50 protein-coding genes and 1 tRNA gene (1 of these 51 cut by a window edge) are annotated in these 56,629 nt (G+C 71.3%); 33 read left to right on the forward strand and 18 right to left on the reverse strand.

The annotated features are described in order from the left end of the window. The first annotated feature begins 330 nt into the window (after positions 1-330). From ACVUH9_RS09155 to ACVUH9_RS09190, 8 genes are all read left to right on the forward strand, one after another. Positions 331-1,026: a hypothetical protein gene (locus ACVUH9_RS09155; RefSeq protein WP_475756123.1), complete on the forward strand. Its 696-nt coding sequence runs from the start codon at positions 331-333 to the stop codon at positions 1,024-1,026. A 195-nt stretch (positions 1,027-1,221) separates the two neighbouring features. After that, positions 1,222-1,920, forward strand: a complete 699-nt coding sequence (locus ACVUH9_RS09160; RefSeq protein ID WP_475756124.1) for a hypothetical protein — start codon at positions 1,222-1,224, stop codon at positions 1,918-1,920. A gap of 193 nt (positions 1,921-2,113) precedes the next feature. After that, positions 2,114-2,812 (forward strand): hypothetical protein, encoded by a 699-nt coding sequence (locus ACVUH9_RS09165; RefSeq protein WP_475756126.1) that lies wholly within the window; start codon positions 2,114-2,116, stop codon positions 2,810-2,812. A 366-nt stretch (positions 2,813-3,178) separates the two neighbouring features. Continuing rightward, a complete protein-coding gene (locus ACVUH9_RS09170) occupies positions 3,179-3,772 on the forward strand; it encodes a hypothetical protein (protein WP_475756128.1) in 594 nt (197 codons plus the stop codon). A gap of 1,161 nt (positions 3,773-4,933) precedes the next feature. Next, the gene (locus tag ACVUH9_RS09175; protein WP_475756129.1) at positions 4,934-5,632 is read left to right on the forward strand and encodes a hypothetical protein; all 699 of its coding nucleotides are present in this window, start codon (positions 4,934-4,936) and stop codon (positions 5,630-5,632) included. 90 nt (positions 5,633-5,722) lie between these two features. Beyond that, a complete protein-coding gene (locus ACVUH9_RS09180) occupies positions 5,723-8,086 on the forward strand; it encodes a hypothetical protein (protein ID WP_475756131.1) in 2,364 nt (787 codons plus the stop codon). A 53-nt stretch (positions 8,087-8,139) separates the two neighbouring features. Next, positions 8,140-11,109 carry a hypothetical protein gene (locus ACVUH9_RS09185; protein WP_475756133.1) on the forward strand — a complete coding sequence of 990 codons (2,970 nt, stop codon included), beginning with the start codon at positions 8,140-8,142 and terminating at the stop codon, positions 11,107-11,109. Between the two features lie 535 nt (positions 11,110-11,644). Then, complete coding sequence (locus ACVUH9_RS09190; protein WP_475756135.1) at positions 11,645-12,322, forward strand: TetR/AcrR family transcriptional regulator; 678 nt, start codon at positions 11,645-11,647, stop codon at positions 12,320-12,322. On the opposite strand, the gene pyk is transcribed toward ACVUH9_RS09190, so the two are convergent. The 3 genes from pyk to ACVUH9_RS09205 all read right to left on the reverse strand — a co-directional run bounded on the left by pyk (position 12,319) and on the right by ACVUH9_RS09205 (position 15,350). Continuing rightward, the gene (pyk, locus tag ACVUH9_RS09195) at positions 12,319-13,740 is read right to left on the reverse strand and encodes a pyruvate kinase (protein WP_475756137.1); all 1,422 of its coding nucleotides are present in this window, start codon (positions 13,738-13,740) and stop codon (positions 12,319-12,321) included. The two genes, ACVUH9_RS09190 and pyk, sit on opposite strands and share 4 nt — an antisense overlap. 180 nt (positions 13,741-13,920) lie before the next feature. Beyond that, complete coding sequence (locus ACVUH9_RS09200) at positions 13,921-15,075, reverse strand: NAD(P)H-dependent glycerol-3-phosphate dehydrogenase (protein WP_475756139.1); 1,155 nt, start codon at positions 15,073-15,075, stop codon at positions 13,921-13,923. A gap of 56 nt (positions 15,076-15,131) precedes the next feature. Then, a complete protein-coding gene (locus ACVUH9_RS09205; protein ID WP_475756141.1) occupies positions 15,132-15,350 on the reverse strand; it encodes a hypothetical protein in 219 nt (72 codons plus the stop codon). A 102-nt stretch (positions 15,351-15,452) separates the two neighbouring features. Between ACVUH9_RS09205 and ACVUH9_RS09210 the strand changes: the two genes are divergently transcribed. Then, the gene (locus tag ACVUH9_RS09210) at positions 15,453-16,163 is read left to right on the forward strand and encodes a metal-dependent transcriptional regulator (RefSeq protein ID WP_475756143.1); all 711 of its coding nucleotides are present in this window, start codon (positions 15,453-15,455) and stop codon (positions 16,161-16,163) included. A gap of 361 nt (positions 16,164-16,524) precedes the next feature. On the opposite strand, the gene ACVUH9_RS09215 is transcribed toward ACVUH9_RS09210, so the two are convergent. Beyond that, entirely contained in the window at positions 16,525-16,944 is a 420-nt protein-coding gene (locus tag ACVUH9_RS09215) for a DoxX family protein (RefSeq protein WP_475756145.1), read from the reverse strand. Positions 16,945-17,399: 455 nt separating this feature from the next. Continuing rightward, complete coding sequence (locus ACVUH9_RS09220; RefSeq protein ID WP_475756147.1) at positions 17,400-18,497, reverse strand: aminotransferase-like domain-containing protein; 1,098 nt, start codon at positions 18,495-18,497, stop codon at positions 17,400-17,402. Positions 18,498-18,558: 61 nt separating this feature from the next. Between ACVUH9_RS09220 and ACVUH9_RS09225 the strand changes: the two genes are divergently transcribed. Beyond that, entirely contained in the window at positions 18,559-19,482 is a 924-nt protein-coding gene (locus tag ACVUH9_RS09225) for a helix-turn-helix domain-containing protein (protein ID WP_475756149.1), read from the forward strand. Positions 19,483-19,686: 204 nt separating this feature from the next. Continuing rightward, positions 19,687-20,091: a VOC family protein gene (locus ACVUH9_RS09230; protein WP_475756151.1), complete on the forward strand. Its 405-nt coding sequence runs from the start codon at positions 19,687-19,689 to the stop codon at positions 20,089-20,091. A gap of 113 nt (positions 20,092-20,204) precedes the next feature. Here ACVUH9_RS09230 and ACVUH9_RS09235 read toward each other — a convergent pair whose 3' ends face one another. The 4 genes from ACVUH9_RS09235 to ACVUH9_RS09250 form a co-directional block, all read right to left on the reverse strand. Continuing rightward, entirely contained in the window at positions 20,205-20,399 is a 195-nt protein-coding gene (locus tag ACVUH9_RS09235) for a hypothetical protein (protein ID WP_475756152.1), read from the reverse strand. Between the two features lie 447 nt (positions 20,400-20,846). Next, the gene (gene sucD / locus ACVUH9_RS09240) at positions 20,847-21,725 is read right to left on the reverse strand and encodes a succinate--CoA ligase subunit alpha (RefSeq protein ID WP_475756154.1); all 879 of its coding nucleotides are present in this window, start codon (positions 21,723-21,725) and stop codon (positions 20,847-20,849) included. Then, positions 21,725-22,873 carry an ADP-forming succinate--CoA ligase subunit beta gene (sucC, locus tag ACVUH9_RS09245; protein ID WP_475756156.1) on the reverse strand — a complete coding sequence of 383 codons (1,149 nt, stop codon included), beginning with the start codon at positions 22,871-22,873 and terminating at the stop codon, positions 21,725-21,727. The genes sucD and sucC overlap by 1 nt, the downstream gene beginning before the upstream one ends. A 332-nt stretch (positions 22,874-23,205) precedes the next feature. Continuing rightward, entirely contained in the window at positions 23,206-25,218 is a 2,013-nt protein-coding gene (locus ACVUH9_RS09250) for a hypothetical protein (RefSeq protein WP_475756158.1), read from the reverse strand. A 236-nt stretch (positions 25,219-25,454) separates the two neighbouring features. On the opposite strand from ACVUH9_RS09250, the gene ACVUH9_RS09255 reads away from it, so the two are divergent. The 4 genes from ACVUH9_RS09255 (at position 25,455) to ACVUH9_RS09270 (ending at position 29,069) form a co-directional block, all read left to right on the forward strand. Then, on the forward strand, positions 25,455-26,462 hold the full coding sequence (locus ACVUH9_RS09255; protein ID WP_475756160.1) for an ATP-binding cassette domain-containing protein: 1,008 nt from the start codon (positions 25,455-25,457) through the stop codon (positions 26,460-26,462). Next, positions 26,459-27,232, forward strand: coding sequence for an ABC transporter permease (locus ACVUH9_RS09260; RefSeq protein WP_475756162.1), 774 nt, complete (start codon positions 26,459-26,461; stop codon positions 27,230-27,232). Before ACVUH9_RS09255 ends, ACVUH9_RS09260 begins: the two co-directional genes overlap by 4 nt. A 225-nt stretch (positions 27,233-27,457) precedes the next feature. Next, entirely contained in the window at positions 27,458-28,147 is a 690-nt protein-coding gene (locus ACVUH9_RS09265; RefSeq protein ID WP_475756164.1) for an HAD hydrolase-like protein, read from the forward strand. A 40-nt stretch (positions 28,148-28,187) separates the two neighbouring features. Beyond that, positions 28,188-29,069, forward strand: a complete 882-nt coding sequence (locus ACVUH9_RS09270) for an MBL fold metallo-hydrolase (RefSeq protein WP_475756166.1) — start codon at positions 28,188-28,190, stop codon at positions 29,067-29,069. 39 nt (positions 29,070-29,108) lie between these two features. Here ACVUH9_RS09270 and ACVUH9_RS09275 read toward each other — a convergent pair whose 3' ends face one another. Beyond that, positions 29,109-29,954 carry an ABC transporter permease gene (locus ACVUH9_RS09275; RefSeq protein ID WP_475756168.1) on the reverse strand — a complete coding sequence of 282 codons (846 nt, stop codon included), beginning with the start codon at positions 29,952-29,954 and terminating at the stop codon, positions 29,109-29,111. Further along, entirely contained in the window at positions 29,951-30,970 is a 1,020-nt protein-coding gene (locus ACVUH9_RS09280) for an ABC transporter ATP-binding protein (RefSeq protein ID WP_475756170.1), read from the reverse strand. Before ACVUH9_RS09280 ends, ACVUH9_RS09275 begins: the two co-directional genes overlap by 4 nt. Before the next feature lie 229 nt (positions 30,971-31,199). Here ACVUH9_RS09280 and ACVUH9_RS09285 point away from each other — a divergent pair, with 229 nt between their 5' ends. Then, positions 31,200-34,202, forward strand: coding sequence for a DEAD/DEAH box helicase (locus tag ACVUH9_RS09285; RefSeq protein WP_475756172.1), 3,003 nt, complete (start codon positions 31,200-31,202; stop codon positions 34,200-34,202). Positions 34,203-34,364: 162 nt separating this feature from the next. On the opposite strand, the gene ACVUH9_RS09290 is transcribed toward ACVUH9_RS09285, so the two are convergent. Continuing rightward, complete coding sequence (locus tag ACVUH9_RS09290; protein ID WP_475756174.1) at positions 34,365-34,715, reverse strand: hypothetical protein; 351 nt, start codon at positions 34,713-34,715, stop codon at positions 34,365-34,367. Here ACVUH9_RS09290 and ACVUH9_RS09295 point away from each other — a divergent pair. The 4 genes from ACVUH9_RS09295 to ACVUH9_RS09310 all read left to right on the forward strand — a co-directional run bounded on the left by ACVUH9_RS09295 (position 34,714) and on the right by ACVUH9_RS09310 (position 37,122). Next, a complete protein-coding gene (locus ACVUH9_RS09295) occupies positions 34,714-35,511 on the forward strand; it encodes a M23 family metallopeptidase (RefSeq protein ID WP_475756176.1) in 798 nt (265 codons plus the stop codon). The genes ACVUH9_RS09290 and ACVUH9_RS09295 overlap by 2 nt on opposite strands. Before the next feature lie 119 nt (positions 35,512-35,630). Beyond that, positions 35,631-35,703, forward strand: a tRNA-Phe gene (locus ACVUH9_RS09300). Positions 35,704-35,879: 176 nt separating this feature from the next. Further along, on the forward strand, positions 35,880-36,074 hold the full coding sequence (locus ACVUH9_RS09305) for an AMP-binding enzyme (protein ID WP_475756178.1): 195 nt from the start codon (positions 35,880-35,882) through the stop codon (positions 36,072-36,074). 199 nt (positions 36,075-36,273) lie between these two features. Then, on the forward strand, positions 36,274-37,122 hold the full coding sequence (locus tag ACVUH9_RS09310) for an aspartate dehydrogenase domain-containing protein (protein WP_475756180.1): 849 nt from the start codon (positions 36,274-36,276) through the stop codon (positions 37,120-37,122). Here ACVUH9_RS09310 and ACVUH9_RS09315 read toward each other — a convergent pair. Both ACVUH9_RS09315 and kynU read right to left on the reverse strand, forming a co-directional pair. Then, positions 37,119-37,610 carry a MarR family winged helix-turn-helix transcriptional regulator gene (locus ACVUH9_RS09315; RefSeq protein ID WP_475756182.1) on the reverse strand — a complete coding sequence of 164 codons (492 nt, stop codon included), beginning with the start codon at positions 37,608-37,610 and terminating at the stop codon, positions 37,119-37,121. The two genes, ACVUH9_RS09310 and ACVUH9_RS09315, sit on opposite strands and share 4 nt — an antisense overlap. Positions 37,611-37,632: 22 nt before the next feature. Beyond that, complete coding sequence (gene kynU / locus ACVUH9_RS09320) at positions 37,633-38,871, reverse strand: kynureninase (RefSeq protein WP_475756184.1); 1,239 nt, start codon at positions 38,869-38,871, stop codon at positions 37,633-37,635. A gap of 191 nt (positions 38,872-39,062) precedes the next feature. Here kynU and ACVUH9_RS09325 point away from each other — a divergent pair, with 191 nt between their 5' ends. The 11 genes from ACVUH9_RS09325 (at position 39,063) to ACVUH9_RS09375 (ending at position 49,298) form a co-directional block, all read left to right on the forward strand. Beyond that, positions 39,063-39,809, forward strand: coding sequence for a cyclase family protein (locus tag ACVUH9_RS09325; protein ID WP_475756186.1), 747 nt, complete (start codon positions 39,063-39,065; stop codon positions 39,807-39,809). Then, positions 39,806-40,582 carry an SDR family NAD(P)-dependent oxidoreductase gene (locus ACVUH9_RS09330; RefSeq protein ID WP_475756188.1) on the forward strand — a complete coding sequence of 259 codons (777 nt, stop codon included), beginning with the start codon at positions 39,806-39,808 and terminating at the stop codon, positions 40,580-40,582. Before ACVUH9_RS09325 ends, ACVUH9_RS09330 begins: the two co-directional genes overlap by 4 nt. Continuing rightward, positions 40,579-41,328, forward strand: coding sequence for an SDR family NAD(P)-dependent oxidoreductase (locus tag ACVUH9_RS09335; RefSeq protein ID WP_475756190.1), 750 nt, complete (start codon positions 40,579-40,581; stop codon positions 41,326-41,328). Before ACVUH9_RS09330 ends, ACVUH9_RS09335 begins: the two co-directional genes overlap by 4 nt. After that, positions 41,325-42,605: an ABC transporter substrate-binding protein gene (locus ACVUH9_RS09340; RefSeq protein WP_475756192.1), complete on the forward strand. Its 1,281-nt coding sequence runs from the start codon at positions 41,325-41,327 to the stop codon at positions 42,603-42,605. The genes ACVUH9_RS09335 and ACVUH9_RS09340 overlap by 4 nt, the downstream gene beginning before the upstream one ends. A gap of 5 nt (positions 42,606-42,610) precedes the next feature. Next, positions 42,611-43,357, forward strand: coding sequence for an ABC transporter ATP-binding protein (locus ACVUH9_RS09345; RefSeq protein WP_475756194.1), 747 nt, complete (start codon positions 42,611-42,613; stop codon positions 43,355-43,357). Continuing rightward, on the forward strand, positions 43,354-44,118 hold the full coding sequence (locus tag ACVUH9_RS09350) for an ABC transporter ATP-binding protein (protein ID WP_475756196.1): 765 nt from the start codon (positions 43,354-43,356) through the stop codon (positions 44,116-44,118). Before ACVUH9_RS09345 ends, ACVUH9_RS09350 begins: the two co-directional genes overlap by 4 nt. After that, positions 44,115-45,002 carry a branched-chain amino acid ABC transporter permease gene (locus ACVUH9_RS09355; protein WP_475756198.1) on the forward strand — a complete coding sequence of 296 codons (888 nt, stop codon included), beginning with the start codon at positions 44,115-44,117 and terminating at the stop codon, positions 45,000-45,002. The genes ACVUH9_RS09350 and ACVUH9_RS09355 overlap by 4 nt, the downstream gene beginning before the upstream one ends. Then, positions 44,999-46,099 (forward strand): branched-chain amino acid ABC transporter permease, encoded by a 1,101-nt coding sequence (locus ACVUH9_RS09360; protein ID WP_475756200.1) that lies wholly within the window; start codon positions 44,999-45,001, stop codon positions 46,097-46,099. The genes ACVUH9_RS09355 and ACVUH9_RS09360 overlap by 4 nt, the downstream gene beginning before the upstream one ends. Further along, a complete protein-coding gene (locus tag ACVUH9_RS09365) occupies positions 46,092-47,147 on the forward strand; it encodes a phosphotriesterase family protein (RefSeq protein WP_475756202.1) in 1,056 nt (351 codons plus the stop codon). Before ACVUH9_RS09360 ends, ACVUH9_RS09365 begins: the two co-directional genes overlap by 8 nt. A gap of 364 nt (positions 47,148-47,511) precedes the next feature. Continuing rightward, on the forward strand, positions 47,512-48,177 hold the full coding sequence (locus tag ACVUH9_RS09370) for an RNA polymerase sigma factor (RefSeq protein WP_475756204.1): 666 nt from the start codon (positions 47,512-47,514) through the stop codon (positions 48,175-48,177). 32 nt (positions 48,178-48,209) lie between these two features. Continuing rightward, entirely contained in the window at positions 48,210-49,298 is a 1,089-nt protein-coding gene (locus tag ACVUH9_RS09375) for a hypothetical protein (protein ID WP_475756206.1), read from the forward strand. Positions 49,299-49,566: 268 nt separating this feature from the next. Here the strand turns inward: ACVUH9_RS09375 and ACVUH9_RS09380 are convergent, their stop codons facing one another. Genes ACVUH9_RS09380 through ACVUH9_RS09395 form a run of 4 tightly spaced genes read right to left on the reverse strand, consistent with a single transcriptional unit; the run spans position 49,567 to position 53,832 of the window. Beyond that, positions 49,567-50,553 carry a MaoC family dehydratase gene (locus tag ACVUH9_RS09380; RefSeq protein WP_475756208.1) on the reverse strand — a complete coding sequence of 329 codons (987 nt, stop codon included), beginning with the start codon at positions 50,551-50,553 and terminating at the stop codon, positions 49,567-49,569. 2 nt (positions 50,554-50,555) lie between these two features. After that, entirely contained in the window at positions 50,556-51,875 is a 1,320-nt protein-coding gene (locus ACVUH9_RS09385) for a M20/M25/M40 family metallo-hydrolase (RefSeq protein WP_475756210.1), read from the reverse strand. Then, complete coding sequence (locus ACVUH9_RS09390; protein ID WP_475756212.1) at positions 51,872-52,723, reverse strand: GNAT family N-acetyltransferase; 852 nt, start codon at positions 52,721-52,723, stop codon at positions 51,872-51,874. The genes ACVUH9_RS09385 and ACVUH9_RS09390 overlap by 4 nt, the downstream gene beginning before the upstream one ends. Next, on the reverse strand, positions 52,723-53,832 hold the full coding sequence (locus ACVUH9_RS09395) for a M20 family metallopeptidase (RefSeq protein WP_475756556.1): 1,110 nt from the start codon (positions 53,830-53,832) through the stop codon (positions 52,723-52,725). Before ACVUH9_RS09395 ends, ACVUH9_RS09390 begins: the two co-directional genes overlap by 1 nt. Positions 53,833-54,013: 181 nt before the next feature. On the opposite strand from ACVUH9_RS09395, the gene ACVUH9_RS09400 reads away from it, so the two are divergent. Together ACVUH9_RS09400 and ACVUH9_RS09405 are read left to right on the forward strand one after the other, a co-directional pair. Next, positions 54,014-55,534 (forward strand): leucyl aminopeptidase family protein, encoded by a 1,521-nt coding sequence (locus ACVUH9_RS09400; protein ID WP_475756214.1) that lies wholly within the window; start codon positions 54,014-54,016, stop codon positions 55,532-55,534. A gap of 88 nt (positions 55,535-55,622) precedes the next feature. Further along, positions 55,623-56,629, forward strand: partial view of an ABC transporter substrate-binding protein gene (locus ACVUH9_RS09405; protein ID WP_475756217.1) — the 5' portion only. It continues 586 nt past the right edge of the window; 1,007 of the gene's 1,593 nt are visible here — the first part of the coding sequence; its start codon is at positions 55,623-55,625; its stop codon lies off the right edge, out of view.

Consider the following 56,629-nt stretch of genomic DNA (forward strand, 5'->3'; position numbering starts at 1 on the left):
CTCTTGCCTGCGTTGATTCCCGAGCTGGTCGCGACGGTGCTGACGCCGTACCTCGGGGTCGAGGGCGCGCGGCAGGCGATCGAGGATGGGGAGCTTCCGGGAAAGCAGGATTGCGGCCCGACGTCCACCGTTTCGGACGGCCAGCAGCCATCCGAAGAGCAGATCTCGTCCTGCTGATGCTGCGTTTACGGCGCGCTGTGTGCACGTCGTGGCCGGCCAGTGGCCGGGCTATTCAATTCAGACCGGGACCGGGGCGCCCATCTTTGCGGAGGGAACGCCCCGGTTCCAGCACGCTCAGCTTAGCTGGGCAGAAAGGAGGGCGAGCGTTCCATGTTCTCCCTCGGTAACAACATCAAGTCCAAGCTCGCGTTGGCGGCGGTCGTCGCCGCGGGTGCCTTGGCCGTTCCGTCGGCCGCCTCGGCGGTGACCGCGGGCGGTTGCCCGAGTGCCACCGACTGTACGTTCGTCGGCGGGACCGGTCATAGCGCGGTGACGGACACCGGTGGTTCGACGCAGTTCCGCGTCAATTCGAGTCCCTTTGTGACGGTTACTTGCACCAATTCGAGGGCTACTGTCGTCACGGAGTCCCCGGCCAGCGACATCGCTACTGCGACGCTGCAGTTCAGTGGCTGCATGGCTGCCGGGTTCAACACGGTGGTGACGTGCACCCCGTCGACCGTTACTTTCACCTCGGGTGGGTCCGGGAGCGGGACGGGGCCGCTAAAGCTGAGTCAGAACAACTGCACGATGCAGGTCGCAAGCATCTGCTTGATCCGGACCTCGAACACCGTTGCAGGTCAGAACGTCCTCTTGAACGCGACGGGTGCGACGGGTGCCAAGTCGGCGCAGTTCACGGCCGGGATCGCCGGGAACACCGATGCGCTGACGTTCAACGCCTCGGGTCTGGGCTGCGCCCTGGCTGGCGTGCCCTCCTCGGGGACGGCGACGTTCAGCAACGACCCGAACTCCGGTGCGATTACGTATGACGAGGTTCCGTCTACTAGCAACGGCCTCGTCATCAGCTAACGCCGTGCAGCGGTCTTTGGGCGACCACTGACCGCTGGGCGGTTTGCGGTCACGGCGGGCGGTGTGCGCGTCGTGGCCGGCTGTGAGTCGGTCCTTTTAATCCAGATCGGGACCGGGGCGCCCATCTTTGCGGAGGGAACGCCCCGGTGCCAGCAACGCCCGGTTCCGCTGGGCAGAAAGGAGGGCGAGCGTTCTATGTTCTCCCTCGGTAGCAACATCAAGTTCAAGCTCGCGTTGGCGGCGGTCGTCGCTGCGGGTGCCATGGCCGTTCCGTCGGCGGCCTCGGCGGTGACCGCGTCCGGTTGCAGCTTCGCCGCCGACTGCGGGTTCGTCGGCGGGACCGGTCACAACGCCGCGACGGACACCGGTGGTTCGACGCAGTTCCGCGTCAATTCGAGTCCGAACCTGACGGTGATCTGCACCAATTCGAGGGCTACTGCCGTCACGCAGAACCCGTCCAGCATCTACTTTGCTGTGACGCTGCAGTTCGCTAATTGCACGACAAGCGGCCTCTCGGCGTCGGTGACGTGCACGTCGTCGACCGTTACTCTCTTCTCGGGCGGGTCCGGGAGCGGGAGCGGATATCTGGACCTGAGTCAGAACAACTGCACGATCAGCATCTCATCGGGTTTCTGTGTGATTCGGATCTCGAACACCGCTGGCGGTCAGAGCGTCGGCACGAGCGTGACCGGCGCGAACGGCAGCAAGTCGGCGCAGATCACCGCGGCGGTCACCGGGAACACCGATGCGCTGACGTTCAACGCCCCGGGGGCGGGCTGCACGCTGGCTGGCGTGCCCGCCACCGGGGTGCTGACGTTCAGCAACTCGCCGAATTCCGGTCCGATTACGTACGACGAGGTTCCGTCTACTAGTCCTGGCCTCATCATCAGCTAACACCGAACATCGGTCTTTGGGCGAGCACTGGCCGCTTGGTGGTTTGCGGTCACGGCGGGCCGTGTGCGCGTCGTCGCCGGCTGTTTGTCGGCTTTTCAATTCAGATCGGGACCGGGGTGCCTATCTTGCGGAGGGAACGCCCCGGTTCCAACAACGCTCAGTTCAGCTGGGCAGAAAGGAGGGTGAGTGTTCTATGTTCTCCCTCGGTAATAGCATCAAGTCCAAGCTCGCGTTGGCGGCGGTCGTCGCTGCGGGTGTCATGGCCGTTCCGTCGGCCGCTTCGGCGGTGACCGGATCCGGTTGTCCCGCCGGCGTCGGCACCGACTGTGAGTTCGTCGGCGGGACCGGTCACAACGCCGCGACGGACACCGGCGGCAAGACGCAGTTCCGCATCAATACGAGCCCCTTTGCGACGGTGATCTGCACCGATTCGAGGGCTACGGTGGTTACGAATGGCACCATGGACGTTGCTGTGACGCTGAAGTTCACCGGCTGCGCGGCCGCGGGGCTCGCGTTCGTGGTGACGTGCACCCCGTCGAACGTTACTCTCACCTCGGGTAGTTCCGGGAGCGGGAGCGGGCTTCTGAACGTGAGTCAGAACAACTGCACGATGAACCTCGCATCGGGTCTCTGCGTGATGCGGGGATCGAACACCGCTGGCGGTCAGAACATCCTCTTGAACGCGACGGGTGCGACGGGTGCCAAGTCGGCGCAGATCACGGCCGTGGTCGCCGGGAACACCGATGCGCTGACGTTCAACGCCTCGGGTGCGGGCTGCGGCCTGTTCGGTTGGCCCGCGTCGGGGACGGGGACGCTCAGCAACGCGCCGAACTCCGGTGCGATTACGTACGACGAGGTTCCGTCTACTAGCGCCGGCCTCATCATCAGCTAACAACAAGTACAGGATCGGCCCGGATTCGGCGATCGGCGACCGGGCCGTGGCGACGGTCGCCGCGGCCCGGTCTACTCAGGAGGGACGACTATGCGAGGTCCCCTTCGGGGAGCCAATGGTCGGGCTCGTCGTGCTTCGTCCAGTGATTCGTCGTGGGTTGCTGTTGCGATTACGGCGGGCCGTGTGCACGTCGTGGCCGGCCGTTTGTCGGCTTTTCAATTCAGACCGGGGCGCCCATCTTGCGGAGGGAACGCCCCGGTTCCAGCAACGCCTGGTTTTGCTGGGCGGAAAGGAGGGTGAGCGTTCTATGTTCTCCCTCGGTAGCAGTTCAAGCTCGCGTTGGCGGCGGTCGTCGCTGCGGGTGCCATGGCCGTTCCGTCGGCGGCCTCGGCGGTCACCGCGTCCGGTTGTCCCGTCGGCGGCGACTGTGAGTTCGTCGGCGGCACCGGTCACACGGCCTCTACCGGCGGCGCGACGCAGTTCCGCGTCATACGGGTCTGCGCCGATTCGAGGGCTATTGCTGTTGCGAACGGCACCGGCCTGATTGCGACGACGCTGAGGTTCAACGGCTGCTCGATCTCCGGATTCCCGGTGGCGGTGACGTGCACCCCGTCGGACATGACTCTCGCCTCGGGTGGGTCCGGGAGCGGGACGGGACCGCTGAACCTGAGCCAGAGCAACTGCACGTTCAACATCGCAGCGGGTCTCTGCACGATCCGGATGCCGAACACCGTTGGCGGGCAGGACATCGTCGTGGGCGTGGGCGGTACGACCGTCGGCGGCACGGCGCAACTCACGGCCGCGATCAGTGGGAACACCGATGCACTGACGTTCAACTCCTCGAGCGCAGGCTGCGGCCTTGTCGGGTGGCCCTCCGCCGGGTCGATGACGTTCAGCAACTCGCCGGACTCCGGTCCGATGACGTACGACGAGGTGGGCAGCGGCCTCGACGTCAGCTGACACCGAGAACCGGTCGGGCTTCCAGCGGAAGCCCGACCGTTGGGTCGTGGCGCAACTCGCCACGGCCCAGCTGCGTTCTTTTCTTCCTGAGCGTCTGAGCTCCGCACATGGGGCTCCGTCGGCGAGTGGCGGGTGCTCGCCCCCCCCTGCCCGCAGCCGCTCTCCTCGGTGCGCATTCTGCGGCGGCCAGCCTGGACCCCTGCATGACGAGGTGGCGGGGAAGGTCGCGCAGCTCGAACTCGCGGGGGTCTTCGCGAAGACCCCCGCCGGTGAGGTCGTTCGCGGCCTGTTCGTGTGAACTCGAACCCGCACGGAAGTGGTGGTGAGATCGGTGGGCGCAGTGCGTGGCCAATAGGAAACGACACGCGCAGGGGTGTATGAGTAGTTCTTATAGAAACAGCCGACGGACCAGGGTGGCCTGTCGCCGCCGCGCATCGCGGTCGAGGCGGAGAGGGTGTCGCCGAGTTGCCTATCCCGTCTTCAGGCGTGCCGGCACTGGCGGACGCTGGTGTCCAGTAGGAACTGGGCCTCGATCGGAGTGAGCTATGCCTATCGGCCTAGTCGCCGTTCTCGTGCCCCGGCCGGCTGCGGCTTGATGTGGACGGTATACAGTAGGCAGCAGGTGATCGTGGGCCCGCTTCGTGTTCGTCGATGAACACAAACCGGTCGCGCCCTTGACACCCAGCGAAAAGCTCGTGTAGCTTGCTGCCGTGCTTCGAAGGCACGTTCCCGACTCCGCGAACGATCTCTAGCGGAACGGAGCAAGAGCAACGGATGTTGTGCGGTGCCTATTCCATTGCGGCCGTGGCCTCATCGGGCCAGCCGCCAACCAGGAGGGGGCGAGTATGCGAAGTCACCCGCAGGGAGGCATTGGTCGGACCCGGCGCGGGCGATGTTGCGGAGATCGACGGCCCTTGGCCGGTTCTTGTCGTCGGTTCTCGTCGCCTGAACGTCGGGCGACGGCAGCGCCGGATGAGCATGCTTCGCGGAGCGCTCCGGTCTGGTCTCTGTGGCGATTACGGCGGGCAGTGTGCACGTCGTGGCCGGCTGTGAGTCGGTCCTTTTAATCCAGACCGGGACCGGGGCGCCCATCTTTGCGGAGGGAACACCCCGGTGCCAGCAACGCCCAGATTCGCTGGGCAGAAAGGAGGGCGAACAATAATGTTCTCCCTCGGTAACAACATCAAGGCCAAGCTCGCGCTGGCGGCGGTCGTCGTCGCGGGTGCCGCGATCGTTCCGTCGACCGCCTCGGCGGTGACCGCGTCCGGTTGCCTCACCGCCGCCGACTGTAAGTTCGTCGGCGGGACCGGGCACAACGCCACGACGGACGTCGGCGGCAAGACGCAGTTCCGCATCAATACGAGCCCCAACGCGACGGTTACTTGCACCGATTCGAGGGCTACTGCGGTTACGAATAACCCGGCCAACGCGAACGTTGCTGTGACGCTGCAGTTCACCGGCTGCACGGCTGCCGGTGGGCTCGCGGCGGTGGTGACGTGCACCCCGTCGAACGTGGCCCTGACCTCGGGTGGGTCCGGGAGCGCTGCCGGGGTTCTGACGCTGAGTCAGAACAACTGCACGATCAACGTCGCAGGCGGTCTCTGCACGATCCGGACGTCGAACACGGTTGGCGGTCAGGGCATCCCGATCAACGCGACGGGTGCGACGGGTGCCAAGACGGCGCAGATCACCGCGGCGGTTTCCGGGACGAGCGCGCTGACGTTCAACGCCTCGGGTGGAGGCTGCGCCCTGGCTGGCGTGCCCGCCACGGGCACGGCGACGTTCAGCAACGACCCGAACTCCGGTGCGATCACGTACGACGAGGTTCCGTCTACTAGCAACGGTCTGATCATCAGCTAACACCAAGAACAGGATCGCCCGGATCGGCGATCCGCGAACTGGGCCGTGGCGACCGTCGCCACGGCCCAGCCTCCTTTCGACGCTTCCTCCGTGTCCGTCCCCCACTCCCGAAAGGCTCGTCTCGTGCCGGAACTACCTCGTCCTCGTCAATCCGCTCGGTTCGGCCCCGTCCGCACCACCGCGCTTGTGCTGGGGGGGTTCGCCCTTGCTGGCGTAGGTGCCGCAGGCGCCCAAGCTTCCGATCGGGGGTTCGAGCTCGTCGGCCCGCCGGACGGCCTGGGCTACACCGTCCAGGGCTTCGCCGCCCAGCCCGGCGGCGAGGCGCTCTATTGGAATGCCCCTAGCGGCGAGCAGACCGCCGATCCCGCCCCGGCCGATGGCGGTCTCGGGGACGTCTTCCTTGCGCGGCGGTCGGCGGACGGATGGGTCTCGACCTGGCTCACCCCCGACCCGGCCGGCAAGCCGGCACGCGAGGCAAGTTTGGGCCTTCCTGGGATGCTGGCCGACGGCTTCACCTACGTCAGTGGCGGCGCCTTCACGGACCCGGGCGGGCTTGGCATCCCCGCGCTGTACCTCGGAGACGGCCACGCACCATCGCCGTTGCTTTCCGCCGCACCGGAGACCTCCGAGCAGGCGGGACTCGACAGTTTCCAGTGGACGACGTCGGAGGATCTCTCCTCCACGGCGTTCGCGACCACCGCGCCGCTCGCTCCCGACGACGCCGACAGCAGCACGGACCTCTACGTTCGCCGCGGCGACACGCTGAGCCTGGTCACCCGTCAGGCCGACGGCGCGGCCGACAACACCGCCGCCGAGCCGTTTCTGCCCCAGGCAGCCAGTGGGACCAAGGACGGAACATCCGGTGACGGCCCGTTGAACTACGGCGTCCTGTCGCGAACCGGGTTTCCGGTCTCGCAGGGTGGCTCGCCTGTTAGTGCGGACGGTAGATCGATCGTGTTCTCGACGACCGCGCCGCTCGATCCCGCCGACACCGACACCGCCGCGGACCTCTACCTGTGGCGCGAAGGTGAGGGCGTGTCGCTGATCAGCGACGACGAGCGCGGTGCGGCGGGTTGCCCGACCGTTCCCGGCTCGACGACGGACTGCACGGAGCCAACGGCGGACGTCTCGTTCGTGGGCATGTCGGAGGACGCGTCGATCATCTACCTCCGTACACGCGAAGGACTCGTCGACGGCGATACCGACGGCGGCAACGACATCTACCGGTACCGCGTCAACGCGCCCGCGGGGTCACGACTGACCCGCGCCACCGGCACGGGCGCCAGTGACTCGGTCTGGCCGGTGAGCGTGACCGCTGACGGCCAGCTGTTCTTCGCCGCGACCGACCGGCTCGGCACCGATCCGCCGCCGGGTACCGGCGCGGTCCTCTACCGCTGGGACGGCGGCACGATCGTCACCGTCTCGGCCCTCACCGATGACGACATTTTCGACACCACCAACCTCGTGGCCTTCGGGATCGCCTCCACGTCACCGGCCCAGCGGGCGGTACGGGCGACCGCCGACGGGTCGGCATTGCTGTTTCGCACCACGGGCGCCCTGGACTCCGCCGACACCGACAGTGCCGCGGACCTCTACCTCTGGCGCGCGGGGCAGGGCGTGACCCTGGTCTCCGGCACGGGATCGGCCTCGGTGGCGATCGGCACCAGCCAAAGCGACGACCAGCCGAAGGCAGCCAACTACCCGGCCTTCGGTCAGGGGCGGGTCATCTCCGCCGATGCCTCGCGGGTCTTCTTCGTCAGCACCGACGCGCTGACCGACGACGCTGGCGAGAACGGCCGCGCCAAGCTCTACCAGTGGCACGACGGCACCGGCATCGATCTCGTTTCTCCCGCCGGTGACAACGCGGGTGCGGTGCTCTACGTCGATAACGGTACGGACGGGGCCAACGTGTTCTTCCTGACCGGCGATGCGCTGGTCTCGGCCGACGCCGACGGCGGCGCGATCGATACCTACGACGCGCGGATCGGAGGCGGGTTCCCTGAGCCGCCGCCTCCTCCTGCGCCGTGCATCGACGACGCCTGCCAGGGCCCGCCGGCGCCGAAGATACCCGCGCCGGTCGCCGTGAGTCTGTCCTTCGCCGGCCCGACCGACCTCGGCCCGCTCCCGGCACGGCCCGCAGCCAAGCCGAAGGTCTCCAAGCCCAAGACGATCCGCGGCACGCAGGCGACGTTGCGCGTCAAGCTGCCCGGCGCGGGGCGCCTACGGACGTCCGGCTCCGGACTGACGCGCGTCGCCAAGACCGCGAGCAAGGCCGGCACCTACAGCCTGCGGGTCAAGCTGACCGAGCGTGCCCGTAAGACGCTGCGACGCAAGCGACGCCTGACGGCGACCGTACGGGTCGCGTTCACCCCGCGCGGCGGGGAGGCCTCCTCGGTCACGGCGCGCCTGACGTTCACGCAGCCCACGGGCCACACCTCGAGGAAGGGCCGCTGACCATGCGCTTCGTAGCACGACCCCACGGCGACGACCGGCACCGGACCGAAACTATGCTTCCTTCTCGGGAGGTCTCCGATCGGCGCCCGGCAGGTACCCGACGGTGGGCGGCTGCGGCGATCAGCGCCGCCACGCTCCTCCTGGTCGGACTGAGCGGCACCCCGGCGGTGGCGGCGGAGGAGTTCGGTCTCACGCAGTTCGACGCCGCCGCCGTGAGCACCCAAGCCGGTGCGCACTCCGACGTGACCACCACGATCGGCTTCAAGAGCGACCGCTACGTCGAGCTCTTCCCGGGGTTCGGGGACACGCTCCCCAACGACGGGGGCGTGCGCACCCTCGCGCTCGACCTCCCGCCCGGGTTGCTCGCCAACGCCGCGAAGGCCCCGACCTGCCGGCGGGAGCAGTTCGCCAACGGTCAGTGCCCGATCGAGGCCCAGGTCGGGAACGGCGTCGTCACCACGGCCACGATCGTGAAGTTCCCGGACGGCCTCATTCCGCTCAACCCGATTTACAACATCGAACCGACGAACGGGCAGCCGGCGTCGCTCGGGCTCATGGTCGGCGGCTCGCGACTGCCGGCCTACATCGACATCGGCGTGCACAGCGCCAGCGACTACCACGTCACCGCGACCTCGACCAACATCGAGACCATCTATCCGATCAAGAAGCTGGATTTGACGCTGTGGGGCGTCCCGGCCGACCCGGTCCACGATCCAGAACGCCTGTCGAGTACCGGCTCCGGGGGCGTTCCGAGCACCGCACCCCGCACGCCGTTCATGGTCAACCCGACCGACTGCGCCACGACGCCCGTCACGACGCTGCGCGCCACCAGTTACGGCGGCAACGAGGTCGCCGCGCAGGCCGAGTCGCCGAAGCCGACCGGCTGCGACCAGCTGGCGTTCCAGCCCACGATCAAGCTGACGCCGGACACCTCGGCGCCGGATGCCCCGGCGGGCCTCGGCGTCGATCTGGGGTTCCCGCAGAACGACGATCCCGACGGGCTGGCCACCCCGGCGCTGCGGACCGCCGTGGTCGACCTGCCCGAGGGCATGACGATCAACCCGGGTGCCGCTGACGGCTTGACGGCCTGCACCGACGCGCAGTCGGCGATCGGCACCGAGGACGCGGCATCGTGCCCCGAATCGGCCAAGATGGGCACGGTCTCGGTCGACGCTCCCGCGCTGCGCGAGCCCCTGGAAGGTGCGCTGTACATCGGCAGCCAGCAGTCCGACGATCCGACGTCGGGCAAGATGTTCCGCTTCTTCCTCGTCGCCAACGGGCAGGGCGTCCACCTCAAGCTCGAGGGGGCCGTTCGGGCCGACCCGGCGACCGGACAGCTCCGGGCGACGTTCGCGACCAACCCGCAGGTCCCCGTGTCCGCCATCCGCTTGGCGTTCAAGGGCGGCCCGCGAGCCGTGCTCGTCAACCCGCCGACCTGCGGCCCGAAGACGGCCACGGCGCATCTCGCGTCCTGGGGCGGTCCCGCCGTCGACACGCAGTCGACGTTCGGTATCGACTGCACCCCCGGCCTCGGCGGCTTCGCGCCGTCGTTCGCGGCCGGCGTGACCGTTCCGACCGCCGGGGCGTCGGCGCCGTTCACGTTGGCGATCCACAAGCCCGACGGCAACGCCGACCTGAACAGCCTGTCGCTGAACCTGCCGGAGGGGCTGTTGGCCACGATCAAGGGCAACCTCGGAACCCGCGTCGGGACGGCCACCGTTGCCGCCGGCCCCGGGTCGAACCCGTACTCGCTCTCGGGACCGGTCGTGCTCGAGGGCCGCTACGGCGACGCGCCCTATTCGTTGCGGGTGACGGTGCCGGCGAAGGCCGGACCGTTCGACCTCGGTGACGTGGTCGTGCGGCAGAAGATCTATGTCGATCCGCACGACGCGCACGTGACGATCGTCAGCGATCCGCTGCCGACGATCGTCAAGGGCGTGCCCGTCCGCTTGCAGAAGCTGAACGTCGCGGTCGACAAGCCCGGGTTCATGCGCAACCCGACCTCGTGTGCGGTCAAGACGATCGGCGGGACGTTGGGTTCGGTGGCCGGGCAGACCGCGGCAGTCAGTTCGCGGTTCCAGGTCGGTGGCTGCAAGGACCTGCCGCTGAAGCCGCAGCTGGAGCTGGCGATGACGGACAAGAAGGCCACGACGCAGGGCAAGACGACGCCGTTCTCGGCGACGGTTCGCCAGACGAGTGATCAGACGGCCCTGAAGAAGGTCGTCGTGACGCTGCCGCCGACGCTCTCGCTGCTGGCGGAGAACGCGTTGGCGCTGTGCAAGCCGGCGGAGGCGGCGGCGAAGAACTGCCCGAAGGGCTCGATCGTCGGCAAGGCGTCGGCATCGACGCCACTACTGAACGAGCCGCTGACCGGCGACGTCTACTTCGTCGAGGGCCTGCGGACGACGGCGTCGGGGAAGACCGCGAAGACGTTCCCGAAGTTGTGGGTGGCGTTGCGCGGCCCGATCGCCCTCGACCTGTGGGCTGACACCGATGTGCAGAATGACCGGTTGATCAACACGTTCGGGTTCGTGCCCGATGCGCCGATCTCGTCGTTCAAGCTGGATATCTTCGGCGGCAAGAACGGGATCCTGGCGGTCAGCTCCAAGGACGAGAAGGCCAACGTCTGCACCGGTCCGCAGGTCGCTGACGCGGTCTTCGACGGGCAGAACGGCAAGCAGCTGAAGACCCAGCCGCAGGTGCTGACGCCGTGTGGGTTTGGGGTCGTGTCGCAGCGGTTCTACTCGACGAAGGTCAAGGTCCGAGTTGGTGGCCTGCGGACCGGGAAGCTGACGGTCTCCGGCAACGGGATCACGAAGACGACCCGCACGATCACGTCCGCCACGGTCGCAACGGTCACCGCGAAGCTGACGGCGTCGGGCAAGCGGTCCTACAAGGGCCGTAAGCCGCTGAAGCTCCGGGCCTCGTTCGTGCCTTCCGCGAAGGGTGCGAAGCCCGCGAGCCGGTCGGTGACGCTCAAGCGCACCGCAGCGAAGAAGGCCAAGAAAGCCGCGAAGAAGTAGCCCCGAGGGCGCTTCGGCGTCCGAAGGTGCTGCGCGGCGGCAACCCAATCCGGGCGGCGGGGAGGTTCTCCCGCCGCCCGGTCGTCGTTCGTGAGCGCGTGGTTTGTGGGACGGGACCGTTGCCCTGATGCCGGATCACGCTACTCTTGCGAATCTGGATATTGAGGCGTGTATTTATGCCGTATAGACAGACGGACCCGGTGGGTGCTAGCCGAATGGGCGAGTGATTTCGCCTGCACCGACCTTGCTCGACGTGTCTGTGGCGCGGCGCGGCGGTGTTTCGGGAGTTCGTGGCTAGGCGACTGGCTCCTGTGGATTCTGCCTATGGCGATCGGTCCAGCTGTAGTGTGTCGAAGGTCACCTAGGGCCGGCCGATCGGTCGACCTCTTCGGCCCTGGAGTACAGTGAACGTTGCGTGTGGACTAGTTGGCATGAACACAGCGGGACACTGCACTTGACACTTGTCGAAACGCTCGTGTAGCTTGCTGTTCGCGTCCCGAGGGCACGTACACCAGGCTTGCGGGGCGTGAGGATGATGGCGATCTACCCAGCCCCAGTCGATGCCGCGGTCATCGACCCCGACTCGTCCCGAACCGGCCGGCGGCAGGACCGGCGGGCGCACATCATGCAGGTCACCGTCGAGGTGGCCGCGACGATCGGCTTCCGGACCATGATCGTGGAGGACATCGCCGCGACCGCCGAGATCGGCTGCCGGACGTTCTACCGCTACTTCCCGAACAAGCAGGCGGCGTTCGAGGCGGGGCACCTCCAGATCTCCGAGCAGCTGCGGGCCGTCGCCCGGGAGGCGGTCGACAGCGCCTCGGAGCCGCTCGAGCGGGCCTATGCCGGGGTCGAGGCGCTGGTGGCGTTCCTCGCCGCCGATCCCGCACGAGCCGAGGCGGTCCTGATCGAGGGGCCGTCAGCGAGCACCCGTGCGATCGAGGTCTGCAACGAGACGATGGGCTACCTCGTCGAGCTGTTCAGTGAGCTGCTCGACGACCTCCCGACGCGCCGGCGGGTGCCCGAGATCGTGACGGAGATGACCGTCGGCGGCGTGCGCGAGGTGGCCTACGCCCGCGCGATCCGCGGGGAGCTCCACGAGCTCCCCGGGATGGTCCCGGCGCTGGTCCAGACGGCGATGACGCCGTACCTGGGCCACAGCGAGGCCGCGCGCGTGCGCGAGCTCGCCGCGACGCGGGCCATCGCCTCCTAGACCGTCTGCACCTGCAGCAGGCTGGTCGTCCCGGGCGTGCCGCTCGGGAGGCCGGCGGTGATCACCACGCGGTCGCCGGGCTTGCACCAACCGAGCTCGACGACCTTCGCCGCGGAGTCGGCGATCAGCGACTCGGTGACGGCGTGGTGTTGCATCATGGCCCCGTTCACGCCCCACATCAGGTTGCAGCGGGCGACGGTCTCGCGGCTCGGGGAGAGCGCGATCACCGGACGGTTCGGACGGTGGGCCGACACGAGCCGGGCGGAACGACCCGAGAGCGTGGGGACGACGATCGCCGCGGCGTCCAGCTCGTGCGCGGTGTGGACTGCGCTGCGGGCCACCGCCCAGGCCGGGTCGGCGCTGTCGCGGCGGACCCGACGGGCGTTCCAGTCGAAGGTCGGGGCGATCGTCTCCGTCTCCCGCGCGACGTCGGCGAGGGTCCGGACCGCCTCGACCGGGTACTGCCCGATCGCGCTCTCCTGCGAGAGCATCACGGCGTCGGTGCCGTCGAGGATCGCGTTGGCGACGTCGGTCACCTCGGCGCGGGTCGGCCGCGCGCTGCTGACCATCGACTCGAGCATCTGGGTCGCGGTGATCGCCGGACGGGCGAGTGCGCCCGCCATCGCGATCAGCTCCTTCTGCACCCGCGGGACGTGCGCGATCGGCAGCTCGATCCCGAGGTCGCCGCGGGCGACCATGATGCAGTCCGAGGCGCGCATGATCGCCTCCGCGTTCTCGATCGCCTGCGGCTTCTCGAACTTGGCGATCAGTGGGCAGCGGGTCCGCGAGCGCAGCTGCTCGATGTCCTCGGCCCGACGGACGAACGAGACGGCGACCAGGTCGACGCCCATCTGCTTGCCCGCGGCCAGGTGCAGCAGATCCTCTTCCGGCACCGCCGGCAGCAGGTCGGCTGGGCCCGAGAGGTTGACGCCCTTGCGACTGGAGACCGGGCCACCGAGCTCGACCACGCAGTCCGCCTCGCCGTCGCCCGTACGGACGGCCAGCACCCGCAGGCGGACGGTGCCGTCGGCCAGGTGGACCTCTTCGTTGGGCTCGACGGCCTCGGCGAAGCGGTCCCACGCGACGATCAGGCGGTCGACGGTGCCGACGTCCTCGACCGAGCCCGAGCAGAGGGTGACCTTGTTGCCCTCGTGCAGCACGACCGGCTCGCCCGCGACCTGGCCGAGCCGGATCTTCGGCCCCGGCAGGTCCTGCAGGATCGCGACCGGGCGCCCGGCCCGGTCGGCCGCGGCGCGGATGCGATCGACGGTGTCGGCGTGGTCCTCGTGCGAGCCGTGGCTGAAGTTCAGACGGGCGACGTCCATGCCCGCATCGATCATCCGTACCAGCACCTCGGGGTCACGGCTGGCGGGGCCGATGGTGGCCACGATCTTCGTTCGACGAGGAAGCACAGGCACACGTCTACTGTAGGCGGCTGGCGTGCGCAGACGTGTCCGGGGCGTGACCGGACCGCCCGGATGGCGGGATCGAGCCTCCGTACACGTCGCCGATGCGGGCGGGTCGGTGACGGATCGGCCACGTGGCGGTCTCGTCGATGTGCGGGCCGGAGCGGACGACGTGCGGGCCGGCGGGCGGGGTCAGTCGTCGCCGTGGGCGAGCGCGGGGTGCTCGTCGCGGCCGCGCATCCGGTCGACCGTGCGCCGCCACCAGCCGCGGATCCGTCCCGGCTCGCCGCTGACCCGGCGCCAGTTGGCCGGCGGCGGGACCGTCGTGCGGACGAGCGCGACCCATTCGTCGAGCGGGACCGTGCCCCGGATCAGGCTGACCAGGCCGGTCGTGACCGGCGCCGCGATCCCGTTGCGCTGGAGCGCCGCCGCGAGCAGCGGCACCGACTCGAAGGCCTCGACGGCCTGGCCGACGCGATCGGGGATCTCGGCGCTCGGCACGCCCGCCGCCAGCAGCTCACCGGCGCGGCGGTTGCGGCTCTGCGGCGCCAGCGCGGTCGCGACCAGGTCGCCGGTCCCCGCCAGCCCGATGAAGGTCGCGGGCTGGGCGCCGAGCCGTTCGGCCAGCCGCCAGACCTCGGCGAAGATGTGGCCGGCCGCCGCTCCGGCGGCGTTCAGGCCCTGGCCCTCGGTCGCGCCGGCGGCCAGCGCCGCGGCGTTCTTGGCCGCACCCGCCAGCTCGACGCCGACCGGATCGTCGGTGTGCTCGCAGACCACGCCGGCCCGCAGGAAGACCGCGGCGATCGTCGCCGCCAGCTCCTGGTCGGCCGACGAGGCGACGAGGCCTGCCCCCTGGGTGACCATCTCGCGGGCGTGGGCGGGGCCGCCGACGCAGGCGACCCGGTGGGTCCCGAACCGCGCGGCGAGCAGGACCGTCGGAGGGACGCCCAGCGGCGGCACCAGGCCCTTGCTCAGGGAGATGATCTTCGAGCGGCGGTCGAGGCCCTGCTCCTCCAGCCGGGCGACGGCCTCGCCGAGCTGGGCCGACGGGACGCCGAGGAAGACGAACTCGGCCCGCCCCGGACCGGCCTCGATCGAGTCGATCTTGAGGTTCGCGGGTAGCTCGACCCCGGGCAGGTAGTGGGTGTTCTCCCCCGCCTCGCGCAGCCGCTCGGCCTGCTCGACCGTACGGGTCTGGAGGGTCGTGCGGAAGCCGCCCCGCGCGAGCAGGACGGCGACGGCGGTGCCGAACGAGCCCGCGCCGATCACCACGGCACGGCGACCGAGGGGATTGGGCAGATTGACACCGCGCAGGGGCGCGGCGAGCGGACGGGGACGCTCGGACATCTCGATAGGAGTACCCGGCGGACCGCTCAGCGGTACGCCGGAACGGCCCTTGGGGCTCAGCTCTGGTCTTTGCCGCCGGACAACAGGCTCCACGCAACCCACAGCGCGGCGACGACGGCGACGCCGATCAGCAGCATCCAGACCAGCGACATGACGGCCCCGACGACGGCGAAGACGATCCGGATGCCGATGATCACCGCGATCAGGATGCCGACGATCTTCGCCACGTCGAGCATGCTCAGGCCGTCGTTGGTCGAGGGTCTACGCGTGCTCATAGAACCAGGGTACCGATGCTGCGCGCCGATCAGGAGGGGCCTCGTCGGAAGCCCCGTCGGCGACGCTCCCGCGGGGGCGGTGAGCCCGGGTACGATGCGGGTATGGCTCATCCGACCGCTGGCGAGGAGGAGTACCTCGAGACGCTCTACTGGCTGCACGAGGTGCAACTCCCGTTGACCGCAGCCAACGTCGCGCGAGCGATGCTGCTCTCCGCGCCGACCGTCCACGAGATGGTCAAGCGCCTCGAGGGCGACGGGCTGATCACGCGCGACGAGCGCAAGCGGATCTCGTTCACCGAGCGGGGCCTGTCGGTCGCCGAGGGCGTCGTCAGTCGCCACCGGCTCGTCGAGCGGTTCCTGACCGACGTGCTGGGCATCTCGTGGCACGAGGTCCACGAGGAGGCCGAGCGGATGGAGCACGCGATGAGCCCCGCGATCGAAGAGGGCATGCGGCAGGCGATCGGTGACGCGAAGACCTGCCCGCACGGGCACCCGATCGCCGTCGGGCAGCGGATCCCCGGGGCGCCGCTGGCGGACGTCGAGGCCGGCGCGAAGATCCGGATCCTGCGGTTCGAGAACGAGGCCGAGCAGGTCCTCCACTACCTCTACGGCGCGGGCATCTCCCCCGGCCTCGAGGGCAAGGTCCTCGAGCGCAACGACGAGCGGGTCGTGATCGAGGACACCGCCGGTGAGAAGCACACGCTCACCCACAGCGCGGCCGAGACGGTCTCGGTCTCGGCCGACCCGTCGCCCCCGGAGCGCGTCGGCCTGCCGGCCGCGGTGGTGCTCGAGCAAGCGGCCTTCGGCCGGTGAATGGTGTGAGGCGTCCGTAGGCGCGTCGCATCTCGGGCCGGCTGAAGCTCGGCAGGACTGGCGTCCAGCTCTCGCGTCATCCGCCCCGACCTGCTTGGCCTACGAACGCCTCACACGCATTCACGCGCGGTCAGCCGACCGTCTGAAACGAGAAGGGCCGGTGAGCAGATCGCCGGCCCTTCGTCGTTGGAGGTGGTCAGCCCCGAGGTTGGTTCGTGAGCTGACCACGTGCGGTTGCGTCTGCGGTGGTCGTAGGCCGAGCAGGTCGGTTCGCGTTGGTCCGAGAGCTGGCCGCCAGGCCTGCCGCGGCCCACGCGGGCCGAGATGCGACGGCATACGGCCGTCCGCAGACCAACCGCAGCTACCAGCGGGGGAAGAGCGGCGAGCTGGTGATCGCGGCGGCGACGTCCTGCGTCTGGTTGACGACGTAGAAGAGGATCAGGGCGCCGCCGATCAGGCCGACGTTCTTCATGAAGTTGATCTGCTCGCCCTGGCGGGCCTGCGGGTCCGTCTCCTTCCAGAACGGGTGCATGAAGACCGACACCGGCAGCAGGAAGGCGATCAGCAGCAGTGCGCCGAGGTCGGGCCAGATCCCGAGCACGATCGAGAGCGCGCCGACGAGGCCGATCAGGCCGCTGACGATGACGCCCGCGGCCGGAGCGGGAACGCCCTTGCTTGCCGCGTACTGCGCCATCGGCTGGGTCTGGGTGAAGTGGCCGACGGCCGAGAGCAGGAAGATCGCCGCAAGTAGAACGCGGCCGATCAGGAAGACGATGTCCATCAGGAACTCCTAAGTCGTTGCTGTTGCAACAAGCGTAGCACTCTAAGAGGACCGTGGTCCGCTTTGTTTCGGGATCTGGGCGACGACGGGGGGAATCCGGGCGCAGGCGATCTGGAAGCGGACTTCTTCCTAGGCCGCATGGGGTGGGCCCCATCAACGATGAGGCAGGCCCCATGCGACCCAGGAAGAAGTCCGCCTCGGTGTGGCGCGCCTCAATCTGGTGCGGCTCGTCTAGAGGCCCTCGATCTGGGGTGGCCCTTGATCTGGGGTGGCCCTTGATCTGGGGTGGCCCTTGATCTGGGGTGGCCCTCGATCTGGCTGGCGCTCGATCAGCTCGGCGCTTGATCTGGTCGGCGCTCGCTCGGGTTCGTGGGGCCGGAACGACGTGCGCCCCGCACGGAGGCGGGGCGCAGCGGCGAATCGTGTCGAAGCCGTCGTCTGGCGACGGCCGGGGCTCAGGCCTGGGCGGCCTCGACGGCCTCGGCGAGGCGGCGGACGCCCTCGTCGATCCGGTCGGCGGTGACCGCCGAGTAGGCCAGGCGGAAGGCGTTCTCGCCGCCCTCGACCAGGAAGTCGGTGCCCTTGACGATCTGGACGCCGCGGTCCGCGGCCTCCTTCGCGATCTTGGCGCAGTCGTGGCCCTCGCCGGCGGGCAGCTCGACCCAGAGGAAGTAGCCGCCCTCGGGGGCGACGAACGACGCCTGCGGCAGGTGCTTGCGCAGCGCCTCGCCGAGCGTGCTGGCCCGCTCCGCCAGCGCGCTCTTGACCGTCGCCAGCGCCTGCGGGAAGCGATCCCCGGACAGGAACTCGTAGACGATCCCCTGGGCGACCTGGTTCGGCGCGATGTAGGTGTTGGTCGCGCGGCGCTGGATCTTCGCGATCAGCGCCGGCGGCCCGACGAGGTACCCGACCCGGATCCCGGGGCAGACCGTCTTCGAGAACGAGCAGGCGTAGACGACGCGCTCCGCGCTCTCGTCCAGCTCGAGCATCCGCGGCAGCGGCTCGCCGGTGAAGCGGACGTCGACGTACGGGTCGTCCTCGAAGATCAGGAAGTCGTACTTCGCCGCCAGCTCCAGCAGCGCGTGGCGCTTCTCCAGCGACAGCGTCGAGCCGCCCGGGTTCTGGAAGTTGGGGATGATGTGCGCCAGCTTCGGGCGGAGCCCACCCTCGAGCGCGGTCCGCAGCTCGTCGATGTCGATCCCGTCGGCCTGGAGGCCGATCAGGCGGACGTCGGCGCCGCGCTCCTGGAGCCCCAGCAGCGTGCGGTCGTAGGTCGGGCGCTCGACGATCACCGCGTCGCCGCTGGCGACGACCTCGTCGAAGAGGAACGCGTCGGCCTGCATCGAGCCGTTGGTGACGAGCACGTGATCCTCGGGGACCCCGTGCTTCTCCGCGATCAGGCGCCGCAGCGGCAGGTAGCCGACCGAGGTGCCGTAGCCGGTGACGCCGGCCGGATCGTTCTCGAACGCGCGGACGGCAGCCTCCTTCAGGCCGTCGACGTCGACGATGTCAGCGGACGGTGCCCCGCGGGCGAAGGAGATGGAGTCGGCCATGGTTCGTCCTACTGTAAAGATCGGGATTGCCGGACGACCGGCGCGGTCGTAGCCTGGGTGGATGGCCGTGGCCGCCGCGCCGTTCGCAGTGCAGACCCTGCGCACCGGCGATGCCGGTCGCGGATGGGAGCTGCACACCCGCGATCCGGACCCCCGGCTGCGGGATGTCGTCGCCGGCGCCTACGAGGGCTACCGGGAGTGGGGCGGCGCGATCGAGCGGCGGGCGTTGCCGACGCTGGTGGTCCCGGTGATCCTCAGCTTCGGGCCGCGTTGGTGGATCGGCGGGGCCGACCAGCGGCCGGACGCGCGGAGCTCGTTCGTCGCCGGGGTCCACGACGCCTACGCCACCAACGCCTCGATCGACGGTGCCGACGGGATGCAGTGCAACCTGACGCCGTACGGGGCCGCTGCCGTCTTCGGCCTCCCGCTGCACGAGCTGGCCGGCCGGGTGGTCGACCTCGAGGCGCTGCTCGGGAGCGACGCCGAGCGGATGCTCGACGCGCTGGCGTCGGAGCCGACCTGGGCGCGGCGGTTCGCCCGGCTCGATCGGATCCTGCTGGGTCGGCTGGGGCGGTCGCCGGGCGGGCTGCCGGTGAACCGGGCGCTGTCGCGTAGCGGACTGGGCGGGAACGGGCTGCTGCGTACGCCGGAGGTCGCCCGGGCGTGGAACCGTCTCGTCGGCTCCGACGGTCGGATCACGGTGGCGGAGCTCGCACGGGACGTCGGCTGCAGTCGCAAGCACCTCGGCGTCCGCTTCCGCGAGCAGATCGGGCTCTCGCCGGGTCGCGTCGGCCGGGTGCTGCGGTTCGAGCGCGCGGTCGCCCTGCTCGTCGATCCCACGCTGCGGATCGGGGACGTCGCGCTCGCCTGTGGCTACTACGACCAGGCCCACCTGAACCGCGACATGCGGGCGATGAGCGGGATGACGCCGACGGCGTTCCGTGAGCAGCGGATGCCGTACGGCGGGATCGAGCTGGGGGAGTAGCGGCTCTCGGTCCGGTCCCGGTGCCTGCGGGTCCGCGTGGGGAACGGAGGCGACGTGGCGGGGGCGGGCGCGGTGGTCGTGGTCGCCACGGTGGGGCCGTGGCTCGGGGTGGACGATCGCGCGGGTGCCATCCGTCCAAGACACCCGCCCGGACCCGGCGTAGCGTCGGGTTCGACCGTTCCTTCCACGATCCCGGAGCCCATCATGAGCAACGATTCCCGTCCCACCGCCTACCCGATCCTGTGCTACCGCGACGCTCGGGCCGCGATCGAGTGGCTCGAGCGTGCGTTCGACTTCCGGCCGCGCGTGGTCCATGCCGGCCCGGACGGCACGGTCGGCCACGCCGAGCTCTCGGTCGGCAGCGGGATCGTGATGCTCGGCGCGACGACGCGGGACCTGCCCCGCGACGCGGAGGGCGACGCGCACTCGATCTACGTGGCGATCGACGACCCCGACGCGCACCACGATCGGGCCGTCGCGGCCGGGGCCGAGATCGTGCGCCAGCTCGTCGACCTCGACTACGGCTCACGCGACTACAGCGCGCGAGACCTCGAGGGGCGGCTGTGGAACTTCGGGACCTACCGGCCCGCTCCCGACGATCCGGCCTGAGCGCAACGGAGACGGCCCTGCGGTCCGCGTTAGTTGCGGGTTTGGGCCGAAGTGGCGGCCCCGTGCGACCCGTGCGTCAGGGGCCGAGACGGGCCCGCGGCGTCACCCCTGGGTCAGGAGCCGAAGCGGCGCCCGCGGGGGACGACCGGCTGCGGGGGCAGGGCCGGCGCGTCGGGTTCGAAGACCGTCAAGCGGGCACGGGCGATCTCGGCCGCCTCGGCCAGATCGGCGAGCGGGTGACGCGACGAGGGACGCGTGCGGCCTTCGAGGGCCGTCAACATCCCGGTGAAGTCCAGCGAACCGGGCACACGGAAAACTGTAGGCACGGCATCGGCGGAACCCCCATAGCACGCTTGAGGGATCCCGACTGTGTCGGATTTCCCTGGTAATCGGGCAGGAACGGCGATACGGGCGGCGACGGGCCGTGGGCGCGGCCTGGCTACGAGGGCGCTGCTCGCGCCGCTCGGCCGGCCGAAACGGCGATCGCAAGCGGCCCGGAGTCGTTCTCGTTGAGGTTGACCACCGTAGAGGTGGCAAACCTCAAAGAGAACGACTCCGTCGGTCCGGCGACGCCTCGCGGACTACGCCCGGCCTCGCGGACCACGCCCGGCCTCGCGGACCATGCCCGGCCTCGCGGACCATGCCCGGCCTCGCGGACCACGCCCGGCCTGCGGACCACGCCCGCACGCCCGGCCTGCGGACCCGCGCCGCGCCCGGCCCGCGTGCTGCGGACCGGGCGGCACCTCAGGGGCGGATCAGCCCTTGAGGATGTCGATCGCGATCTCCGCGACCTCGGTCGGGGTGCGCCCGACGCGCACGCCCTTGGCCTCCAGGGCCTCCGCCTTGGCGACGGCGGTGCCGGAGGACCCGGACACGATCGCGCCGGCGTGGCCCATCTGCTTGCCCTCGGGGGCGGTGAAGCCCGCGATGTAGCCGACGACCGGCTTCGTCACGTTGGCCGCGATGTACTCGGCGGCCTCCTCCTCGGCCGACCCGCCGATCTCGCCGGACAGCACGATCAGCTCGGTCTGGTCGTCCTTCTCGAACAGCTCGATGATGTCGACGAACGAGGAGCCCGGAACCGGGTCCCCGCCGATGCCGACGATCGAGGAGTTGCCGAAGCCGGCCTGGGCCAGCTCGTTGCCGATCTGGTAGGTCAGCGTGCCGGAGCGCGAGACCACGCCGACGTTGCCCTCCTTGAAGAACGACGCCGGGATGATGCCGACGTTCGCCTTGCCCGGCGAGAGGATGCCCGGGCAGTTCGGGCCGACGACCCGCGTGTTCGGGTAGTCGCGCTTGATCGTGTTGTAGAGCTTGAGCTCGTCGTGGGCGGGGATGCCCTCGGTGATGATCACGATCAGCTCGACGCCGGCCTCGGCGGCCTCGAGCGCCGACGCGGCCGCGAACGGCGGCGGCACGAAGATCATCGCCGTGTTGGCGCCGGCCTCGGCGACCGTGTCCTTCCACGAGCCGAAGACGGGGATCCCGTCGACGTTCTCGCCGGCCTTCTTCGGGTTGACGCCGCCGACGACGTTGGTGCCGTACTTGCGGTTGTTGAGCGTGTGGAACGAGCCCTCGCGACCGGTGATGCCGGCCGTGGCCATCCGCGTGTCGTTACCGACCAGAACCGACATCAGCTGTTCCCCTTCGCGGCGGCGACGACCATCTCGGCCGCCTCGTTCATCGTCTTCGCCGTCTGCACGTTGGGCAGCGCGGCCTTCTCGAGGATCTCGCGACCCAGGACGTCGTTCGTGCCGTCCAGGCGGACGACGAACGGCACCGTCGGCTTCAGGTCGGCGAACGCGGCGACCAGGCCGTTGGCGACCTCGTCACAGCGGGTGATGCCGCCGAAGATGTTGAAGAGGACGGCCTTGACGTTCTCGTTGGAGAGGATGATCTCCACGGCCTGCTTGACCTTGGCCGCGTCGGATCCGCCGCCGGCGTCGAGGAAGTTGGCCGGCTCGCCGCCGTGCTGGGCGACGACGTCGAGGGTGCTCATGACGAGCCCCGCGCCGTTGCCGAGGATCCCGATGTTGCCGTCGAGCTTGATGTAGACGACGCCCTCGTCGGCGGCCTTGACCTCGATCGGATCGAGGTTGGCCTTGTCGCCCAGCTCCGCGTGGTCCGGGTGACGGAACGCGGCGTTGCCGTCGAGCGAGACCTTCGCGTCGAGCGCCTTGACCTTGCGGTCGGGCGTGATGATCAGCGGGTTGATCTCGGCGAGGGAGGCGTCCTCCTCGATCCAGACCTTGTAGAGCGCGACCAGCGCGTCGGCGACGCCGTCGATGACGTCCGCGTCCGCCTTGCCCTTGGTCGCGATGTCGAGCGCCTGCTCCTTCGTCAGCCCGACGAGCGGGTCGACGTTCTGCTTGATGAGCTTCTCGGGGGTCTCCTCGGCGACGGTCTCGATCTCGACGCCGCCCTCCGTGGAGAACATCACGAGCGGCTTCTTGGCCGAGCGGTCGAGCAGGACCGAGGCGTAGTACTCCGTCTCGATGTCCGAGGCGTGCTCGATCCAGAGGGTCCGCGTGATGTGGCCCTTGATGTCGAGCCCGAGGATGTTGGTCGCGTGCTCGCGGGCCTCGTCCTCGTTCGAGGCGAGCTTGACGCCGCCGGCCTTGCCGCGCCCGCCCATCAAGACCTGGGCCTTGACGACGACGGGGTAGCCGATCTCGTTGGCGGCGGCGACGGCGTCGTCGACGGTCGTGACGGCCTTGCCGTCCGAAACGTCGAGGCCATGCCGCGCGAACAGCTGCTTGCCTTGGTACTCGAGCAGGTCCATGTGCGTTCCTGAGTCGTGGGGAGCGCGCGACGGTGTAGGCCGTACCGCAGTTCGGTACCGGTCGTTGGGTGTCGCGCTCTGCGTGACGCCGGCGCACCCTGTAACGGACGGTCGGCGACCTCGCGGGAGACTATTCCTCCGCCGTGGAGGACGCGTGTTCGTGCGATTTGCGGCGAAGTCCGGGGGTGTGCGGTGCCGCTCGTGCCCGGGGGACGAGCGGCACCGGCGATCTCGCCGTCGCCGCGGCGGGTCGGTGAGCCCTCGCGGCGGTGCCGATCGGTGGGGAGACGACGCCCTGATGGGCCCCGCCTCCCCACGGCGATGCGGTCGAGCTAGCGGACGCGGAGCCGGACCGACTTGGCGCGAACGCCGCCGATCTTGCTGTTGCCGCCCCAGCGCGCGCCGGCCGTCAGACGCTTGCTGCTGCCGAACCGCGCACCGTTCCGGAACGAGACGCGGACGGCGTAGCGGCAACGCTTGTCGAGCCGGACCCGCCGGGTCGAGATCGTGTTGCGGCCGGCGTGGATCTGCACCGAGACGACGCCGCCCTTGCCGCAGAGTGCGGCCGAGGCGCCCTTGGGCAGGGACAGCTGCCCGCTGAAGCGGAAGCGCCGGGCCCCGGTCAGGTCACCGTTCGGCGTCGCCTTCAGGGTCAGGCGCTTGGGCGCCACGCGCCGGGTCGGGGCCGGGACCTTCGGGACGACCGCGGCCGGCGGGGCGGCCTTCGGCGGCGCGACCGGCGCGGCCGGGGTCAGCTTGCGCTCGGCCTCGGCGGCGAGCGCCTCGACCTCGGCTGTGTCACGGCCCTGCGAGTAGACCTGCGTGATCGGCGTCGACTCGCCCGCCGGGACGTCACGCACGAACCGCGCGACGAACTGCGTGGAGGTCTGGAACAGCGCCCCGAACAGCGGGTCGACCACGAAGACGCCGCCGTCGGGGCGGCTGCCGAAGGTGATCGCGCCGTAGACCGAGCGGAGATCCTCCGGGCTCGGCGGCCCCTCGCCGCCCTGGCTCAGCATGCTGAACAGCGCGGGGAAGCGGCTGTAGACGGTGGAGGCGCCGGTCGGCGGGGCCGAGAGCGGGTCGGACTGCGCCTTCCGCTCCCAGTTCGCGCCCGACTCCCACGGCACGCGGAACTTCGGCGCGAGCGCCTCGTACAGCTCCTGCGGGTCGATCTCCGGGTCCTGCTCCCGCGTCAGCAGGCCGCGGACGCCGCCCGGCGTGGCGGCAGCGCGCTGGGCCGCCCGGACCAGCGGCGGGCACGAGAGCGGCGAGCACCCGTTGCTGCGGCCGTCGTACGCCAGGCCGAGGCCCTCCGAGTACAGGAGGTCGACCCGGTGGCCCTTGCCGTCGGTCGAGCGGTAGACGTCGGTCACCGTCGCCTGCTGGCCGTCGTGGTCCTGGACGATCGTGCGCTGGAGCTCGAGCCCGCTCGGCACGTAGCCGTTCTCGAGCACCTCGTCGTCGGGGTAGTCGCTCGGATCGGCCGCACGGTAGATCGGCTGGGTCTGGACGATGGTCTGCCCACCGGTCGTCGCGTCGACCGTTCGGGTGGTGACCGGGGCCGGCAGGCTGTCCTCGCCGCTGGTCGGCATGTAGATCTGGTCGCGGAGGTAGCCCCGGACGCCGTCGACGGTGACCGTCCCGCGGCTGTCGTTGTAGTGGGGCCAGAGCGAGCTGGTGCCGAGGAAGATCGGGTCGATCTCGACGCCGCGGTCGCCGGTCGGGCCACCGGTCACGGCACCGAGGTCGAGCGAGCCGATCCCGGGGATGCCAATCCCGCCGAACCCGATCGATCCGGCCGGGCCGAGCAGGAACGAGCCGCGCCGCTGGCCGCGGAAGGACTGGAACCGCAGCCCGTCGATCTCGTCGTCGTAGACCCCGGGGTTGTAGAAGCCGCCGAGCACGAGCGTCGGAGCGAACGGCCCCTCCTCGCCGAGCGGGGGGCCCTCCTCGCCCTCGTTCGGGCCCGCCAGGAGCAGCGTGTTGGTCGGCAGCGGCTGGGTGATCTCGGCGGTGAAGCGGCCGTCGGCACCAACCTCGACGGCCTCGGAGATCTGGAAGTAGCCGAGGGAGCCGAGCGCGGCGAGCGGCGAGTAGGCGTAGATGGCGACCTGGTCGTCCTCCGGCGTCTGGCCGTCGACGGTGGCGGTGCCACTGACGGTCAGTGTGGAGGGCTGGAGGAGGTTGGCGTTGTCGATGACGGTGTTGGCCGCCGGCGACGTGATCTGGGTCGCGGTGACCGCGGCGGAGGCTGGCGCCGGGAGCAGCGCGATCGCGCTGACGGTGGCGACCGACCAGGCGGCGACGGTGCTTCGGCGGCGACGTGGAACTGATGAATCCATGAGGAACCCTTCGCGGAAGACGGTGGGCGCGGCAGATTACCTGGTGTACACAGTTAGGCAAGGCGTTGGGGGGGCTTACGGCGTCGGCGGAGTCGTTGGAGGGGGTGCCCTGGCCGGGGAGGCGGGGCGGTCGGTGGGGATGGCGGAGGGCGGCGTTCCCGGCCGGCCAAGTGAGGGGCGCAACGGTCAGATTCGGCTGTGCGCAGCGACGGTTCGCCCTTGTATGGTCCGCCTCGATGTCCAATGCTTCGGTCCCCAACGACGTGGCCATCGAGGTCGAGGGTCTCGTCAAATCGTTCGGTGACGTGCACGCGCTCGCCGGCATCGACCTCTCGGCGCCGACCGGGTCCGTCCTGGGCGTGCTCGGTCCGAACGGTGCCGGGAAGACGACGGCGGTGCGGATCCTCACCACGCTGCTCAAGCCCGACGCCGGCACCGCCCGCGTGGCCGGGCTCGACGTGACCGACGATCCCGACGCGCTGCGGGCGAAGATCGGCCTGGCCGGGCAGTACGCCGCGGTCGACGAGTACCTGACCGGGGCCGAGAACCTGCGGATGGTCGGCCGGCTCTACCACCTCAGTGCGAAGGCGGCCCGGGTACGTGCCGACGAGCTGCTGGAGGAGTTCTCCCTGACCGACGCCGGCGACCGCGTCGCCAGCACCTACTCGGGCGGGATGCGCCGCCGGCTCGACCTCGCGGCGGCGCTCGTCGTGCGGCCGCCGGTGCTGTTCCTCGACGAGCCGACCACCGGCCTCGACCCCCGCAGCCGGCTCAGCCTCTGGGAGACGATCGAGGGCCGCGTCGCGGACGGGACCACCGTCCTGCTGACGACGCAATACCTCGACGAGGCCGACCGCCTGGCGGACCGGATCGCGGTGATCGACCACGGGCGGGTGATCGCGGAGGGGACCTCCGACGACCTCAAGGACCGCGTCGGCGGCGAGCGGCTGGAGGTGACCCTCGAAGATCCGGCCCAGGCCGGTGCCGCGCGCGAGGCGCTCGGCGTGCTCGTCGAGGGCGGGCCGGAGGCGATCAACGTCGACGGCGTCGCGGCCTCGGCGCCGTTGCGTGCGGACGCCGGGGGGATCGTGGTCGCGGTCCGACGGCTCGACGCGGCGGGCGTCGCGGTGGCCGACATCAGCATCCGCCGTCCGACCCTCGACGACGCCTTCCTGACCTTGACCGGGCACGCTGCCGAGGCTCCCGAGTCCGACGACGATGCGACCTCGAAGGACGCCGCATGAGCAGCCTCCGCTGGACCCTCTCCGACACGCTGATCCTCGCGGGACGGCAGCTGCGCCGGATTCCACGCCAACCCGATCTGCTGATCGGCTACACGGTCCAGCCGATCATGTTCGTGCTGCTGTTCCGCTACGTCTTCGGCGGCGCGATCGCGACCCCGGGCTACACGAGCTACGCGGACTTCCTGATCCCGGGCATCATCGTCCAGTCGATCGCCTTCGGCGGCTTCGTGACGGCGTTGGCGATCTCCGACGACATGAACAAGGGGCTGATCGACCGCTTCCGGTCGCTGCCGATGTCGCGGATCGCGGTGCTCTCCGGCCGGGCGGTGGCGGACATCGCCCTCAACGGCCTCCAGCTCGTGGTCCTGCTGACGGTCGGCCTGCTGGTCGGCTTCTCGTTCGGGACCAACGTCGGCATGGTCCTGCTCGGGATCATCCTGCTGCTCGGCCTCGGCTTCGCCTTCAGCTGGGTGTTCGCGCTGATCGGCCTCTCGGCGGGATCGGCGGAGACGTCGAACGCGATCGGCTTCACGGTGATCTTCCCGCTGACGTTCGCGTCGGGCGTCTTCGTGCCGCCGTCGACGATGCCCGACGGGCTGCGGCAGTTCGCCGAGGCGAACCCGTTCACGACCTTCGCCGACGCGACCCGGCACCTGTTCCTCGGGACGCCGGCCAACAGCGACGTCTGGGTCTCGTTCATCTGGATCATCGGGATCACCGTCGTGGCCGCGTTCTTCGCCGTCCGCCGGTACCGCTCGCTGACGAGCTAGGACCTGCTCCAGGATCAGTGGCTGTCCAGGGTGGTCGGTGACCGCGCAGGGTGCTGCCGGGGCCCGAGAGTCAGACTGGTGGTCTGACCGAGGGTTCGGGTGGTGATCCTGCGATGCGCCGACGGGCGCCCTGGGCGGCCGATCCTCCAGAAAGAGGTCCTTGACGGGGGCCGGTGAGGCGGGGCGCGCAGCAGCAGACGCCGTCTACCAGGCATAATCCGGGGGATGGCGCTTCCCAAGAAGATCGATTTCGTCACGATGGACGTGTACGGCACGCTGATCGACTGGGAAGCGGGCATCATCGAAGCCTTCACCAAGGAGGCGGGCAAGGACGGCTTCACGATCGATCGTGATCTGCTGATCCGCCTCTTCCACGAGAAGCACCGCGAGATCGCCGCCGGCAGCTACGAGCTGTACGCCGAGGTCCTCCGCCGGACCGCCCGCGAGGTCGCCGCCGAGATGGGCTGGGACGACCTTCGCCAGGAGCCCGCCCGCGCGAACTTCCTGCCCGACTCGGTCGAGCGTTGGCGTCCGTTCCGCGAGACGATGCCGCAGCTGCGCAAGCTCGGCAAGGAGTACCAGACCGGTCTGGTCTCCAACATCGACGACAAGCTGCTCGGCCTCACCCGCCGGCACATCCAGCACAACTTCGATCTTGTCGTGACCGCGCAGCAGGTCCGCTCCTACAAGCCGGACACCGCGCACTTCACCGAGATCGCCCGTCGCTACGGCGGCAAGAAGAACTGGGTCCACATCGCGTCCGGCTACTACGCCGACGTCGCCCCGTGCCTCAAGGCGAAGATCCCCGTGATCTGGATCAACCGTCACGGCGAGCAGCTCGAGAAGGGCGTCAAGCAGCCGACCGAAGAGGTCAAGACGCTGCTCGACGCGATCCGGCTGCTCGGCCTGAAGTAGGCCGGCCCCCGCCGCGGCTCCCGACTCCCCCTTCGCTTCCGTGCGTGCCCTCGCCGTCCACCCGGACGTCCTCGTCGTCGTCTCGCGCGTCTGGCAGACGACCGCGGCGATCGTGCGGGCGCCTGCGCCCGCCGAGCCGTCGGGGGCCGGCGGCCTGCGGGTCGGGCAGCACGGCGCGGGCGAGGCGCCGCTCGGTGGCGCCGCCGAGGCGGACGGTCCCGGCAACGGCGCCCGTGAGGCGTTCCTGATCGACTCGCCGGTCTACCCGGACGAGCTGGAGCTGACGGCCCAGGTCGCGGGGCAGGCCGGGTTCGCCGTCTCCGGGCTGCTGGCCACGCACGGGGACTGGGATCACCTGCTCGGGCGCCTGGCCTTCCCGAAGGCCGCGCTCGGGGTGGCCGAGACGACCGCGGCGCGGTTGACCGGCGAGACCGGCGATGCGGTCCGCAAGCTGCGGGCCTTCGACCGCGACCACTACGTCGCCGATCGCGCCCCGCTGGCGCTCGGTGAGCTGCAGTCGCTCCCGGTCCCCGGCAAGCTGGAGCTCGGCGCCGGTGGTCCCGGGTCCGAGCTGGAGCTGCACCCCGCCGACGGGCACACCCCCGACGGGATGGCGATCTGGGTCCCGTGGGCGCGGGTCCTGATCTGCGGCGACTACCTCTCGCCGGTCGAGATCCCGACCTGGCACGACAACGGCGGCTCGCGCTCCGCCTACCGGGCGACGCTCGACCGGCTCAAGCCGCTGGTCGACCAGGCCGACTGGGTCCTTCCCGGGCACGGCGGACCGATCGACGGCCAGCGCGCGCTGGCGATCTGGCGCGAGGACGTCGCCTACGTCGATCGCTACGCGATGCCGCTGGCCCGCAGCGACGCCCGCCAGAAGCAGCTGCACGCGGCGAACCAGGCCGCATCCCAGGGCTGACGGCGACCCCGACCCTCGGCGGCCGCCGACGCCCGCGGCTCAGTCGACGGCGCGGCGCTGGAAGCCGAGCAGGCCGAGCACGCCGAAGGTGCCGATGCTCACGACCAGCCCGGTCAGGATCGCCCAGGTGGCGAGGTGCTCCTGCGCACCGAAGGCCGCGCGCGAGCCCTCGCTGACGTAGGTCAGCGGGTTCACCAGCGTCACGATCTGGAACCACTGGAGGCTGTCGAGGGCCGCCCACGGGTAGAAGGTCGCCCCGGTGAACAGCAGCGGGGTCAGCACCACGGCGAAGACGATGTTGATCCGGTGCGGCGGGACGGCCGTACCGAGCACGAGGCCGAGGGTCGAGCCGGCGACCGCTCCGGCGGCGATCACCGCGACCAGCCCGAGCGGATGCGCGTTCGAGAGGTCGATCCCGCCGGGCAGGACCAGCTGACCGAGCGGCAGCAGCAGGATCGCGGCGACGATCGCCCGCATCGAGGCGTGGATCATCTTCTCGACCGCGACCGCCCAGACGGGCAGCGGGGCGAGCAGTCGATCCTCGATCTCCTTCGTGAAGGAGAAGTCGATCACCAGCGGGAAGGCCATGTTCTGGAGCGAGACGGTCACCGCCGTCATCGCCATGATCCCCGGCAGCAGCGAGGCGCCGTAGCTGCCCTGGGCGGCGCCGATCTCCGGCAGCACGCGGCCGAAGACGAAGAGGAAGAACAGCGGCTGGAGCAGCGCCTGGGCGAGGAAGCCGATCGGCTCGTGGCGGACCGTGACCCAGAGGTCGCGGCCGAGGATCGCCAGGAACGCGCGGCGGCGGGTGCCGGCCGCCGCGGGGACGGGCATCGCGTCGACGCCGGTCTCCGGCCGCGGCGCGTTGGTGGTGGCGGAGCTCATCGCAGCTCCCTTCCGGTCAGGTGGACGAAGACCTCTTCGAGCGAGCCCTCCAGGCGGTGGAGGTCGATCAGCTCGAGCCTGCCGTCGCGCAGGCTGACGGCGAGGTCGGCCGGGTCGGCGTCGCCGTAGCACCGGAGCGTGGTGCGGTCGTCGGCGGTGCCGACGGTCACGACCCGCTCGACCCCGGGCAGGCCCTCGACGACAGCGGTCGCGTCGACCGTCGCTCCGGGGTCACGCGGGGTCACGACCAGCTCGAGCCCGTGCTCGCTCGGCAGCAGCTTGCGCAGCCCGCGCGGGGTGTCGAGCGCGATCACCTTGCCGTGGTCGATGATCGCGATCCGGTCGCAGAGCTGGTCGGCCTCGGCCATGTCGTGGGTGGTCAGGATCAGCGTGGTGCCCTGCTCGCGCAGCTCGCGCATCGTGTCCCAGAGGAACAGCCGCGACTGCGGATCGAGCCCCGTCGTCGGCTCGTCCAGGATCAGGATCTGGGGCCGGTGCATCAGCGCCCGAGCGATCATCAGCCGCTGGGCCATCCCGCCGGAGTACTTGTCGACGCGGTCGCCCTCGCGGCCCTGCAACCCGACCTGGTCCATCAGCTCGAGCGCACGGGCCCGCCGCTCCTTGCGGCCGAACCCGAAGTAGCCGGCGTGGAAGGTCAGGTTCTCGAGCGCGCTGAGGCTGCGGTCGAGGTTGCTCCGCTGCGGCACCACGGCGAGCCGGAGCTTGACGGCGACCTCGTCCCGGGTGACGTCGAGCCCGTCGACCAGGACCCGTCCGCCGGTCGGCTTGACGCGGGTCGTGATCACCCCGATCGTCGTCGTCTTGCCCGCCCCGTTCGGCCCGAGCAGGCCGAAGATCTCGCCCTGAGCGACCCGGAAGTCGATCCCGGCGACCGCCTCGTTCTCGCTCGATCCGTAGCGCTTGCGGAGGCCCTCGACGACGATCGCGTCGCGCGCGGCCGGGGGCGGAGGACCGGCGCTGCCGGTGGTGCGGGAGACCTCGGTGTCGGTTGCCACATCCGACAGCCTAGGGAGGATCGAGGCCGGGTTCGGTCCGCGCCGCGAACCTGGCGCGTCGGCGCTTCGTGGGGGACCGGGCGGCGGTCGAAGCCGGTGGCGCGCTCCGTTGGCCACCGCCACGGCGGCCGACGGATCGCGCTCCGTCGCTCCACCGCTCGGCGCGACGTCCGGCCGCCTGTCGCCCGCGGCCCGCAGCCACGATCGCCGCTGCGTCACACTCGGAGGGATGGCTTCGTCGTCCGCCCCCGCGCCCTGGCGCCCGCTGCTCGACGCGGGTCGTGAGGACGAGCGGCTCGTGCGCGAGGCGTTCGAGGGACCGCGCCCCGGGCGGGTCGCGCCGATCCCGGACGGCCTCCACCCGGAGCTGCGCGCGGCGCTCGCGCGGCGCGGGATCGAGCAGCTCTACGCGCACCAGGCGGCCGCGCTGGCCGTCCCCGAGCGGCAGCCGTTCGTCGTCACGACGGGGACCGCGTCGGGGAAGTCGCTGGCCTTCCAGCTGCCGGCGATCGACCTGCTGCTGCGGGACCCGCGCGCGCGGGCGCTGTTCCTCTACCCGACCAAGGCGCTGGCCCAGGACCAGGCGCGGTCGTTGGCCTCGTTCGGCCTCCCGCGGCGGCTGCGGGTGGCGATCTACGACGGCGATACCCCGCGCGAGGCGCGCAAGGACGTCCGCCGCCACGCCAACGTCGTCCTCACCAACCCGGACATGCTGCATGTCGGGATCCTCCCCCGGCCCGACCTCTGGGGCGAGCTGCTGGCCCACCTCCGGGTGGTGGTGATCGACGAGGCGCACGTCTACCGCGGGGTCTTCGGATCGCACGTCTCCAACGTCCTGCGGCGGCTGCGACGGCTGAGCGAGCGCCACCAGGCCGTTCCGGCGTCGAGCCTCGGGCGGACCCTGTCGGGCGGGGTCGACCTGCGCCGCGTGCGGCGGGCGGGCGAGGTCGCGGCGAGCGGCGGGGTGGCGGGGTCGGGGGCTGATGCGGGGGCGGGGTCGGGGGCTGATGCGGGGGCGGGCGCGGGGGCTGATGCGGATGCGGGCGCGGGTCCTGATGCGGATTTGGGGCCTATAGAGCCGCAAAGCCGCATCAGCCCGGAGGCGCAGTGGGTCGGGCCGCGGTTTCTGCTGGCGACGGCCACGATCGCCAACCCGCGCGAGCACGTCGAGGCGCTGACCGGCCTGGAGGACGTCGCGCTGATCGACGAGGACGGCTCGCCCGGCGGCAGCCGCCAGATCGCGATGTGGAACCCGCCGCTGTTCGATCCGGACGACGATCCCCATGCGGTCGCCGCGCGGGTGCGGGCCGAGGGCGCGCAGATGGCGGTCGCCGACGCGGCCTCGGGGGCCCAGGTCGGCGACGCTGCTCCCGCCGTCCCCGAGGAGGAGGCCGAACCGTTCGGGGACGGCTCGGCGGCCCACAATCCCGAGCCCGGCCGGTTGGCGGAGGGCGACGACCTCGACGAGATCGTCGCCGCGTCGCGTCCGTCCGTCGACGGTGAAGCCCCGGACGACGACCGCGAGACCGACGGCGAGCGGCCCACCGAGGACGACGAGCGGCCTGACGACGACCCGGTCCCCGATCAGGCCGAACCGTCCCACGACGACGCCGGTCCGCCGCTCAACCCCGACGCCGAGCTGCTCGACGCGTCCGAGCTGATCGCGGGCCGGACCCGCCGCTCGGCGCTGAGCGAGGCGGCCGAGATGCTGGCCGACCTGGTCGAGGCCGGGTCGCGGACGATCTGCTTCATCCGCAGCCGCAAGGGCGTCGAGGTCGTCGCCCAGATGGCCGCCGACGAGCTCGAGGAGCGCGGCCGCAAGGACCTGGCCCGGACCGTGATCGGCTACCGCGCCGGCTACACCAGCGGCCAACGGCACGAGCTGGAGCAGCGGCTGGTCGACGGCGAGGTCCGCTGCGTCGTCACCACCACCGCGCTCGAGCTGGGGATCGACATCGGCGAGCTCGACGCCTCGGTCGTCGTCACGTTCCCGGGTACGGTCGCCTCGCTGCGGCAGATGTGGGGACGGGCCGGGCGCCGCGGGACGGGCCTCGCCGTCTACATCGCGGGCGAGGACGCGCTCGACCAGTTCTTCTGCCGCCATCCCGACCAGTTCCTCGACCGTCCCGTCGAGGCGGCGATCCTCCAGCACGAGAACGAGCCGATCCACCTCGCGCATCTGCTCTGCGCGGCCTACGAGGCGCCGCTCGACGAGCGTGACGCGGCGACCCTCGGGCCGCGCTGGCGCGCGCACGCGGAGGAGCTCGTCCGGCGGGGCGGGCTGCGCGAGCGGGGCGGGGCGTTCCGGCCGGTCGGTGGCGACGGCTTCCCCGCGGGCGAGGTGGCGCTGCGCAGCGCGTCGAGCCAGCGGGTCGTGATCGTCGACGGCACCACCGGCGAGGAGATCGGCCACGTCGAGCAGGACAAGGCCCCGGCGACCGTCCACGAGGGTGCGGTCTACCTGCACCTCGGGCAGCAGTACGAGGTCGTCGGCCTGGACCTGGAGTCGGGCTTCGCCGTCGTCGAGCCGTTCGCGGGCAACTGGTGGACCGAGCCGAAGCGCGAGATCGAGGTCCTGTTCGAGACGCTGCTCGACCAGCGCGAGGTCGTGACCGCCTCCGGCCTGGTGGTGCCGCTGAGCTTCGGTCGGGTGACGGTCACCGACACCGTGCTCGCCTACCAGCGGCGCAAGGCCCGCTCGGGCGAGATCATCGATCTGCGGACCGTCGACCTGCCGTCGGTGTCGTTCGAGACCGAGGCGGTCTGGTACGAGCCGGGCGGCCTGATCCACGGTGGCGGAGTCCCGGGGTCGGCCCTGCCGGCAGAGGGGTTGACCGCCGACGCGGCGGCGCTGACGCCGTTCCCGACCGAGCACGTGCTCGGATCGCTGCACGCGGCCGAGCACGCCCAGATCGCGGTCCTGCCGCTGCTGGCGATGTGCGACCGCTGGGACGTCGGCGGGCTCTCGACGAACCTGCATCCGCAGACGGCCGGGCCGGCGATCATCGTCTACGAGGGCCACGTCGGCGGGGTCGGGATCGCGCGCCAGGGGTTCCTCCGCTTCGAGGAGTGGGCCGACGACGCGCGCCGGCTGATCGCGGAGTGCCCGTGCGAGTCGGGTTGCCCCTCGTGCGTGCAGTCGCCGAAGTGCGGGAACCTCAACGAGCCGCTGCACAAGGCCGGCGCGCTGGAGCTGCTGGACCGGCTCGACGGCGGCGCGGGTCGTCGCTGACGGTCGGCCGGGCCGCGGGGGTCGCCAATCGCGTCGATTCGCGGTCAATCGCGTGCAGGATTCCGCGAACTTGCAGCGAAGCTACGCGTTTCTGCAGCTTCGCTCCGAGAAAGCTGCAACGAAGCTGTAGCTGCTCGTCGTAGCGGTCACGACCGGGCAAGCTCACCGAGCCATGTCGCGGGCAACCCATCCACAGACCACGGTGCGCAGCACCCGGTCCGTGAAGACGGCAGCGGTTCTTCTTGCCGCCGTAACCCTGCCGTGCATCGTCGGCGGCGTCTGTGCCTCGGCTGTCCAAGCCGAGACACAGACGCCGACCGCGATCGCGACGGCCCGCAGCGGCGGGCTGTCGCAAGCCGCGACCAGCGCCGTGCCGCCGACCTCCACCGACGGCACACCGCCCGTACCCGACCAGGTGCCTGACGCCCCGGCTCGGGTGCGGGCGAAGGTGACCCGGTTCGCGATCTCGACCTCGACCTGGACGGCCGGCTCCACGCCGCCGAAGATCGACATGCGGATCGACGCGAGCCGCGCGACCGCCGCGCGGGTCCAGGTCCGGATCGAGGACCGCTCCACCGACCGGATCGTCGCCCGGCAGTCCTTCGGCGTCGTCCGCTCCGGCGTCGACGTCCAGCAGCGCGTGACCACGCGCCTGGCGAAGCGCGCCGGCTCCTACCGTCTGCGCCTGATCGTGCGCGACGCCACCGGCCACGAGCTCCGCGGGCGCGTCCGCAGCCTGCGGGTCGAGACGCGCTCGACCCCCAAGAGCACCCCGACCCCCAAGAGCACCCCGACCCCCAAGAGCACCCCGACCCCCAAGAGCACCCCGGCCCCGGAGGCCCCGAAGCCCCCCGCTGCCGTCGGCGGCTACGTCTTCCCCGTCCAGGGCGCCTGCAACTTCCGCTCGCTGGCCGCCCAGCGCTTCCACGCCGGCCGCGACGGGGGCGGGCGTCAGCACAACGGCCAGGACATCGGCACCTTCGACGGCTTCCCGCCGGTGGTGGCCGTGACCAACGCGACCGTGGCCAGCGTCGCCTACGACGACGGCGGGGGCGGCTGGACGATCGTCTTCGACGGCGACGACGGGATCGCCTACGGGTACCTGCACCTGAAGCCGGGCACGATCGTCGTGGCGGTGGGCCAGCGCGTCACGGCGGGCCAGCAGGTCGCCAACGCCGGCCAGTCCGGCGGCGACTACGACCCGCACCTGCACTTCGAGATGCGCCCGAGCCCGTGGGACCAGAACCGGGGCAAGGCCGTCGACCCGATGCCGCTGCTGCAGAAGCTGCCGAACTCCTGCGAGGGGTAGGCGGGGGCGGACGAACGCCCGTTTCGGGCCGCGGCCGGACGGTCTTCGGGGCGGCTGCACGAGGCCCCGTGGGGGCGAGCGGTCACGGCGAGCGCAGGCACGGTACTCTGAACGACCTCGGCGAGATAGCTCAGCTGGTAGAGCACACGACTGAAAATCGTGGTGTCCCGGGTTCGAGTCCCGGTCTCGCCATACGTAAGAAAGCCCCGGAGATCGGGGCTTTTTTCATGTCTACGGGACCGTAAGGTCGGGAGCGTCTACGCGTCAGTAGGCGGGTTCGTGGCCGAAACCCGGCGGATTCGGCTTGCTTCGGGCGTCGATCGGGCCGCGAGAACGGCTTTCTAGAGCCTTGGCTTTGCTCTCCGGTCGTGGTCCCGGCTCCCGGGCGCCGCGCCGGCGATGATCTGGCCGTCGCGCTGCAGAGTCACGCCCAGGCGTCGATCGCGCCGTACAGGTACCCGCGGCGGGTCGCGTTCATCGATGAGCTGCCGAAGACGCCGACCGGAAAGGTCCAGCGCTTCCGCCTGCGCGAGCTCGATCGACCGGCCGTGGAAGCCGACTGAGCCGGGTCCGTCGTCGCGGCCGACCGCAGCCTGCTGAGCCACTCGAGGCCTAGTCGGTCCCGCCATTCGCGGCTCGGCCGCACGACGGGCGGCTCGTCGCGCGCGGGGGCGCCGACGACAAGGCCGACGTGATGCTCGGGTCCACGCGCTCGAGGCGCTGCGCTCGTATCCGCGCGAGAGCCGTGACTATTCTCTGCCGATGGTGCACTCGAGGGACGCGATGGTGACGGGCGCGGTCGCGCGGACGGCACGTCGGGGACCCTGGCCGATCCGGGTCGGGGTGATCGGCCTCGGCTTCATCGGGAGCGAGCTGGCGCGGCGTATCGTCGCCGCTCCGGAGCTGGGGCTCGAGCTGGCCTTCGTCCACGACGAGGATCCCGCGAAGCTCGCGGAGTGGTCGGCCGACCAGGCTCTCGCTGTGCTCTCCGACCTCGATGGCACCGCCGTCGACCTCGTCGTCGAGTGCGCTTCGCCGACGGTCGTGGCGGCGCACGGCGCTGCGCTCCTTGCCGTCGCCGACTTCATGATCCTGTCGGTCACGGCGCTCGCGGACGACAGCCTCTCCGCGGCGCTGTCCGCCGCCGCCGAGGCGGCCGGTACTCGGCTCCTCGTGCCGCACGGCGCGCTCATCGGCGCCGACGGACTGCGTGAGCGCGCGGCCTCCTGGCGTGAGGTGACCATCACCTTCCGCAAGCATCCGGACCACATCGGCGGCGTGCCCGCCGACGTGCTCGCGGGGGGCCGGCCGGTGACGCTGTACGACGGGCCGGTCCGGGAGGCAGCGCGGCGCTACCCGCACAACGTCAACGCCATGGTCACGTGCGCGCTGGCGAGCATCGGACTCGACCGCTGCCGCGGGATCCTCGTCGCCGACCCGACGCTGCACGAGCTCGTCGCGGAGGTCCGCGCCGTCGGTGAGGACGGATCGGTCCTGGAGATCGTGAAGCGGCAGCCCGGAGTGGGCGTGTCGGGCACCGAGATGCCCGACACGGTGCTGCATTCGGTGCTCGTGGCGACCGACCGGTCGCCGGGCATCGCGATCGTCTAGACGGTGCCGGTCGGCTCGTCGGCCTCGGTCCAGAGTGCGGGCTCGTCGGCCGTCATGAGCTTCAGGCACTTGACGAAGAGCGGGCGCAGCTCCTCGGGCAGCGGAGCGAGGATCTCGTCCATGAGCCGTGCGTTGTGCGGCAGGACGCGAGCCAGTAGCTCGGTGGTCTCGGGGGTGGCGAAGACCGCCCACGCGCGGCCGTCGGTCGCCGATCGCTCGCGCCGGAGAAGCCCGCGGGTCACGAGGCGCGGCACCATCTCGGCCGCGGTGTTGCGGTCGACCGCGATGCGCTCGGCAAGGTCGGCGACGGTCGACCCGGGGTTCTGGTGGCTGGCGAGCACGAGCGCCAGCTGGCGCGGGGTCAACTCACCGGTGTCCATGATCCGCGCGAACAGGCCCTCGGCCCGCGCATGGGCGCGGCGCAGCAGGAACGAGACGCTCTCTTCGAGGTCGAAGCCCTCTAGGAGCACGTCGTGCGGGGCGTTCATGCGGACATCCTCTCGTCTCCGATCATCGTGCGAGGTCCCGTAGCGTCTCGAGCCCGTCCCAGACCTCGGCGAAGCCGGTCGTCAGGGGAGAGAGGCCGAGGCGAACGAGGTCCGGCTCCCGGAAGTCCGGGATGACGTCCCGCTCGATGAGCGCGGAGCACAGCCGCCGGGCATCCGGATGGGCGAGCGAGAGGTGCGCGCCGCGCGCCTCCGCAGGCCGCGGGCTCGCGACGGTGAAGCCGAGGTCGGTCAGGTAGGCGTCCACGTACTCGAGGGCGAAGCCGGTGAGCGCGACGGCCTTCGCGCGGATCGCCTCGATGCCGGCCTCCTCGATGAGTTCGAAGCTCGCGGCCAGGGCGGCCAGGCCGAGGATCGGCGGCGTCCCCGAGAGCCAGCCGGCCATTCCGGGGGCGGGCGCGTAGCCGGGGCCCATCGCGAACGGGTCACGATGCCCGAACCAGCCCCAGATCGGGTGGCGCAGCGTCGCCTGCAGCGCGCGGCTCACGTAGAGGAAGGCGGGGGCGCCAGGGCCACCGTTGAGGTACTTGTAGCCGCATCCCACGGCGAGGTCCGTCCCGGTCGCATCGAGCGCGACGGGGTACGAGCCGGCGCTGTGGCTGAGATCCCAGATCGTGAGCGCGCCGGCGTCATGGGCGACGCGGTTGATGGCCGCCATGTCCGCGACGGCCGCCGACGTGTAGGAGACGTGCGAGAGGACGGTGACCGCGGTGCGCGGCCCGGCGAGCGCCGCGACGTCGTCGGCGGTGGGGCCCGCGATCGGGTCGGCGTCGATCCAGCGCAGCGTGTGACCCGTGCGGGCCGCGATGCTCTCGACGACATAGCGGTCCGTCGGGAAGTTGCCGGCTTCGATCAGGATCTCGTCGCGGCCCGGGCGAGCATCGAGGGCCGCCTGCACGAGCTTGAAGAGGCAGACCGTCGTCGAGTCGGCCACGACGGTCTGGCCGGCGGCGGCACCGAGCGCGGCGCGGGCGATCCGGTCGCCCGTCTCCAGCGGCAGGGTCATCCAGCCCTCGCTCCACGAGCGGATCAGCCGCTCGCCCCATTCGTGGTCGATCACGGTCTGCATGCGGTCGCGTGTGCGACGAGGGAGGCGGCCGAGTGAGTTCCCGTCGAAGTAGACGGTCGCGGAGGTGCCGGTGACGAACTCGTCGCGAAAGCGCGCCAGCGGGTCGCGGGCATCTAGAGCGGCGGCGTCGGTGCGGGCGAGCGGCGGGTGCTGAGGGTTCGGAGCGCGGTCCATGGTTCCCGTTGGTTGAGCAGAAAAGAACGTATGCAGCCTATCTAAGTCGAAGTGCGCCGTCCAGTGGCCCGGCGAGGACGACGCAAAAGCGCGATACAGACGGTAAATAATCAAACATCAGCCCTTGCGTTGCGCTTCTCGGTGTGCGTATGATTGCAAAGTATGTTGCCTAAATTTCTAGAGGAGGGCCAGTGAGCGACGACGCCGCGAACGCCGCAGCGAACCGCATCCACGACCTGCTGACGTCGGCGTCCGTGGTGGATCTGAGCTGGAGCCTCGACCCCGCGGGACCGGTGTTCCCGGGGCAGCCGGGCTTCGCCTTCGAGCCGCTCGGCGACATCGACGACCCCGACCTGCCGCTCTGCTTCGGCCGCGTGTCCTTCATGGAGCACTGCGGCACGCACATGGATGCCCCGGCCCACGCCATCAAGGGCGCGGCGTACGTGGACGAGCTGCCGTTCGCCGACCTCGTCGGCCCCGCCTGTCGCCTCGATCTGCGCGAACGCTGCGGCGGCCGGGCGGACTTCGACGTGGCGGTCGCGGACGTCGAGCGCTTCGAACGTGAGCACGGAGCCATTCCGCGTGGGGCGATCGTCTTCGCCCACACCGGCTGGGACGCGCGCTACCCGGACCCGGAGCGCTACGTCGAGGTCGACGAGGACGGCGGCTGGCACTGGCCCGGCGTGTCCGGCGACGCCGCCGAGATGCTCGCCGAGCGTGGCGTCCGCGGCGTCGGCATCGACAGCATCGGGCTCGACGGTGGCCACGTGGCGATGAGCCTCGCCGCGCACAAGGCCGTGCTCGGCTCGGGCGCCTTCATCCTCGAGAACCTCGCGAACCTCGGCGACGTCCCCGCCACCGGCTCGGTCGTGCTCGCCGCCCCGCTCAAGACCCGTCACGGCTCGGGCGGCCCGACCCGCGTCTACGCGCTGACATGAACGCCGCGACCGCATCCCACCTGCGCCGCTTCGACGGCCGCGTGGCGCTCGTCACGGGCGCCGCGTCCGGCATCGGCGCCGCGACCGCGGCGCGCCTCGCGGCGGAGGGCGCGACCGTCTGGCTCGTCGATCTCGACGGCGACGCGGCGGCCCGGACGGCGCACGCGCTTCCCGGTGCTGTCGCCCGTGCCGTCGACGTCAGGAGCACGACCGACGTGGCCTCCGTCGTCGAGGACCTCGTCGCGGCCACCGGCCGGCTCGACGTGCTCGTGGCCAACGCCGGCGTCACCCACGACGCGCCGATCTGGGACACGACCGACGCGGATCTCCAGCTGCTCCTCGACGTGAACCTCGTCGGCGCGTTCCGCTGCGCGCGAGAGGCGCTGCGGCCGATGATCGCCGCACGCAGCGGTGCGATCGTCTTCACCGCGTCGGACGCCGGGCTCGTCGGCTGGCCCGGCCAGTCGGCGTACTGCGCGAGCAAGGGCGGCGTCGTGTCGCTCGCCCGCGCCGCGGCGCTGGACGCGGCGCCCTATGGCGTGCGCGTGAACTGCGTCTGCCCGGGGTTCACCGCCACGCCGCTCGTCGAGCGCTGGATCTCGTCCGCCGACGACCCGGCCGCTGCGCGCGCCAAGGTCGCGGCGACCCAGCCGCTCGGCCGCGTCGGTGATCCTGCCGAGATCGCGGCTGCGATCGCGTTCCTCGCCAGCGACGAGAGCAGCTTCGTCACCGGCACCGCCCTTCCCGTCGACGGCGGGGTGGTCGCGCGATGAGGCTCTACGGACGCACCGTGCTCGTCACCGGCGCCGGCCGGGGCATCGGGCGCTCGATCGCCGAGCGCCTCGCCGGCGCAGGGGCGTGGGTCGCCTGCCTGGACGCGGACGCCGGCCGGGCCGCCGAGACGGCCGCGCTGCTCGGCCGCGAGGCCCGCGCGATCGGCGCCGACATCACCGACGAGGACGCGGTGCGTGCCGCGATCGGCGACATCGTGGCCGCGCGGGGGAGCCTCGACGTCGTCGTGAACAACGCCGGCATCGCCGGGCCGCAGTCGCCGGTCGGCGAGACCGACGCGAGCGACTGGGAGCGCACGCTGGCCGTGAACCTCACCGGCACGTTCCTCGTCTGCAAGCACAGCATCGGCCACCTGCGGGCCAGTCGCGGCTGCATCGTCAACATCGCGTCGGCGCTCGCCTGCGTCGGGTGGCCCGACGAGTGCGCCTACGGCCCGTCCAAGGCCGGCGTCGTCCAGCTCACCCAGGGGATGGCGCTCGACTACGCGCCCGACGTGCGCGTCAACGCGGTCCTGCCGGGGGCGGTGCGGACGCCGATGATCGAGTCGGTGCTGCCCGCGGGCGAGCGCGAGGCGCTGCTGGCCGAGTACGGGCGGATCCATCCGCTGCACGGACGCCTCGCCGAGCCGGAGGAGATCGCCGACGCGGTCCTGTTCCTGGCGTCGGACGACGCGAGCTTCATCACGGGCGCGGCGCTTCCGGTTGACGGAGGGCTGATCGCCTCATGACCACGACAACACCGTTGCGCCGGCAATCACGCCGGCGCTTGACCGGGGGCACCACCATGCGCAGGACCTTCACAGGCTTCGCGATCCTCGTCGCCAGCGCCGGCATCCTCGCCGGATGCGGCAGCAACAGCGACGACGGCGGCCCTGCCGCCCCGAAGGGGAGCACCGTCGCGACCTCGACCGGCGGTACCGGCAAGCTCGACTGCCCAGGCGGCATCCTGTCGATCGGGATGGCCAAGGCCAAGACCGGCGGCTTCGCGATATTCGACAAGACCGGCGGCCAGGGCAGCCTCGTTGCGGTCGACGAGATCAACGCCGCCGGTGGCATCGACGGCTGCCAGCTGAAGGTGACCTGGGCGGACACGAAGTCCGATCCCGCGACCGGCGCGCAGGTCGCCGAGGAGCTGATCAAGGGCGGCGCCAAGATCCTGATCGCGCCGTCCGACTTCGACGCCGGCATCGGCGCGTCGCTCGCCGCGCAGAAGGCGAAGGTCTTCGGCCTGTCGCCCGAGGCGTCGTCGGTCGACTGGCCCAAGGCCGCCGGCCCGGACTTCGTCGTCCAGGCGATCACCACGGCGGACGTGGGCACCGGCCAGGCGATGTTCGCCGACGCGAAGCAGTGGAAGACGGCGTACGTCGTGACGAACGAGGCGTTCGACTTCTTCAAGAAGATGGAGCAGGTGTTCACGGGGAAGTTCGGCGGCACCGTCGCCGGCCGCTCGGCCGTCGCCGACGACGCGTCCGACTACTCGGCGGTCATCTCCCGAATCCGCTCCGCCGCACCCGACGTCCTCTACCTGAACGACTACTACCCGCACGTCGGGACGTTCATCAAGCAGCTGCGCGCCGCGGGCCTGAGCACGCCGGTCCTCGGCAACCCGACGTTCTCCTCCCCCGACCTGCCGAAGGCGATCGGCGCGAGCCGGACGAAGGACGTCTACTTCGCGTCGCAGAGCTTCTACGAGGGCAGGAAGGTCGATCCGGGCGTCGCCGCGTTCGTCGAGGCGTACAAGAGGAAGAACGGGGTCTTCCCGGAGAACTCGAACGCGATCGCCGGCTACGAGGGCGTCCTGCTGCTCGCCGACGCGCTGAAGACCGCGCACTCGACCGACGCCGCAACGCTCATGCAGGCGATGAGCGGTCAGAAGGACGTCAAGCTGCCCGGCTCGACCGTGTTCGCCTGGAAGGACGGCACGACGGAGCGCAGCGTGACGATCATCGGACTCGACGGCACCGACTACGTCGAGGTCGACCGGATCGACCCCCGGAAGGGCTGAGCACGGTGTCCAACGACGCACCGGCCGCCCTCCGGGTGGTCGGCCTCGCGAAGCACTTCGGTGGCGTGCGCGCGCTCGACGGGGTGGACCTCGCGGTCGCCCCCGGGGAGATCCTCGGGCTGCTCGGTCCGAACGGCTCGGGCAAGACCACGCTCGTGAACTGCGTGTCGGGCGTGCTGCGCCCGACCGCGGGGCAGGTGCGCACGGGCGGGCAGGAGATCACGCGCTGGTCTCGCCCACGGCGCGCCGTCGGCGGGTTCGTGCGCACCTACCAGAACCTCCGCCTGTTCACCGACCTCACCGTCGCCGAGAACGTGGAGATCGGGCTCGCCTCCTCGGGCGCGGTCCGGGGCGCCGAACGGCGTCGCCGGATCCACGCGACGCTCGCGGACCAGGGGCTGCTCGACATCGCCCGGGTCGGCGTGCGCGATCTCTCCTACGGGCAGCAGCGCCGCGTCGAGATCGCGCGGGCGCTCGTCTCCGCCCCGAAGGTGCTGGTCCTCGACGAGCCGGCTGCCGGGCTGGGCGAGGGGGAGACGGAGACCCTGCGGTCGACGGTGGCCGCGGCGCGCGACCGCCTCGGCTGCGCCGTCGTCCTGATCGACCACGACGTCGGTCTCGTCCTCGGCCTGAGCGACCGCGTGGCCGTGCTCCACGAGGGGCGGCTGCTGCGCGAGGGCTCTCCCGAGCAGATCCGCGTCGACCCGGTCGTCGCCGAGACGTACCTCGGCAGCGCGGAGGTCGCAGCATGATCACCCTCACCGACGCCACCACCGGGTACGGCCGCGCCCGCATCCTCGACGGCGTGTCCCTGACGGTGCGGGCAGGCGAGGTGCTCGCCGTCGTCGGCCCGAACGGGGCCGGCAAGACGACGCTCGTGAGCGCGCTCGCCGGGCTGCGGCCGCTCTGGGAGGGCACGCTCCTCCTCGACGGGGAGGACGTCACCGCGATGCCGGCCCGCCTGCGGGCCCGCCAGGGGATCCTGCTCTGCCCGGAGGGCCGCCGCATCCTCTCGACGATGACCGTCGAGGAGAACCTGCGGCTCGGCGCCACACCGGTCGCGCACGCCACCCGAACGGACGCACGCCGGGCGACCGCGGCGGCGATCGACGAGGCCTACGGCCGCTTCCCGATCCTCCGGGAGCGGCGCCACAACCGCGGCGGAGCGCTCTCGGGTGGCCAGCAGCAGATGCTCGCCATCGCCCGCGCGCTGATGGGCCGGCCGCGCGTCCTGCTCCTCGACGAGCCCTCGCTCGGCCTGGCGCCGCGGGTCATCGCCGACGTGTACGAGCTGCTCGGCACGCTGCGCGACGAGGGGCTCGCGATCGTCCTCGTCGAGGAGGGCGCGCGCCGCGCGCTCGCCTTCGCGGACCGCGGCATCGTCCTGCAGAACGGGTCGGTGGTCCTCGAGGGCTCGGTCGCCGAGCTGCTCGCCCACCCCGACCTCGGCAGCGCCTATCTCGGCACGACCGCCGAGCTCGGCGAGCTGCCGAGCCCTGGAGAGAAGGTATGACGGAACTCGCGCAGCACCTCGTCGACGCCCTGAGCGCCGGTTCGACCTACGTCCTCCTGGGCCTCGGGCTGAGCCTCGTGTTCAGCGTCATGGGCCTGATCAACTTCGCCTACGGCTCGCTCATCGTGTGGGCCGGATACGCGATCGCGATCGCGGCCGAGCACGGGCTGTCCTATCCGCTCGCGCTCGTCTTCATGGTCGGCGTCGTCACCCTCCTGTCGATGGCGATGGGGCGCTTCGCGTTCCTCCCGTTCCGGTCGGCGCCGCCGACCACGCTGCTGCTCACGTCCTTCGGCGTGTCCCTCGTGCTGCAGGCGGTGGCGATCGCCGCGTTCGGCGACCGGCCGAGGCGGGTGCCCAGCCCGGATTGGCTGAGCGACTCGCTGCAGGTTGGCGGCGTCGACATCGGCGTTCTGCAGCTGGTGACGATCGCCGGCTGCGGGCTCGTGCTGCTCGCGCTCCACGGGCTCATGACGCGGACGCGACTCGGCCTCGAGATCCGGGCCGTCGCCGAGGACGGCGACGTCTCGCAACTGCTCGGCGTGAACGCCCGCCGCGTGCTGTCGACCGTCTTCGTGCTCAGCGGCCTCGTCGCGGCCGTCGTCTCGTTCCTGTGGCTGGCGAAGGTCGGCGCCGTCGACCCGCGCGCCGACCTCAACCCGACGCTCAAGGCGTTCATCGTCGTCGTCATCGGCGGCCTGGGCACCGTGCGCGGCGCGGTCATCGGCGGCCTCCTGCTGGGGCTGTTCGAGACCGCCCTTGCGTCCTACCTGCCGGATGCGCTCACCAGCTACCAGCAGACCATCGTGTTCGTGCTCCTCGCCGCGATCCTCGTCCTGCGTCCGCAGGGCATCGCCGGCCGAGTCGTGGAGGTCTCCAAATGACGGCCATCGCCCACTGGGTCACCGATCGTGCCCAGGTCCGCGGGGGGCTCGGGCGGCTGCTCGGCGGCTCGCTCGTGCTTCCGGTCGTGCTCACGGCCGTCGTCGCCGTGTGGATCGCCGCTGGCGGCGGCAGCACCGGCGTCCTGACGAGCCTCGGCGTCAGCGCGGTGCTGATCGTCGGCTACCAGGTGTTCGTCGGGGCGACCGGCATCGTGTCGTTCGGCCACATGGCGTTCGCCGGCCTCGGGGCGTACACGGCAGGCATCCTCACGGTGCCCGTGATCCAGAAGCGCTTCCTGCTTCCGGACCTGCCGTTCGGCCTCGGCGGCGTCGAGCTGGGGCCGGTGCCGGCGATGCTCGCCGCGGCGGCCGTCGCGGCCGTCGTCGCCGTCGTGTTCGGCGCCGTGCTGATGCGGGCGACCGGGACCGCGGCGGGGATCGCGACGCTAGCGGTCCTCGTGATCGTCAACGAGGTCCTGCGCAACGCCACCGATCTCACCCGCGGGACGCAGACGTTCTTCGGCGTCCCGGGAGCGGCGAGCACCGAGCTCGTCTACGGCACCTTGTGCGTCGTGGTGGTGGTCTCGGTCGCGTACAAGTTCTCGTCAATCGGCCTGCGCGCGCGGGCGGTCCGCGACGACCCGCTTGCCGCGGAGACGGCGGGCATCGGCGTCCTGCGGGCGCGCCTCGGCGCCTGGACGCTGTCGGCCGCCATCACGGGCGCGGGCGGGGCGCTGTGGGCGTACGAGCTGACGGCGTTCTCGCCGAAGAGCTTCTTCATCGCCCAGTCGGTGCCGATCATCGTCATGGTCGTGCTCGGCGGCATCAACAGCGTCGCCGGAGGCGTCACGGGCGCGGTGCTCCTGACCGTGTGGCTGGAGTTGATGCGCCACGTCGAGGCGGGGTCGGTCGGCGGGGTCTCGCTCGTGGGGCTGTCCCAGCTCACGGTCGGCCTCGGCCTCATCCTGCTGCTCCGGCTTCGGCCCCGCGGGCTGCTGGACGCCCGCGAGCTCGAGGTCGGCCCGCCGGCCGGGGCGAGATCGGGCGTGCCCGACGCCGCGCCGGACACGCCGGTCCGGGAGGCGGAGCATGCCTGACCACCGCTGCCGCCACGCGATCACCGTCACCGGGGCGGTGCCGGAGGCGGAGCTCGGGCTGACGTTGCCGCACGAGCACGTCCTGATCGACTTCGGGTGCCGCTACCGGCCGGCGGACGACGAGGCGGACGTCGGCGCGCTGCCGTCGCTCGCCGAGCGCTGGCGCCTGATGCGGGATCCCGCCGGCTACCGCGCCAACCTCGACGGCCGGTCGATCGAGGCGGCGGTCCGCGAACTGGAGCCGTTCGTCGCGGCCGGCGGGCGCACGATCGTCGACCTCAGCGTGCTCGGGCTCGGCGCGGACCCGCGCGGGCTCGAGGAGGTCGCGCGGCGGACCGGGCTGAACATCGTCGCCGGCACCGGCACGTACGTCGACGACGCGCTGCCGCCGGAGATCCTCGCCGCCACGGTCGAGGAGCTCGCCGAGCGGTTCGTGGCGGACATCGAGCACGGCGGGGCGGAGGGGGTGCGGCGCGGCGCGATCGGCGAGATCGGCGTCGAGGGTCCGACGGACTTCGAGCGGCGCGCCGTGCGCGCCGCCGCTCGTGCACAGGCCCGCACGGGCGCCCCGTGCTACTTCCACGTGATGTCAGGAATCGTTCCGGAGGCGCGGGCCGACGTCTTCGACATCGTCGACCTGTACGAGCACGAGGGCGGTGATCTGGGCCGGCTCGTCCTGTGCCACCAGGACGGCTCCGGCGACGATCCCGGGTACCAGGAGGCGATGCTCCGGCGCGGCCTCTGGTTCGAGTACGACACGTTCGGCTTCGAGTCGGTGTTCGCGTTCGGCGACCGGTACCTGCAGCTGCCGACCGACAGCCAGCGGATCGCCGAGCTCGCCGCCCTCGTGGACGGCGGCTTCGCCGACCAGCTCCTGATCTCCCAGGACATCTGCTACCAGATGATGCGCCGCGCCTGGGGCGGCTGGGGCTACGCGCACATCCTCGAGGTGCTCGCCCCGCGGTTCCACGCGGCGGGGATCGGACCGGACGTCCTCGACCGCCTCATGGTCGCCAACCCGGGTCGTCTGCTCAGCTTCGCACGGTAGCGACGACCCAAGTGCAGGCGCGGACGTCCTTGACAAGACGACGGTGGTCAGGATCCTGTCGTGGGCGTTCGCTGCTCTGGAGCATCGGGGCAATGGCCTTGAGGATGGGACCAAATCCCCGGGGTCGGCAATCCCGAGCTCTGGAGGCCTGATCCGGGGCGAGAAGTACCGGTCCTGCGCCCCGTGGTTTGCGTTTGGACGGCGTCTTGGGACTCCACGCCCGGCCTCTCTGGGACTCCACGCCCGGGGTCGCGGGCGGCAGGAGATCCGTCCGTTCGCGGGCTGCGCACGCGTCGGACGAGTCGCGCTCCAGTCCGCAGGTCACGGGTGTGATGTCCGCCGGCCTGGCGGACACTCACCCAATATGGACGACGCTTCACAGCTCGAGCTGCTGCATCGTGAACACGTTGCCGCGGTCCGCGCGTACGTTCGCCGACGCATCGGCCCTGAGGATGCCGATGACATAGTCGCCGAAGTCTTCGTGGTGGCCTGGCGACGACTCGCAGACGTCCCCGCCGAACCACGTGCTTGGCTCCTGGGGATCGCCCGCAAGGCGCTGGGCAACCGCCGCCGCACGGACCGACGCCAGCGGGCACTCTACGAGCGGCTCGCCGGTCAGGCCGGCACAGCCGTCACTGCCTCACCGCCGCCTGGCACTCCCGTCGTGACCGGCGACGGAGCCCTCCTCAGGGCGCTGGCGGCGCTGCCTTCGCGAGACCGCGAGATTCTGCTTCTCGTCACCTGGGACGATCTCGACCACGCCGAGGCGGCCGAGGTGCTGGGCATTCGTCCGGGCACGGTCGCGATGCGCGTGCTCCGCGCACGCCGGCGACTCGGGCGTGCCCTTGGCCGGCTTGAGAACGCGGGCGCGGGCTCTTCCGCGACGCCGACACCGTCCGAAAGCCGCATCGGCGGCCGATTGCCACGTTCCGCGCCGACGGACCATTGGTCTCAGGCGTCGCGCGTCGAGTACCTCGTTGCGCCCCGAACGACACCCACCGACGATCCCAGTGCCGGGGCGTCGCTGTGACCCGCAAGTCCACCGAACCCAGGAGCGCCCACGTGCCCACCGACCTGCTCGACCGTCTGCGCGCGGCTGACATCTCCCCCACCGAGGCCAACTCGCAGCCGTTCGACGAGACCCTTGCCCGAATCCAGGCGCTGCGGAGTGCCCGGGGCGGCCATGCCGCCCCGGCTCACCGGACCCGCACGTTGCGCCGGGCCATCCCCGCGGGCGTGCTCACGACCGGTGTGCTCGCGGCAACGCTCGTGATCGTGATCGCTTCACCGAACGACACCGCGCTGCCCCAGCTCGGCGTCTTGGAGGCGGCCGCCCACACCGCGGAGGAGAACCCCGTCGCCGGTCGGTTCTCCGGATACGTCGAGGTGAAGCGGATCACGCTGGCCTCGACCCCAGGGACGCCGGCCTACTCGTTCGAGAACCGCAAGATCGTTCAGCGCGTTTCGGCCACCGAGTTCGACGGCTCGCTCGAGTCGACCCGACCGGTGCCGACCACACCCGAACGGCCCGTACCGCAGATGGCCGGGACACCCGCACCTGACGATGGCGGTGCCCGCATCACCACCCGCCGGATCGGCGACCGCGTCACGGAACGACGGACCTGGCGGCGGCCCTACGGCACGATCTTCAGTGGTGTCGTTCGTACGGGACAGCAGCCGGTGGCGGCCCCAACGGACCCGGACGAGGCCCGCCGTGCGATCGCGTCCTGGGCAACCGGGAAGGCCCCGACAGGCGGTGACCCCGAGCAGGCGTTTCGTCTGCGCGACGCGTACGGTCGCCAGGACAGAACGCAGCTCGCTCTCGGCTACGCATCCGACGTCCTGACCGCACCCGGGGTCGCACCGCAGGTGCGAGCCGCCGTCTACGAAGCCCTCGCAGGCGTCTCCGGCATCCAGGTGAACGCGCACACCATCGACCCGGCCGGCCGGCCGGCCGCATCCCTGACCAGCGAAACGGTGCGTGGCACGAGCCGCGCGCGGTTCGAGCTCTTCATCGATCCGCACACCGCTCGGATCCTCGGAGCTCGAAACCGCTACGGGGTGACACCTGACGCCGGCCAGGCTCGCGCCGCCGCCGATCCGCCCACCATCTCCGGCGGAGACACCTCGGTCTTTCGTTACACCGACTGACCCCGGCGGCAGCGGCCCGCTGGGTCCTGCGGTGGCCGCTTCGTATCCGGAGCACGCCCCGCAGCCCGGCGTGCGGCGCGCCCTCTGGCGGACCCTCGCGAAGGCATCGCCCCGGCCGATCGAAAGGCTTGGCTTTGCCATTCGGGCCGGTTCGTTTCGATGTCGTTCTGGCAATCGGGCAGCCGGCGGCGCGGTCGCGAATGGTTCGGTGTGAAGACGACCGCGACTGGCGCTGGGTAAGCGCTCACGGGCGATCTCTTGGGGCCGCTCAGGCCACCAGCGCGACGAAACGCCAGTCGAGCACGTCGGTGCGGCCGGTGACGGCGAGCGAGCGCAGGTGCGCGAGCGCGCCGCCGGTGGGCTGCGGGTCGAGCCGCTCCAGCACCAGCTCGCTGGCGAGCGTGTCGCCCTCGTGGACGGGGGCGAGGTGGTCGCAGCCGTGCCAGGCGACGATCGTGACGAGGCTCGGCAGCGCCCGCGTCGCCTGGGCGGCCGCGAGCCCGATCGTGTGGCCGCCGTAGACGAGGCGGCGTCCGCCGGCGGCGTCCGCGTCGTGGTGGGCGGTCGCGATGTTGAGCGACAGCCGCGCCAGCTCGGGCGCGCTGCTGACGACGTCGCCGCCGATCGTCCAGCGCATGCCCGCAGCGAGGTCGGCGGCGTGCAGACCGGGGGTCGCATCGCGGTAGGCGTCGAGGTCCCAGCCGGAGGTCGCGGCGCTGAGCGCGGCGGGGTCGAACGCCGTCGGCGTCGCGTCGAGGTCGTCGGCGCGGCAGGTGACGCCGTCGGGGTCTCGCAGCGGCAGCATCGCGCAGCGCGAGAAGTCGAGCACGCGGCGCCCCTCCTGGTCGACGGTGCGGATCCGCAGCACGGCCATCCCGGTCGCCGCACGGCCTGGGCGTGGTCGGTTCTGGCGCAGCGCGGTGACGGTGGTGACCGTTCGCAGCGTGTCGCCGATCCGTGGTGCGCGGTGGAACACCAGGTCGCGGTAGAAGAGGTTCGCGACGACCCGCTGGGTGACGAGCGTCGATTGGCCGATCGCGATGTCGCAGACCAGTGCGGGGTGGGCCAACGCCGCGTCGCCGCCCAGCACGCGGGCCGCGAGGAGCCGGTCGAGCGCGAGCGGCAGCCGATCGCCGACGATCGCCTGATGCTGGGCGGCCAGGCCCTCGGTCAGCGTCATGCCGGGCGCGCCGCTGAAGCAGTCGCCGACCTCGAGCTGCTCGAAGAACGGTCCACCGGCGACCAGCGTCTCCATGGTCAAACCGTCTCGAGGAAGGCGCGCAGCATCCGCTGACCGCCCTCGAGCGCCGCGACCGGGATGCGCTCGTCGACGCCATGGGCCCCGTCCGCGACGCGGCCGTCGGGGTCTGGTCCACGCGGCGCGAAGCCGTAGCAGGCGAGACCGAGGCGGGAGAACGGCTTGGCGTCGGTGCCGCCGGCCATGCAGAAGGGCACGACGGTCGCGCCCGGATCGGCCGCTTCGATCGTGACGCGGATCGCGTCGAACCAGGGCGACTCGGGCGGGGCAGCGATCGCGCGGCCGTCGGAGAGCTGGGTGCGGGTGACGGCCGGACCGAGCAGCTCGTCGATCACGCGCAGCATCTCCGCGTCGGTGCCGGGCAGCGAGCGCACGTCGATCTCGCCGCGCGCAGCGCTCGGGATCACGTTCATCTTGGTGCCGGCGTCGAGCACCGTCAGCGTGGTCGAGCAGCGCAGCGTCGGCTCGACGAAGGCGCGCAGCGGTCCGAGCCGTCCGAGCACGGCCTCGATGCCGGCCTCGGAGTCGAGCTCGGCGTCGTCGATCCCGAGCGTCGCGGTCGCCTGCTCCAGCAGCGCACGCACGGGCGGCATCAACGACAGCGGCCAGGCGTGCGCGGCGACGCGCTGGAGACCGGCGACCAGATGGGCGACCGCGTTGTCGTCGTTCCGCACCGAGCCGTGGCCGGCGGTTCCGGTCGCGCGGACGGACATGTGGAGCGAGCCGCGCTCGGCGACCGCGACCGGATAGAAGCGTCGGGTCGCGCCGTTGGCCGCGACGACGTCGACCGGCGCGCCGCCGGACTCGCCGATCGCTGCCGTGACGCCGGTGAACAGGTCCGCGTGCTCGTCGACGAGGAACTCGGCGCCGAGCTGGCCGTCGTCCTCCTCGTCGGCGGTGAAGGCGAAGACGACGTCGCGCTGCGGTCTGGTTCCCTCGCGCGCCCAGTCGAGCAGCGTCGCGAGCATCATCGCGACCATGTCCTTCATGTCCATCGCGCCGCGGCCGTAGAGCCAGCCGTCGCGGACCTCGCCGGCGAACGGCGGGACCGACCAGTCAGCGGCCTCGGCGGGGACGACGTCGAGATGGCCGTGGACGAGTAGCCCGGGAAGCTCGCGCGCGGCACCCGGCACCCGCAGCACGACGTTGGTCCGGTCCGGCGTCGATTCGTGCACGACCGGCTCGTAGCCGGCCTCGCGCAGCAGCCCGACGACGTAGTCGGCGGCGGCGCGCTCGCCCTCGGCGCGGCCCTGTCCGTAGTTGCTGGTGTCGATGGCGATCAGCCGTCGACAGATCTCGAGGACACCGGACGCGTTCATCGTTCTCCCATCTCGATCACGTAGCCCTCGTGCTGGCGGAAGCCGGCGACGCGGCCGCCGGTGGCGAGCGCCGTGCCGAGCGTGTCGCGCAGCGCCAGCCGCCACTCCTGCGCCAGCTCCGGCGCTTGGACCCGCATCCGCTCGACGTCGGGCGGAACCGCGAGCAGCCGCCGCCGATCGGAGCAGGGGACGTGGCGCGGCCGGCCGTCGTCGGCGACCGCCAGCGCGAGCTCCGGTACGCGCCCGTCGACGGCCGCTTCCCCGCCTCCCGCCTCGGCGTTCATGTCCCAGGCGACCAGCAGGCGATCGCTGTCCCCGGTGTTGAGGTCGTCCTGCATCGCGCCGTAGAAGTTCGGCAGGTACTCGGCCGCGCGCACCCCGAGCTTGTTGAAGTTGAAGTGCGCGTTGCGCCGCACGAGCGGATCGAACGTCCAGGTGACGCTCTCGACGTCGTGCGCGAGCGCCCACGCGCGCTGGTGGAGCTTGAGCGCGTAGCCGGCGCCCGGCACGCGCTCCCGGCCGATCACGCCGGTGATGTGGCTGTGCAGCGTGTTCATCGCCGGCAGCGCGAAGAACGAGACGGTCGCGCCGACCAGCCTGCCGTCGAGGAAGCAGCCGGCGATGTAGTTGTGCGCCTTCGACAGCGCCTTGAGCAGGTCGGTCGGCACGATCCGGCCGCTGGCGGTGCGGTTCCACACCTGCGACAGCAGCACGCTGACCGCTTCCAGCTCGTCGATCAGCGTGATCTCGCGGACCTCCACGCCGGCGGCGCGCGCCGCCTGTTGCGCCTCTCGCAGTGCTGCCTCGGCGGCACCGGCGAAGGTCGTCGGTTGATCGGCAGCGGTCATCACAGCTCTTCCTGCAGCAGATGGGCGATCAGCAACGCCACCAGCGCTGTGCGGCGCGGCAGCTCCTCGACGAGGACGTGCTCGTGCTCGGCGTGAAGACCGGCGCCGACCGCGCCGAGGCCGTCGAGCGTCGGGATGCCGAGCGCGGCCGTCAGGTTGCCGTCGGAGCCGCCGCCGACGGCGACGCCGCGCAGGTCGTCGAGGCCGACGGCGGGCGCCAGCTCAGCGGCCAGCGCGAACAGCGACTCCGAGGCGGCGCGCTCCAGCGGCGGACGGTCGATCGCGCCGACGACCTCGAGCTTGGCTCCGGGCAGCACGGGCGCGAGTCGCCGGATCGCGGCATCGACCCGTTCCAGCTCATCGCGCGCGACGCCGCGGACGTCGACGCTGAACGCGGCCGCGTCGGGCACGGTGTTGGCCGAGCTGCCGGCGCGCACGAGGCTGGGGGTGACGGTCGTGCCGGCGGCGGGATCGGCGAGCCGCTCGACCGCGAGCAGCTGGTGGGCCAGCTCGATCGCGGCGTTGACGCCCAGCTGCGGCTCCAGGCCGGCGTGGGCGGCGCGGCCTGCGATCGCGATCTCGTAGTGCGCGCGGCCCTTGCGCTCCAGCTTCAGCGCACCGTCGGCCGCCGCTTCGAGCACGAGCGCCGCACGGCAGCCGCGCGCCTCGTCCTCGATCAGCGCGCGCGAGGTCGGCGAGCCGATCTCCTCGTCGCCGGTGACCAGCAGCGTCACGCCGTCGAGCGCGTCGACGCCGGTGCCCGCGGCGAGCGCCGACAGCGCGTGCAGCGCGATCACGACGCCGGCCTTCATGTCGAGGCAGCCGGGCCCGCGCAGGACGCCGTCGCGCGTGACGGCCGGCAGCCGCTCGAGCGTGCCCAGCGGCCAGACGGTGTCGTGGTGGCCGAGCAGCAGCACGCGGCGCGGCCCCTGGCCGAAGCGCCAGCGGAGGTGGGTGCAGCCGTCGATCTGCAGCAGCTCGGGCGCGACGCCGAGCCGGTCGGCACCGACGGCGGCGGCGACCTCGGCGCTGCGTCTCACCGCGGCGAGGTCGCGCGAGGGCGACTCGCACGCCACGAGCGTCTCGATCCCGTCCACGATCGCGGGCAGGGCGGCGCGCAGCGCGGCCAGCAGCGCGGCGGGATCCGGCTTGGTCATGGCGCTCGTCGTCATCGCACCAGAGGTTGCCGGCGCCGCTGCGACGGGTGTTCGTGCCAGCCGCCGAAGTTGGGCGCCGCAACGCGTGCGAGACGACAGACACCGCCGCTGCGACGCGATCTAGCTTGGCGACATGCGGTACACGACATCCACGAGACCCTTGGAGGAGCAGCGCCTCGACGCGGTCATCGTTCCCGTCTTCGCCGACGGAGCACTGCCCGGGGCCGTCGTCGCGGCGGCCGGTGGCGACCTGCCGGCGATCGCCGTGCGCTTCAGGCTGCGCGACGCCGGCGAGCATTGCTGGGTCGGTGCGCGCGACGACGGCGCCGACCTGCTGCTGGTCTGCGTCGGCGCGCCCGACGCCGCCACCGGCGAGGCGGAGATCGAGGAGCTGCGCGTCGCGGCGATGGTCGCCGGGCGGGTTGCGCGGCGGCGCCGTTGCGCGAGCCTGCTCGCACTCGCTCGTCCGTCGGACCACACGACCGCGGGCGCCGTGACCGAGAGCTGGTCGATGGGCGCCTACGGCTACGACGGCTTCCGCTCCGACCCCGAGCCCGCGCGCGGCGAGGAGGTCGTGATGTGGGGCTGCGACCCGGCGGCGGTCGAGACGGCCGCGATCGTCGGCGCCGCGACCGGCGTCGTGCGCGACCTCGCCAACACGCCCGGCGGCGACCTGCCGCCGCTGGCCCTGGCGGAGCGCTGTCGCGCGCTCGGCGCCGCGCACGGATTCACGGTCAAGACGATCGAGGTTCAGGCACTGGCCGACGGACGCTTCGGCGGGCTCGTCGCGGTCGGCGCGGGCAGCGCCAACCCGCCGCTGCTGATCGAGCTGGAGCGTGGCGACCGCGACCTGCCCCACCTGGCGCTCGTCGGCAAGGGGATCACGTTCGACTCCGGCGGTCTGTCGCTCAAGCCGAGCGTCGACATGCTGATGATGAAGGGCGACATGAGCGGCGCGGCGAGCATCGTCGGCGCGCTGATCGCCGCCGACCGCCTCGGCCTGCCGACGCACGTGCGCGCCTACCTCGCCTGCGCGGAGAACATGCCGGGCGGGGCGGCGCTGCGGGTTGGTGACGTCGTCCGTCATCGCAACGGGCTCACGACCGAGGTCGTCGACACCGACTGCGAGGGCCGGCTCGTCCTCAGCGACGCGCTCGCCTACGCGGCCGAATCGGGGCCGGCGCAGCTGATCGACCTCGCCACGCTCTCCTCGCGCACCGGCCTGGGCACCGACGTGTGGGCCGTCCTCGGCAGCGATCAGCGGCTCGTCGGCCAGCTGCTCGAGGCCGGCGCGGCCGCCGGCGAGCCGGGCTGGCAGCTGCCGCTGTGGGACGCCTACGCCCGCCGGCTCGCCTCCGACGTCGCCGACCAGCGCAACTTCGATCCGTCGATGCCGTATCCCCCGAACGCCGTCCTGGCGGCGCTGTACCTGCGCCGCTTCACCGGCGGAGCGCCGTGGGCCCACGTCGACCTGGGCGTCACGACGATGCGGCCCGCCGCGACTCCGGCATGGCGCCAAGGAGCCAACGGGAACGGCACGCGGATGCTCGCCCACCACTTGATCCGGACAGCCGCCGAGGCAGATCGCCCCGCGCCGGCTGCACCACTCACAGACCGAGATGCAGTCCACACGCACGACACGGTGACCCAGTGACTCCGCTCTATAGCTTTGCCCTCCTCGTCACGGCGGGGAAGGAACGGTCGCTGCCCTCGCCGGTCGGCCACGACAGGAAGAACGCCTCATGAAGCATGTCCGTACGCACGGTGGAATCGCCGCGACGGCGATCGGCGCGGCCGCTATCGCGCTCGCAGGATGCGGGAGCGAGAGCGGCGGCGGGTCAGGCTCCTCCAAGCTCGCCGAGGGCGCGTCGATCAGCTTCGCGCTCCAGTCGGACCCAGGCAGCCTCGACCCGCAGCGCTCGGTGAGCGGCGACAACCAGCTGCTCGCCGCGTTCGGCTACGACACCCCCGTCAAGCTGCAGGACGGCGGCAAGGTCGTCCCGTCGGTGGTGACGTCGTGGAAGGCGGGCGACAAGTCGTACGCCCTCACCGTGCGCAGCGGCGTCACCTGCGCCGACGGCTCGACGCTCGACGCGGCGGTCGTCGCGGACAACGTCAACTGGGTGGCTGATCCCAAGAACGAGTCGCCGATGGCCGGTGCCAAGGTGCCGGCCGGCGCCAAGGCGACCGTCGACGGTGACGTCGTCACCGTGAGGCTCGCGAGTGACGCGCCGTTCTTCATGCAGAACATCGCCGAGCTGCCGCTCGTCTGCAAAGCCGGCCTCGACGAGCGAGGCGGGCTGAAGCGGGCGACGATCGGCTCCGGACCGTACGTGCTGAAGAAGGCCGTGCCGGGCGATCACTACGAATACGAGCTGCGCGAGGGCTACGCCTGGGGGCCCGAGGGCGCCAGGACCGACGTTGCGGGCATGCCGGCCAAGGTCACCTTCAGAGTCGTCACGAGCCCGACGACGACGGCCAACCTGCTGCTCAGCCGTCAGCTCAACGCCGCGAACGTCTCGGGCAGCGACACCACGCGGTTGAGGGCGGCCGGGCTCCACTCCGCCGGCGGGCAGTTCATCGGCCAGGAGATCGCGTTCAACGAGTCCGACGGTGAGGCCGTCGCCGACGTCGCGGTGCGCCGCGCGCTGATCGCGTCGCTCGACCTGCCGGCGCTCGCGAAGGTCGACTCGGCGGGGCTCGGCAAGCCGGCCAACGGGTTGATCGCCGACCCGAAGATCTGCACCGG

Source organism: Patulibacter ginsengiterrae (assembly GCF_056269115.1).

Coding starts and splice junctions, on each gene's coding strand:
- ACVUH9_RS09155 (WP_475756123.1), top strand. CDS start 331: ATGTTCTCCCTCGGTAACAACATCAAGTCCAAGCTCGCGTTGGCGGCG.
- ACVUH9_RS09160 (WP_475756124.1), top strand. CDS start 1,222: ATGTTCTCCCTCGGTAGCAACATCAAGTTCAAGCTCGCGTTGGCGGCG.
- ACVUH9_RS09165 (WP_475756126.1), top strand. CDS start 2,114: ATGTTCTCCCTCGGTAATAGCATCAAGTCCAAGCTCGCGTTGGCGGCG.
- ACVUH9_RS09170 (WP_475756128.1), top strand. CDS start 3,179: ATGGCCGTTCCGTCGGCGGCCTCGGCGGTCACCGCGTCCGGTTGTCCC.
- ACVUH9_RS09175 (WP_475756129.1), top strand. CDS start 4,934: ATGTTCTCCCTCGGTAACAACATCAAGGCCAAGCTCGCGCTGGCGGCG.
- ACVUH9_RS09185 (WP_475756133.1), top strand. CDS start 8,140: ATGCTTCCTTCTCGGGAGGTCTCCGATCGGCGCCCGGCAGGTACCCGA.
- ACVUH9_RS09190 (WP_475756135.1), top strand. CDS start 11,645: ATGGCGATCTACCCAGCCCCAGTCGATGCCGCGGTCATCGACCCCGAC.
- ACVUH9_RS09200 (WP_475756139.1), bottom strand. CDS start 15,075: ATGTCCGAGCGTCCCCGTCCGCTCGCCGCGCCCCTGCGCGGTGTCAAT.
- ACVUH9_RS09205 (WP_475756141.1), bottom strand. CDS start 15,350: ATGAGCACGCGTAGACCCTCGACCAACGACGGCCTGAGCATGCTCGAC.
- ACVUH9_RS09210 (WP_475756143.1), top strand. CDS start 15,453: ATGGCTCATCCGACCGCTGGCGAGGAGGAGTACCTCGAGACGCTCTAC.
- ACVUH9_RS09215 (WP_475756145.1), bottom strand. CDS start 16,944: ATGGACATCGTCTTCCTGATCGGCCGCGTTCTACTTGCGGCGATCTTC.
- ACVUH9_RS09220 (WP_475756147.1), bottom strand. CDS start 18,497: ATGGCCGACTCCATCTCCTTCGCCCGCGGGGCACCGTCCGCTGACATC.
- ACVUH9_RS09225 (WP_475756149.1), top strand. CDS start 18,559: ATGGCCGTGGCCGCCGCGCCGTTCGCAGTGCAGACCCTGCGCACCGGC.
- ACVUH9_RS09230 (WP_475756151.1), top strand. CDS start 19,687: ATGAGCAACGATTCCCGTCCCACCGCCTACCCGATCCTGTGCTACCGC.
- sucD (WP_475756154.1), bottom strand. CDS start 21,725: ATGTCGGTTCTGGTCGGTAACGACACGCGGATGGCCACGGCCGGCATC.
- sucC (WP_475756156.1), bottom strand. CDS start 22,873: ATGGACCTGCTCGAGTACCAAGGCAAGCAGCTGTTCGCGCGGCATGGC.
- ACVUH9_RS09250 (WP_475756158.1), bottom strand. CDS start 25,218: ATGGATTCATCAGTTCCACGTCGCCGCCGAAGCACCGTCGCCGCCTGG.
- ACVUH9_RS09255 (WP_475756160.1), top strand. CDS start 25,455: ATGTCCAATGCTTCGGTCCCCAACGACGTGGCCATCGAGGTCGAGGGT.
- ACVUH9_RS09260 (WP_475756162.1), top strand. CDS start 26,459: ATGAGCAGCCTCCGCTGGACCCTCTCCGACACGCTGATCCTCGCGGGA.
- ACVUH9_RS09265 (WP_475756164.1), top strand. CDS start 27,458: ATGGCGCTTCCCAAGAAGATCGATTTCGTCACGATGGACGTGTACGGC.
- ACVUH9_RS09275 (WP_475756168.1), bottom strand. CDS start 29,954: ATGAGCTCCGCCACCACCAACGCGCCGCGGCCGGAGACCGGCGTCGAC.
- ACVUH9_RS09285 (WP_475756172.1), top strand. CDS start 31,200: ATGGCTTCGTCGTCCGCCCCCGCGCCCTGGCGCCCGCTGCTCGACGCG.
- ACVUH9_RS09295 (WP_475756176.1), top strand. CDS start 34,714: ATGCGGATCGACGCGAGCCGCGCGACCGCCGCGCGGGTCCAGGTCCGG.
- ACVUH9_RS09290 (WP_475756174.1), bottom strand. CDS start 34,715: ATGTCGATCTTCGGCGGCGTGGAGCCGGCCGTCCAGGTCGAGGTCGAG.
- ACVUH9_RS09310 (WP_475756180.1), top strand. CDS start 36,274: ATGGTGCACTCGAGGGACGCGATGGTGACGGGCGCGGTCGCGCGGACG.
- ACVUH9_RS09315 (WP_475756182.1), bottom strand. CDS start 37,610: ATGAACGCCCCGCACGACGTGCTCCTAGAGGGCTTCGACCTCGAAGAG.
- kynU (WP_475756184.1), bottom strand. CDS start 38,871: ATGGACCGCGCTCCGAACCCTCAGCACCCGCCGCTCGCCCGCACCGAC.
- ACVUH9_RS09330 (WP_475756188.1), top strand. CDS start 39,806: ATGAACGCCGCGACCGCATCCCACCTGCGCCGCTTCGACGGCCGCGTG.
- ACVUH9_RS09335 (WP_475756190.1), top strand. CDS start 40,579: ATGAGGCTCTACGGACGCACCGTGCTCGTCACCGGCGCCGGCCGGGGC.
- ACVUH9_RS09340 (WP_475756192.1), top strand. CDS start 41,325: ATGACCACGACAACACCGTTGCGCCGGCAATCACGCCGGCGCTTGACC.
- ACVUH9_RS09350 (WP_475756196.1), top strand. CDS start 43,354: ATGATCACCCTCACCGACGCCACCACCGGGTACGGCCGCGCCCGCATC.
- ACVUH9_RS09355 (WP_475756198.1), top strand. CDS start 44,115: ATGACGGAACTCGCGCAGCACCTCGTCGACGCCCTGAGCGCCGGTTCG.
- ACVUH9_RS09360 (WP_475756200.1), top strand. CDS start 44,999: ATGACGGCCATCGCCCACTGGGTCACCGATCGTGCCCAGGTCCGCGGG.
- ACVUH9_RS09365 (WP_475756202.1), top strand. CDS start 46,092: ATGCCTGACCACCGCTGCCGCCACGCGATCACCGTCACCGGGGCGGTG.
- ACVUH9_RS09370 (WP_475756204.1), top strand. CDS start 47,512: ATGGACGACGCTTCACAGCTCGAGCTGCTGCATCGTGAACACGTTGCC.
- ACVUH9_RS09380 (WP_475756208.1), bottom strand. CDS start 50,553: ATGGAGACGCTGGTCGCCGGTGGACCGTTCTTCGAGCAGCTCGAGGTC.
- ACVUH9_RS09385 (WP_475756210.1), bottom strand. CDS start 51,875: ATGAACGCGTCCGGTGTCCTCGAGATCTGTCGACGGCTGATCGCCATC.
- ACVUH9_RS09390 (WP_475756212.1), bottom strand. CDS start 52,723: ATGACCGCTGCCGATCAACCGACGACCTTCGCCGGTGCCGCCGAGGCA.
- ACVUH9_RS09400 (WP_475756214.1), top strand. CDS start 54,014: ATGCGGTACACGACATCCACGAGACCCTTGGAGGAGCAGCGCCTCGAC.